At 41.7% G+C, this 57,671-nt stretch carries 50 protein-coding genes, 1 tRNA gene, 1 pseudogene and 1 riboswitch (2 of these 53 cut by a window edge); of the genes and pseudogenes, 34 read left to right on the top strand and 18 right to left on the bottom strand.

Features of this window, described 5'->3' with window-relative positions; genetic code table 11:
- The 10 genes from ACFX4X_RS07840 to rbsB form a co-directional block, all read left to right on the top strand.
- On the top strand, positions 1-426 hold the final stretch of the coding sequence (locus ACFX4X_RS07840) for an IucA/IucC family protein (protein WP_377382793.1). It extends 1,377 nt beyond the left edge of the window; the window shows 426 of its 1,803 coding nt (coding positions 1,378-1,803); its start codon lies off the left edge, out of view; it ends in the stop codon at positions 424-426.
- Positions 416-1,000, top strand: coding sequence for a GNAT family N-acetyltransferase (locus tag ACFX4X_RS07835; protein WP_284469123.1), 585 nt, complete (start codon positions 416-418; stop codon positions 998-1,000). The genes ACFX4X_RS07840 and ACFX4X_RS07835 overlap by 11 nt, the downstream gene beginning before the upstream one ends.
- Complete coding sequence (locus ACFX4X_RS07830; RefSeq protein ID WP_377382791.1) at positions 975-2,303, top strand: lysine N(6)-hydroxylase/L-ornithine N(5)-oxygenase family protein; 1,329 nt, start codon at positions 975-977, stop codon at positions 2,301-2,303. Before ACFX4X_RS07835 ends, ACFX4X_RS07830 begins: the two co-directional genes overlap by 26 nt.
- Before the next feature lie 22 nt (positions 2,304-2,325).
- Positions 2,326-4,137: an IucA/IucC family protein gene (locus ACFX4X_RS07825; RefSeq protein WP_377382789.1), complete on the top strand. Its 1,812-nt coding sequence runs from the start codon at positions 2,326-2,328 to the stop codon at positions 4,135-4,137.
- Between the two features lie 381 nt (positions 4,138-4,518).
- On the top strand, positions 4,519-5,505 hold the full coding sequence (locus tag ACFX4X_RS07820; RefSeq protein WP_089363720.1) for a LacI family DNA-binding transcriptional regulator: 987 nt from the start codon (positions 4,519-4,521) through the stop codon (positions 5,503-5,505).
- Positions 5,502-6,386 (top strand): ribokinase, encoded by an 885-nt coding sequence (gene rbsK, locus ACFX4X_RS07815; RefSeq protein ID WP_377382787.1) that lies wholly within the window; start codon positions 5,502-5,504, stop codon positions 6,384-6,386. Before ACFX4X_RS07820 ends, rbsK begins: the two co-directional genes overlap by 4 nt.
- On the top strand, positions 6,383-6,775 hold the full coding sequence (gene rbsD, locus ACFX4X_RS07810; RefSeq protein ID WP_377382786.1) for a D-ribose pyranase: 393 nt from the start codon (positions 6,383-6,385) through the stop codon (positions 6,773-6,775). The genes rbsK and rbsD overlap by 4 nt, the downstream gene beginning before the upstream one ends.
- An 18-nt stretch (positions 6,776-6,793) precedes the next feature.
- Positions 6,794-8,275, top strand: coding sequence for a sugar ABC transporter ATP-binding protein (locus ACFX4X_RS07805; protein WP_377382784.1), 1,482 nt, complete (start codon positions 6,794-6,796; stop codon positions 8,273-8,275).
- 1 nt (position 8,276) lies between these two features.
- Positions 8,277-9,221 carry an ABC transporter permease gene (locus ACFX4X_RS07800; protein WP_377382782.1) on the top strand — a complete coding sequence of 315 codons (945 nt, stop codon included), beginning with the start codon at positions 8,277-8,279 and terminating at the stop codon, positions 9,219-9,221.
- 15 nt (positions 9,222-9,236) lie between these two features.
- Positions 9,237-10,157, top strand: coding sequence for a ribose ABC transporter substrate-binding protein RbsB (rbsB, locus tag ACFX4X_RS07795; protein ID WP_377382780.1), 921 nt, complete (start codon positions 9,237-9,239; stop codon positions 10,155-10,157).
- 284 nt (positions 10,158-10,441) lie between these two features.
- On the opposite strand, the gene gdhA is transcribed toward rbsB, so the two are convergent.
- Entirely contained in the window at positions 10,442-11,824 is a 1,383-nt protein-coding gene (gene gdhA / locus ACFX4X_RS07790; protein ID WP_284469129.1) for an NADP-specific glutamate dehydrogenase, read from the bottom strand.
- 155 nt (positions 11,825-11,979) lie between these two features.
- Between gdhA and gltC the strand changes: the two genes are divergently transcribed.
- The 3 genes from gltC (at position 11,980) to ACFX4X_RS07775 (ending at position 15,792) form a co-directional block, all read left to right on the top strand.
- Complete coding sequence (gene gltC, locus ACFX4X_RS07785) at positions 11,980-12,882, top strand: glutamate biosynthesis transcriptional regulator GltC (protein WP_061465884.1); 903 nt, start codon at positions 11,980-11,982, stop codon at positions 12,880-12,882.
- A gap of 607 nt (positions 12,883-13,489) precedes the next feature.
- Entirely contained in the window at positions 13,490-14,482 is a 993-nt protein-coding gene (locus ACFX4X_RS07780) for a PTS sugar transporter subunit IIC (protein WP_089363738.1), read from the top strand.
- A 110-nt stretch (positions 14,483-14,592) separates the two neighbouring features.
- Positions 14,593-15,792, top strand: coding sequence for a class I SAM-dependent rRNA methyltransferase (locus ACFX4X_RS07775; protein ID WP_377382778.1), 1,200 nt, complete (start codon positions 14,593-14,595; stop codon positions 15,790-15,792).
- 83 nt (positions 15,793-15,875) lie between these two features.
- On the opposite strand, the gene ACFX4X_RS07770 is transcribed toward ACFX4X_RS07775, so the two are convergent.
- Positions 15,876-16,547: a lysoplasmalogenase gene (locus ACFX4X_RS07770; protein ID WP_317778327.1), complete on the bottom strand. Its 672-nt coding sequence runs from the start codon at positions 16,545-16,547 to the stop codon at positions 15,876-15,878.
- A 136-nt stretch (positions 16,548-16,683) separates the two neighbouring features.
- Complete coding sequence (locus ACFX4X_RS07765; RefSeq protein ID WP_377382776.1) at positions 16,684-17,952, bottom strand: dicarboxylate/amino acid:cation symporter; 1,269 nt, start codon at positions 17,950-17,952, stop codon at positions 16,684-16,686.
- Between the two features lie 161 nt (positions 17,953-18,113).
- Between ACFX4X_RS07765 and ACFX4X_RS07760 the strand changes: the two genes are divergently transcribed.
- The 3 genes from ACFX4X_RS07760 to ACFX4X_RS07750 all read left to right on the top strand — a co-directional run bounded on the left by ACFX4X_RS07760 (position 18,114) and on the right by ACFX4X_RS07750 (position 20,444).
- Positions 18,114-18,920, top strand: a complete 807-nt coding sequence (locus ACFX4X_RS07760) for an alpha/beta fold hydrolase (RefSeq protein WP_089363730.1) — start codon at positions 18,114-18,116, stop codon at positions 18,918-18,920.
- A 302-nt stretch (positions 18,921-19,222) separates the two neighbouring features.
- Positions 19,223-19,978 (top strand): threonine/serine exporter family protein, encoded by a 756-nt coding sequence (locus ACFX4X_RS07755; RefSeq protein ID WP_061465879.1) that lies wholly within the window; start codon positions 19,223-19,225, stop codon positions 19,976-19,978.
- A gap of 16 nt (positions 19,979-19,994) precedes the next feature.
- A complete protein-coding gene (locus tag ACFX4X_RS07750; protein WP_176431972.1) occupies positions 19,995-20,444 on the top strand; it encodes a threonine/serine exporter family protein in 450 nt (149 codons plus the stop codon).
- A 132-nt stretch (positions 20,445-20,576) separates the two neighbouring features.
- Here ACFX4X_RS07750 and ACFX4X_RS07745 read toward each other — a convergent pair whose 3' ends face one another.
- Complete coding sequence (locus ACFX4X_RS07745) at positions 20,577-22,115, bottom strand: solute symporter family protein (protein ID WP_377382773.1); 1,539 nt, start codon at positions 22,113-22,115, stop codon at positions 20,577-20,579.
- 13 nt (positions 22,116-22,128) lie between these two features.
- The gene (locus tag ACFX4X_RS07740) at positions 22,129-22,467 is read right to left on the bottom strand and encodes a DUF485 domain-containing protein (protein WP_284469133.1); all 339 of its coding nucleotides are present in this window, start codon (positions 22,465-22,467) and stop codon (positions 22,129-22,131) included.
- Between the two features lie 259 nt (positions 22,468-22,726).
- Here ACFX4X_RS07740 and ACFX4X_RS07735 point away from each other — a divergent pair, with 259 nt between their 5' ends.
- The 8 genes and pseudogenes from ACFX4X_RS07735 to ACFX4X_RS07700 form a co-directional block, all read left to right on the top strand.
- Entirely contained in the window at positions 22,727-23,701 is a 975-nt protein-coding gene (locus tag ACFX4X_RS07735; protein ID WP_377382771.1) for an efflux RND transporter periplasmic adaptor subunit, read from the top strand.
- Between the two features lies 1 nt (position 23,702).
- Positions 23,703-24,443: an ABC transporter ATP-binding protein gene (locus ACFX4X_RS07730; protein WP_284469135.1), complete on the top strand. Its 741-nt coding sequence runs from the start codon at positions 23,703-23,705 to the stop codon at positions 24,441-24,443.
- Positions 24,370-25,560, top strand: a complete 1,191-nt coding sequence (locus ACFX4X_RS07725) for an ABC transporter permease (protein WP_377382769.1) — start codon at positions 24,370-24,372, stop codon at positions 25,558-25,560. The genes ACFX4X_RS07730 and ACFX4X_RS07725 overlap by 74 nt, the downstream gene beginning before the upstream one ends.
- 108 nt (positions 25,561-25,668) lie before the next feature.
- Entirely contained in the window at positions 25,669-26,340 is a 672-nt protein-coding gene (locus ACFX4X_RS07720) for a response regulator transcription factor (RefSeq protein ID WP_284469136.1), read from the top strand.
- 10 nt (positions 26,341-26,350) lie between these two features.
- Positions 26,351-27,589 carry a sensor histidine kinase gene (locus ACFX4X_RS07715; RefSeq protein WP_377382767.1) on the top strand — a complete coding sequence of 413 codons (1,239 nt, stop codon included), beginning with the start codon at positions 26,351-26,353 and terminating at the stop codon, positions 27,587-27,589.
- Between the two features lie 379 nt (positions 27,590-27,968).
- A complete protein-coding gene (locus ACFX4X_RS07710; protein ID WP_089363735.1) occupies positions 27,969-29,153 on the top strand; it encodes a NupC/NupG family nucleoside CNT transporter in 1,185 nt (394 codons plus the stop codon).
- Between the two features lie 187 nt (positions 29,154-29,340).
- Positions 29,341-30,300, top strand: a complete 960-nt coding sequence (gene msrB / locus ACFX4X_RS07705; protein WP_284469139.1) for a peptide-methionine (R)-S-oxide reductase MsrB — start codon at positions 29,341-29,343, stop codon at positions 30,298-30,300.
- Between the two features lie 144 nt (positions 30,301-30,444).
- Positions 30,445-30,685, top strand: a pseudogene (locus ACFX4X_RS07700) (STAS domain-containing protein); the annotation flags it as partial.
- Positions 30,686-30,748: 63 nt separating this feature from the next.
- Here ACFX4X_RS07700 and ACFX4X_RS07695 read toward each other — a convergent pair.
- From ACFX4X_RS07695 to ACFX4X_RS07680, 4 genes are all read right to left on the bottom strand, one after another.
- Entirely contained in the window at positions 30,749-32,401 is a 1,653-nt protein-coding gene (locus ACFX4X_RS07695) for a glutamine--tRNA ligase/YqeY domain fusion protein (RefSeq protein ID WP_377382765.1), read from the bottom strand.
- 334 nt (positions 32,402-32,735) lie between these two features.
- The gene (locus tag ACFX4X_RS07690; protein ID WP_284469141.1) at positions 32,736-33,476 is read right to left on the bottom strand and encodes an amino acid ABC transporter ATP-binding protein; all 741 of its coding nucleotides are present in this window, start codon (positions 33,474-33,476) and stop codon (positions 32,736-32,738) included.
- An 11-nt stretch (positions 33,477-33,487) separates the two neighbouring features.
- A complete protein-coding gene (locus ACFX4X_RS07685) occupies positions 33,488-34,153 on the bottom strand; it encodes an amino acid ABC transporter permease (RefSeq protein ID WP_061465866.1) in 666 nt (221 codons plus the stop codon).
- Positions 34,154-34,179: 26 nt separating this feature from the next.
- Positions 34,180-34,959, bottom strand: coding sequence for a transporter substrate-binding domain-containing protein (locus ACFX4X_RS07680; RefSeq protein WP_061465865.1), 780 nt, complete (start codon positions 34,957-34,959; stop codon positions 34,180-34,182).
- A gap of 508 nt (positions 34,960-35,467) precedes the next feature.
- Here ACFX4X_RS07680 and purU point away from each other — a divergent pair.
- The gene (gene purU / locus ACFX4X_RS07675; RefSeq protein ID WP_061465863.1) at positions 35,468-36,370 is read left to right on the top strand and encodes a formyltetrahydrofolate deformylase; all 903 of its coding nucleotides are present in this window, start codon (positions 35,468-35,470) and stop codon (positions 36,368-36,370) included.
- 60 nt (positions 36,371-36,430) lie between these two features.
- On the opposite strand, the gene ACFX4X_RS07670 is transcribed toward purU, so the two are convergent.
- From ACFX4X_RS07670 to ACFX4X_RS07660, 3 genes are all read right to left on the bottom strand, one after another.
- Positions 36,431-37,090, bottom strand: a complete 660-nt coding sequence (locus ACFX4X_RS07670) for an SIMPL domain-containing protein (RefSeq protein ID WP_125159941.1) — start codon at positions 37,088-37,090, stop codon at positions 36,431-36,433.
- A 187-nt stretch (positions 37,091-37,277) separates the two neighbouring features.
- Positions 37,278-37,472, bottom strand: a complete 195-nt coding sequence (locus tag ACFX4X_RS07665) for a YwbE family protein (RefSeq protein ID WP_061465859.1) — start codon at positions 37,470-37,472, stop codon at positions 37,278-37,280.
- Positions 37,473-37,575: 103 nt separating this feature from the next.
- The gene (locus ACFX4X_RS07660; protein WP_317778034.1) at positions 37,576-39,096 is read right to left on the bottom strand and encodes an FAD-dependent oxidoreductase; all 1,521 of its coding nucleotides are present in this window, start codon (positions 39,094-39,096) and stop codon (positions 37,576-37,578) included.
- A gap of 1,220 nt (positions 39,097-40,316) precedes the next feature.
- On the opposite strand from ACFX4X_RS07660, the gene ACFX4X_RS07655 reads away from it, so the two are divergent.
- A complete protein-coding gene (locus ACFX4X_RS07655) occupies positions 40,317-41,510 on the top strand; it encodes a ParM/StbA family protein (RefSeq protein ID WP_284469144.1) in 1,194 nt (397 codons plus the stop codon).
- Between the two features lie 8 nt (positions 41,511-41,518).
- Positions 41,519-42,058: a hypothetical protein gene (locus ACFX4X_RS07650; RefSeq protein ID WP_061465853.1), complete on the top strand. Its 540-nt coding sequence runs from the start codon at positions 41,519-41,521 to the stop codon at positions 42,056-42,058.
- A 97-nt stretch (positions 42,059-42,155) separates the two neighbouring features.
- Here the strand turns inward: ACFX4X_RS07650 and ACFX4X_RS07645 are convergent, their stop codons facing one another.
- Entirely contained in the window at positions 42,156-43,448 is a 1,293-nt protein-coding gene (locus ACFX4X_RS07645; RefSeq protein WP_377382760.1) for an NCS2 family permease, read from the bottom strand.
- A gap of 305 nt (positions 43,449-43,753) precedes the next feature.
- Between ACFX4X_RS07645 and ACFX4X_RS07640 the strand changes: the two genes are divergently transcribed.
- The 3 genes from ACFX4X_RS07640 to ACFX4X_RS07630 are packed head-to-tail and all read left to right on the top strand — an operon-like array spanning position 43,754 to position 47,452.
- Positions 43,754-45,307, top strand: coding sequence for a DEAD/DEAH box helicase (locus ACFX4X_RS07640; RefSeq protein ID WP_377382759.1), 1,554 nt, complete (start codon positions 43,754-43,756; stop codon positions 45,305-45,307).
- 15 nt (positions 45,308-45,322) lie between these two features.
- Positions 45,323-46,231, top strand: a complete 909-nt coding sequence (locus ACFX4X_RS07635) for a phosphotransferase (protein ID WP_377382757.1) — start codon at positions 45,323-45,325, stop codon at positions 46,229-46,231.
- 33 nt (positions 46,232-46,264) lie between these two features.
- Positions 46,265-47,452, top strand: a complete 1,188-nt coding sequence (locus tag ACFX4X_RS07630) for a class I SAM-dependent methyltransferase (RefSeq protein WP_377382755.1) — start codon at positions 46,265-46,267, stop codon at positions 47,450-47,452.
- A 107-nt stretch (positions 47,453-47,559) separates the two neighbouring features.
- Here ACFX4X_RS07630 and ACFX4X_RS07625 read toward each other — a convergent pair whose 3' ends face one another.
- Positions 47,560-49,110 carry an ABC-F family ATP-binding cassette domain-containing protein gene (locus ACFX4X_RS07625; RefSeq protein ID WP_061465848.1) on the bottom strand — a complete coding sequence of 517 codons (1,551 nt, stop codon included), beginning with the start codon at positions 49,108-49,110 and terminating at the stop codon, positions 47,560-47,562.
- Between the two features lie 261 nt (positions 49,111-49,371).
- On the opposite strand from ACFX4X_RS07625, the gene ACFX4X_RS07620 reads away from it, so the two are divergent.
- Positions 49,372-51,564, top strand: a complete 2,193-nt coding sequence (locus tag ACFX4X_RS07620) for a DNA topoisomerase III (RefSeq protein WP_377382754.1) — start codon at positions 49,372-49,374, stop codon at positions 51,562-51,564.
- 221 nt (positions 51,565-51,785) lie between these two features.
- Here the strand turns inward: ACFX4X_RS07620 and ACFX4X_RS07615 are convergent, their stop codons facing one another.
- From ACFX4X_RS07615 to ACFX4X_RS07600, 4 genes are all read right to left on the bottom strand, one after another.
- Positions 51,786-51,953: a hypothetical protein gene (locus tag ACFX4X_RS07615; protein ID WP_284469149.1), complete on the bottom strand. Its 168-nt coding sequence runs from the start codon at positions 51,951-51,953 to the stop codon at positions 51,786-51,788.
- A 307-nt stretch (positions 51,954-52,260) separates the two neighbouring features.
- Positions 52,261-52,737 (bottom strand): GNAT family N-acetyltransferase, encoded by a 477-nt coding sequence (locus ACFX4X_RS07610; protein ID WP_377382752.1) that lies wholly within the window; start codon positions 52,735-52,737, stop codon positions 52,261-52,263.
- A 1,280-nt stretch (positions 52,738-54,017) separates the two neighbouring features.
- Positions 54,018-54,248, bottom strand: coding sequence for a hypothetical protein (locus ACFX4X_RS07605; protein WP_377382751.1), 231 nt, complete (start codon positions 54,246-54,248; stop codon positions 54,018-54,020).
- A 175-nt stretch (positions 54,249-54,423) separates the two neighbouring features.
- Positions 54,424-54,497 (bottom strand) — tRNA-Arg (locus ACFX4X_RS07600).
- A gap of 188 nt (positions 54,498-54,685) precedes the next feature.
- Here ACFX4X_RS07600 and ACFX4X_RS07595 point away from each other — a divergent pair.
- The 3 genes from ACFX4X_RS07595 to ACFX4X_RS07585 form a co-directional block, all read left to right on the top strand.
- Positions 54,686-55,588 carry a polysaccharide deacetylase family protein gene (locus ACFX4X_RS07595; RefSeq protein WP_377382807.1) on the top strand — a complete coding sequence of 301 codons (903 nt, stop codon included), beginning with the start codon at positions 54,686-54,688 and terminating at the stop codon, positions 55,586-55,588.
- An 86-nt stretch (positions 55,589-55,674) separates the two neighbouring features.
- A riboswitch (cobalamin riboswitch) is annotated at positions 55,675-55,849 on the top strand.
- Positions 55,850-56,011: 162 nt separating this feature from the next.
- Positions 56,012-56,977 (top strand): ABC transporter substrate-binding protein, encoded by a 966-nt coding sequence (locus ACFX4X_RS07590; protein WP_483878230.1) that lies wholly within the window; start codon positions 56,012-56,014, stop codon positions 56,975-56,977.
- On the top strand, positions 56,940-57,671 hold the 5' portion of the coding sequence (locus tag ACFX4X_RS07585) for a FecCD family ABC transporter permease (RefSeq protein WP_377382750.1). 324 nt of this gene lie beyond the right edge of the window; only the first 732 of its 1,056 coding nucleotides appear in the window; the start codon lies at positions 56,940-56,942; its stop codon lies beyond the right edge, outside the window. Before ACFX4X_RS07590 ends, ACFX4X_RS07585 begins: the two co-directional genes overlap by 38 nt.

Here is a 57,671-nt window from a genome sequence, read left to right as displayed (position 1 = left end):
AATCAAGGGTATTACTATTGTGAGTCCAAAGTGGACAGGCTGTTGAAGATCCTGCCTGAACTAAGTGAAAAAAGCTTCACGATTTGTTCTGATGAAGTCGCTGAAGAAAGACTGCAATACTATTTCTTTTTTAATCACTTATTAGGCTTGATCAATAATTTTGGTACGGAAGGGTTAGTATCAGAGAAAACCCTGTTACAGCTCGTTCAGGAACAACTGGAAACAAGCAGCAGGGAAAGCGGAGATGAGGGGTTGAATCGAGTTATTGCAAGGTTGCTTCATGCCCGGGAATTATCTTGTAAGGCTAATTTACTGACGCGGTTTCATGATATGGATGAACTTGTTGGTTCACTTGAGACGCAATCCGTTTATACGACCATTGAAAATCCTTTCGCGCAGGGGGTTTTAGCCGTCCATGAAAAATAGTTATGAAGAAATGCTGAAGGACTGTAATCAACAGCTTTCATTCGTCAAAGTTGAATTTGAGAGGGATTTAGATACACTGCATAAATGGATGCATGAAGATCATGTGATACCATACTGGAATTTGAATTTCACAAAAGAAAAATTTGCTGTTCATTTGCAAAAGGCATTGGCTGATGCACACCAAACACTCTATTTAGGCTGCCTGGACTCAATCCCAATGAGCTATTGGGAATCGTATTGGGTAAAAGGCGATATCATCGAAGATTATTATCAGTCCGAAGAGGGAGATCAAGGCATTCATTTACTCATTGGTGATCCAGATTATCTTGGAAAAGGACTGGCTTTGCCGTTCTTACGTGCAATGGTGAAATACCAACTACTTACTGCTAGAACAAAAAAGGTGATGGCAGAACCGGATATCCGGAACGCAAAGATGATTCATCTATTTGAAAAGTGTGGGTTTACCCCAATTAAAGAAATTGAGCTCCCTGACAAAACAGCATTACTCATGGCATGTACACGGGAGAATTTCGAGAGGAAGTGGAAGTATGGAGAAGCAACAATCTATCTATGACCTGGTAGGGATAGGGATAGGTCCCTTTAATCTTGGACTTGCAGCCCTTTTGGAGAAAAGCCCGGAGTTGAATGCAGTCTTTTTTGAGAAAAAGCAGGAATTCAATTGGCATGAAGGGATGCTGTTGGAGGGGACAACTCTGCAGGTACCGTTCTTTGCTGACCTAGTCAGCATGGCAGATGTGACAAGTCGATATAGTTATCTGAATTATTTACAGCAGCATGACCGGCTTTATCATTTCTACTTCCTTGAAAAATTCTTGATTCCACGAAAAGAATATAACGACTATTGCCGCTGGACTGCCAATCAACTTGATAGCTGCTGTTTTGGAAAAGCGGTGGAGGCGGTGGAGTATATAGGGAATCAAGATGAAACCTTCTATCAAATCAGTGTAAGGGATGAACAAACACAAAAGATCGAAGTCTATTATAGCCGCCATGTAGTCATGGGAATTGGAAGTGCCCCGACTGTGCCGGCTGCATTTAGTCCATATAAAGGAGAGAGCATCCTTCATTCGGCCGATTATTTACGGAACAAAGAAAATGTCCTGAAGAAAAAATCCATCACGGTTGTCGGATCTGGACAGAGTGCGGCCGAGGTCTTTGAAGATCTTCTGAATGAGCAGGAGAAGCATGGTTACCAGCTAAACTGGTATACAAGGTCCAAAGGGTTTTTCCCTATGGAATATTCAAAACTTGGGTTGGAGTACTTCACTCCGGATTACCTTGATTTCTTTTATCGGCTGCCACAGGAAAAGAAGGATGACATTTTACCAAAACAAGACCTCTTGTATAAAGGAATCAGCGCGACAACAATTGCGGCGATTTTTGACAAGATGTATGAAAAATCGATTGGAAATGCAGAGCTTTTCATTGAACTTAGGGCGATGACGGAAGTTGCATCCGTAGAGCCAACTGAAAATGGCTGGACATTGAAATGTTCACAATGGGTGGAAGAAAGTGAATTTGATGTGGATACAGAGGCTGTTGTTTTTGGAACGGGCTATAAATCGACCGTTCCGGCATTTCTTGACACCATGGAAGAGCTTTTAATCCGCGATGATTTAGGCCGTCTTGCAATTACGAAAGACTATCGGATTGGAACGACCATCTCTACAGCGAATCATCTTTTTATTCAAAATGGCGAGGTACATACGCATGGCGTGGGGGCACCTGATCTAGGATTAGGGGCATTCCGAAATTCCATTATTATCAATCAATTGGCAGGTAAAGAGGTTTATCCATCCGAGCCAAAGGGTGCTTTTCAGTCATTCCGTGTAAAATCACCAGTCATGGCTTACTAATAGAAGGAAAGGGGAGCAATATATGCAGTTCATGAATGAAGTGGAACAGGCGGTTTCTGAAAAAAATTGGTCGATAGTAAACCAAAACCTGCTGGCAAAGATGATTTCTGAGTATATGTATGAAGATATGATCCATCCAGCTGTATTGAAAGAAAATGAAGCAGGAAACCTATATGAGTTAGAGATTAATGAGGGGAAATCTTATCAATTTTTGGCTTCGCCCCGTCTTTTTGACAGCTATGAAGTACAGGCTGAGTCGATCCAGGTCTGCGAAATGGAAGGTTTTACACAGGCCAATGATGCTATTCAATTCATTTTAGACATTCAGCCGTTAATTGGGATGACTGCAGAAACAACAGGACATTTAATCAAAGAATTCCATCATACGCTGCTTGCGGACCTTCAATTGCTATCCAAACCTGAACAAGGCGCGGATGATTTAGTCGAGCTGGACTATGCGTTACTTGAAGGAGAAATGAGCGGTCACCCTTGGATTGCTTATAACAAGGGAAGAATCGGTTTCGGTTTTGATGATTACTTGAAGTTTGCTCCAGAAAACCAGAAGGAAGTTCAGTTATCATGGATTGCGGTCCATAAAACGAGGGGTGAGTTCAATTCCATCGAAACGTTGTCCTATAAGCAATTGATGGAGAATGAACTAGATGAGGAAACCCAAAAATCATTTGTAAAAAGATTGACAGAGAAAGGGCTGAAGGCAGAAAACTATTACTACCTCCCAGTCCATGAATGGCAGTGGAAGAATGTAATCATCCAGAATTTTACCGATGACTTGGCTAAAGGGCTGATTGTAGCTTTAGGAAATGGTCCTGATGAGTATCTGCCGCAACAATCCATCCGGACATTTGTTAATGTATCGAATAAGAATAAACACCACGTCAAGCTGCCAATGAGCATTTTAAATACGCTAGTCTACCGTGGATTACCAGCGGAACGCACAGTCATTGCGCCAAAAATCACAGAGTATATAAAGAACATTTATGAAAATGATTCATTCTTGAAAGAACAATGCAAAGTGGTGCTTCCTGGTGAAGTGGCCAGTTTAAATGTTGATCACCCGTATTATTCCAAGCTAGAGAATGTACCCTATCAATATTTAGAGATGCTGGGCGGTATTTGGAGAGAAAGTATTTACAGTTATATGGAAGAAGGCGAAAAGCCCATTACGCTTGCGTCCCTTTTACATGTGGACAGCAAAGGGAAACCATATGTGGAAAGCCTTATTGAAAAATCGGGATTGTCTGCAGAAGCCTGGACAGCTCAATTATTTGACGTCATTCTATCACCATTATTACATTTTATCTATCAATATGGATTGGTATTCTCGCCGCATGGCCAAAACACCATTTTAGTCTTGAAGGATTACAAGCCTCACCGTTTGGCCATCAAGGATTTTGTAGATGATGTAAACGTCAGTGATCAGCCGCTTCCTGAATTAAGAAGCCTTCCTGATGATTTAAGGAAAGTACTAAGAAGTGAGACTCCCGAGGGGCTGGTTCAATTCATTTTCACGGGACTATTCATCTGTCATTTCCGATACTTGTCAACACTTCTGATGAAGAGGTCCCTTTTGGATGAGAATGCCTTTTGGGAAGGTGTCGCTCAAACAATCCATACACATCAGAAAAAATTCCCTATGCTACAGGATCGTTTCGATACATTCAATTTCTTTGCGCCAAAATTGACAAAACTATGCCTGAATAGAAATCGGATGCTTCAATATGGTTATAGCGATGGTGAAGACCGTCCGCATGCATCTGAATTTGGGCGTGTGAATAATGCACTTTTTGAAAAGTTACCTGCAAAAACGCTTTAAAGTTAAGCTTGCTCAGACTTTTGAGCCAGTTTCAGACAGTAGACAAACCCGATGAAAATCGAGTTTGTCTACTGTTTTTTATAGTTTTTACAATTTGACCGTTGATTTCCGCTCCAGGTACTCGCTTTCCGCGAGCGGTCAGCCCTCGGCTTACGCCTGCGGGGTCTCCCTAGACGCGCTTTTCCCGCAGGAGTCTCGTATACCCGTTCCAATCAATTTTGTTAAAAAATTTATAGAGCGATAATAGCTAACAAAAAGATTGTGTTATCCTCTTTGGTTCAAACTCCCTAAAAATTATCTTTGGAATAGGACTTGCCGTTCATATAAATTGGTGATAAGCTATTGTGTAAACGGTTACATAAGAGTATTGAGGTGGATATATTGGCAACTATTCGGGATGTTGCAAAGGAAGCTGGGGTTTCTGTTGCTACGGTTTCTAGAGTGATGAATGGCAGTGGTTATGCACATGAGGACACAAAAAAGGTGGTCATGGCAGCTGTTGAAAAGTTAAACTATAAACCGAATGAAGTGGCAAGATCCCTCTACAAACGTAAATCCAAATTGATTGGTTTAATCTTGCCGGACATTACGAATCCCTTCTTTCCAGAAATGGCAAGAGGTGTCGAGGATTATCTGCAGCAATTTGGATATCGATTAATCTTTGGAAATAGCGATGAAAAGAGAGATAAAGAAATAGAATATATTGACACTTTTCTACAGAATAATGTAGTGGGCATGATTGCTTCCACTAGTGAAGAAGCAAATGAAAACTTCGATAACCTGGATATTCCAGTAGTCCTTCTCGACCGTACAGCAGAGAAATTACCAGCCGTTTATTCCGATCAAAAGACAGGCGGTAAGCTGGCAGCACGCGTATTGCTGGATAGAGGCAGTACGAATATTGTCCTCATTAGGGGGCCAGTCGAAATAAAGCCTGTATATGAACGATATAAGGCTGCATTGGAGGAATTGGAACAAGCGGAAGTGAACGTGCAAGTCATGGATTCAACTCTGACCCTTCAGGGCGGCCAAATTTGTGTGGGACAGCTGTTCGAGCAATATCCGGAAACGGATGGAATCATAGCTTGTAATGATATCGTTGCAGCTGCCGCACTTCAGGAGATTTTAAAACGGGGAATACGGATTCCGGAAGACATACAATTGATCGGCTATGATGATATCGCTTTTACATCGTTATTGCACCCACCATTATCGACAATAAGGCAGCCAGCCTATGAGATGGGGGCACAAGCGGCGGAAATGCTCATTAAAAGGATCAATCAGGAAAAATTGGAAGTAACGCACAAAAAGCTCCCTGTTTCTTTTGTGGAGAGACAAACAACGAGAAGGAAGGCGGAGAAGACATGATTAGAATTACAGTAGTGGGAAGTTCCTCAATGGACTTAGTGGTGACATCAGCAAAGCGGCCAATGGCCGGGGAAACGGTTTTAGGAGAGTCTTTTATAACGGTTCCTGGAGGGAAAGGAGCCAATCAGGCTGTGGCAGCGGCCCGTCTTGGTGCACAAGTATCGATGGTTGGATGTGTAGGTGATGATGTCTATGGAGAGATCATATTAGAAAACCTGAAAAAAAATCATGTAAACACAGAGTATGTGGAACCGGTTACAGGTTCTGCTTCAGGGACAGCACATATTACCCTTTCGGAAGGTGATAACAGCATTATTGTCGTAAAAGGTGCGAATGATTTCATTACTCCTGAATATGTAGAAAAGGCGAAAAAGGTGATAGAGGAATCGGATATCGTGTTGGTTCAGCAGGAAATACCCGAGGAAACTGTGGAGTATCTGGCTGACTTGTGCAACATGCTTCAAAAGAGATTACTATTGAACCCAGCTCCCGCCCGCAAGTTAAGCGAGGCTGTCATTCAACAGGCATCATTCCTTACTCCGAATGAACATGAATTCGAGATACTATTCGATGGGAGAGATAGAACGGAAGTCTTGACTGAGTATCCAAATAAATTATTCATTACCGAAGGGAAAAATGGCGTCCGTTACTTTGATGGACATGAAGAAAAGGTTGTTCCAAGCTTTGAAGTGGAAGCGGTGGATACAACAGGTGCAGGGGATACATTCAATGCAGCCTTTGCGGTGGCTGTTGCAGAAGGAAAAAGTTTTGACGAAAGTTTGTTGTTCGCGAACCGGGCAGCTTCCATTTCCGTGACGAAATTAGGTGCTCAAGGCGGCATGCCGCAAAGGGTAGAGGTCGAGAGGGGCTTTGAAGCATGAAACGTCAAGGAATCATCAATAGTTCAATAGCAAAGGTCCTGGTTGACCTTGGTCATACCGATTATATTGTCGTAGGTGATGCCGGGCTGCCGGTGCCGCCCGGAGTTTGCAAGATAGATTTAGCATTGACGCCTGGGACGCCATCATTTCAAGATGTCGTCCGGGCGGTTCACGAAGATATGATTGTTGAAAAAGTTATCGCTGCCACTGAAGTGAAGGTTAAAAACCCGGAACAGCATCAATACATGGAGCAGCAATTCGGAGCAGAGATTGAATATGTTTCCCATGAGGATTTTAAAAGGCTGACAAGTAACGCGAAAGCCATTATCCGGACCGGGGAGACGACGCCATATTCAAATTGCATATTGCAGTCTGGAGTATTCTTTTAAAGAAATGAGATGATGAGCATGCAAATCGAAATGCACAATATTTATAAAGCATTTGGTCAAAACAAGGTATTGGAAGGTGTTCATTTTTCTTTAGAGGCTGGGGAAGTACATGCACTAATGGGGGAAAATGGAGCAGGGAAATCAACCTTGATGAACATTTTGACCGGGCTGCATAAACAAGATCAAGGAACGATCGAGATTAACGGTAAAGAAACCTCCTTCAAGGATTCAAAGGAAGCGGAGGAGGGGGGAATGGCCTTTATCCGTCAAGAATTGAATATTTGGCCCGAAATGACCGTGCTGGAGAATCTATTTATCGGCAGGGAAATGGTGAATGCCTTCGGTGTCCTGAAGACGAAACAAATGAAAGCGCGTGCAAAGGAGATTTTTAAAACACTTAATATTTCCCTTCCTTTTGATAAGGAAGCCGGATTCTGTTCTGTCGGTGAACAGCAAATGATTGAAATTGCCAAGGCGCTCATGACGGATGCCGAAGTCATCATCATGGACGAGCCCACAGCCGCTTTAACTGATAGGGAAATAGAGAAGCTCTTTGAAGTGATGAAGGGGCTTACCAAAAAGGGTGTATCGCTTGTTTATATTTCTCACCGAATGGAAGAAATATTCGCCATTTGTGACAGGATCACCGTAATGCGTGACGGAAAGACAGTCGATACGAAAAGAATTGCAGAAACAAATTTCGATGAAGTCGTTCAGAAAATGGTCGGGCGGGAGCTGGAGGACCGTTTTCCTCATCGTGAAGCGAATGCTGGCGACATAGTCCTTGATGTGAAAGGTTTAACCAGAAAGGGGCTTTTTGAAGATATCCATTTCGCGGTTCGGCAAGGTGAGATTGTCGGTGTAGCCGGATTGATGGGAGCAGGCAGAACGGAAATAATGCGCGCACTTTTTGGTGTCGACCAAATAGACAGCGGTGAAATCACCATTGAAGGCAAGAAAGTTTCCATACGAAAACCAACGGATGCAGTTCGACACGGCCTGGCTTTCATTACGGAAAATCGTAAAGAAGAGGGATTGATCCTGGACTTTTCTGTAAGGGAAAATATCGGCTTGCCGAATCTCAAGAGTTTTGCTCCTAGCGGTATCGTGAAAACGGAAGATGAGATGAACTTTGCCGAAATGATGATTAAGCGCCTTCACGTGAAGACATCTTCTGCTGAAACGGTCATCGGCAACCTATCCGGAGGTAATCAACAGAAGGTGGTAATCGCCAAATGGATCGGCACGTCCCCTAAAGTTTTAATTATGGATGAGCCGACCCGAGGCATAGATGTTGGTGCAAAACGTGAGATTTATGAATTGATGAATGAATTGACGGAGCGAGGCATCGCCATCATCATGGTTTCGTCCGAACTTCCGGAAATTGTTGGAATGAGTGATAGAATCCTTGTGGTTCACGAAGGTAAAATTTCTGGGGAATTGATAAAGCAGGAAGCGACGCAAGAAAAAATTATGGCATTGGCGACAGGAGGGAACTAGGATGAAACTTGAGGCTACAGGGAAAAGCGGGATTTGGCAGAAATTTGGTCCGTTACTCGCCTTGATTCTATTATTTATCGTAATAACCGTTTTAAATCCATCATTCATGGAACCGAATAATATTTTGAATTTATTGCGTCAAACCTCCATCAATGCACTTATTGCGTTTGGGATGACCTTTATCATATTGACAGGTGGCATCGACTTGTCCGTCGGTTCCATTTTAGCTCTATCCAGCGCACTTATGGCTGGTATGATGGTCTCGGGATTAGATCCGATTTTAGCTATATTAGTAGGGATTCTCCTAGGTGCAATAATGGGGGTAATCAATGGGATTCTCGTTTCAAAGGGAAAAATGGCCCCTTTCATCGTGACACTGGCCACCATGACAATTTTCCGGGGATTAACGCTTGTGTATACGGATGGAAAGCCGATTACTGGAATTGGCGATTCCGTTATGTTCCAGATGCTTGGGAGAGGTTACTTCCTCGGACTGCCGGTACCGGCCGTTGTGATGATTATCGCTTTCATGATCCTATGGTTCCTGCTTCATAAAACATCATTTGGACGTAAAACATATGCCATTGGCGGAAATGAAAAGGCTTCCCGTATTTCGGGGATTAAAGTTGACCGAGTCAAGGTGGCCATTTATGGGCTGGCCGGTACGATGGCGGCAATCGCTGGTGCCATTTTAACATCCCGTCTGAATTCGGCACAGCCGACTGCAGGCCAATCCTATGAAATGGATGCCATTGCAGCCGTGGTGCTAGGCGGAACGAGCCTTTCAGGCGGTAAAGGGCGGTTGTTCGGTACCTTGGTGGGTGTCCTGATCATCGGTACCTTGAATAACGGCATGAATTTACTTGGTGTATCCTCCTTCTACCAGCAAGTGGTAAAAGGTGCAGTTATATTAATCGCGGTCTTACTTGACCGTAAAAAATCATAAGAAGAGGTGTAATCAATGAAAAAAATAGTATCGATCATCATGGTTCTTTCTTTAATGGTCTTGGCTGCCTGTTCAATGGACTCTGGTTTAACAGATGATAAAAAAGAAAAGAAAGACTCCATGAAAGATGTGAAAGTCGGGGTCAGCATTTCTACTTTAAACAACCCATTCTTCGTTTCCTTAAAAGATGGCATTGAAAAAGAGGCAAAAGAAAAGGGCATGAAAGTCACAGTTGTTGACGCCCAGGATGATACGGCAAAACAAATCAGCGGAATTGAAGATTTAATCCTTCAAAAGGTTGATGTCCTTCTTGTGAATCCAACTGACTCTGCGGCAATATCTTCAGCCGTTAAAGATGCTAATGATGCAGGCATTCCCGTTATCACGATTGACCGCTCTTCAGACGAAGGCGATATTGAAACGTTCATCGCTTCCGATAATGTGGCTGGCGGGGAAATGGCTGCAGAATATCTAGTTAAAGAGCTTGACGATAAAGCGAAAGTAGTGGAGCTTGAAGGAGTATCCGGAGCATCCGCAACTCGTGAACGCGGGAAAGGTTTCCACAATATTGCGGACAAGCAGTTAGATGTCCTGACAAGCCAAACGGCGGAATTCGACCGGACAAAGGGGCTTAACGTCATGGAAAATATTCTGCAAGGCAATAAAGACATCCAAGCGGTATTCGCCCATAATGATGAAATGGCACTAGGAGCAATTGAAGCAATCAAGGCAGCAGGAAAAGACATCATTGTGGTTGGTTTTGACGGAAATGATGATGCATTGAAAGCAGTTGAAAACGGTGAACTAAAAGCTACAATCGCCCAACAACCGGCACTTATCGGTGAAGAAGCGGTTAATGCGGCTGAAAAAATCTTAAAAGGTGAAAAGGTAGACGAAAAAATATCTGTTCCATTGAAATTAGTTACTAAAGAATAATAGTTTTGCAATCAGTGAGAGTGTCGGAATTTTTCCGACACTCCTCTTTTTGTAGATCAATGGTTCATTTATTGGCATTAATTTAGTTTATGCCAATGTGGTGGGCTAACAATGTAAAAATCATATTAACCAGTTGAATAAGCAGAATATCAATCTAGCCCATGAAATCATGCTACATAATTTAACATTCACTCCTATAAGGATACCTGTAAAAAGCTGTAATCACTCTTTTACCAAAAATAAGACGGCCCATGTTGGGACCGCCTCCTATTTTTAACTTATTATTAGAGTATGCCTTGAGTCAGCATAGCATCTGCTACTTTAAGGAATCCCGCAATATTGGCTCCGACAACTAAGTTGCCAGGTTCACCATATGCTTCTGCTGCTTCTACACTGTTTTTATAAATATTTTTCATGATACCGTGTAGTTTCGTATCGACTTCTTCAAATGTCCAAGGCATTCTAGCACTGTTTTGGGCCATTTCAAGTGCAGAAACGGCAACACCACCTGCGTTGGCGGCTTTGGCTGGTCCGAATAGGATACCATTATTAAGGAATACGTCAATAGCCTCAAGAGTTGATGGCATGTTAGCACCTTCGCCGATTGCTTTCACGTTGTTTTTAACAAGCACTTTTGCTGCTTCTTCATCAATTTCATTTTGTGTTGCACAAGGAAGGGCGATATCGCATGGTACAGACCAAATTCCATAGCTTCCTTCATTGTACTCAGCTTCGGGGTGAGCATCGACATACTCGCTCAAACGCTTTCTTTCTATTTCTTTTAAACGTTTAACTGTATCTAGGTTCAGACCATTTTTGTCATATATATAGCCATTAGAGTCGCTACATGCAACAACTTTAGCACCCAGCTGTGTAGCTTTTTCAATGGCATAAATGGATACATTGCCTGATCCGGAAATAACAACTGTGCTGCCATTAAATTGTAAACCTTTGTCTTTTAGCATTTCTTCGACAAAGTAAACTGTTCCGTATCCAGTCGCTTCTGTACGGGCTAAGCTTCCGCCGTAACTTATGCCTTTACCAGTTAAAATACCTGCATGGTAGCTGCCTTGAATCTTTTTATACTGACCGAATAGATAACCGATTTCTCTAGCCCCTACTCCGATATCCCCTGCCGGTACGTCTGTATCCGGACCGATATAGCGAGCCAGTTCTGACATGAAGCTTTGGCAAAAACGCATGATTTCAGCGTCTGATTTTCCTTTTGGATCGAAGTCAGATCCGCCTTTTCCACCGCCAATTGGCTGTCCTGTAAGAGAATTTTTAAAGATTTGCTCGAAACCGAGGAACTTGATAATACTGGAGTTTACTGTCGGGTGAAAACGTAGACCGCCTTTAAATGGCCCAATGGCACTGTTGAATTGCACGCGGAAACCACGGTTGACTTGTACATTTCCTAAGTCATCAACCCAAGAGACACGAAAGGTAATCATTCTTTCTGGCTCAACGAGTCTTTCTAAAATCCCACTTTTCATATAAATAGGGTGTTTTGAAAATACTGGTACTAATGAAAGGAATATTTCTTTTACGGCTTGATGGAATTCATTCTCGTGAGGATTACGCTCCTTTACCTGTGCGTATACTTGACTTACAAACTCTTTGGCGACCTGTATTTCCTCTTGCTCAACTTCATGTGATGTTGTCATTACCTTTTCTCCCCTTTTTTGGTAACATGAGAATATATTTGAATATATATATACGTTTTTATGTGATACTTTAATGATATAATTCAAATTTGAAAGAAACAATCTGAATATTAGATAAATAACATGCCGTTTTGATATGAAAGAAGGAGCTTACATTGGAATTAAGACAAATCGAATATTTCATTGAAGTCGCAAAGCGTGAACATATGACGGAAGCAGCAGTGGCTTTGCATGTTGCCCAGTCTGCAGTAAGTCGTCAAATTTATAATTTAGAAGAGGAATTAGGTGTGCCTTTATTTATCCGCGAAGGCCGGAAGATTAAGCTGACACCTATAGGACATACATTTTTAGCGAATATGGAACAAGCTATGGATATTATTGATCGTTCAAAGCGTGAGCTTGCTGAGAGCTTAAATCCGGAAAAAGGGACAATTCGTATTGGCTTTCCAAGTAGTTTAGCTTCTTATATATTGCCAAAGGTTATTTCTGATTTCAGAGAGATTTACCCGCAAGCGAAGTTCACTTTGAAACAAGGCTCATATCGTTACCTGATCGATTCTGTTATAAAAGGAAATATTAACATGGCCTTAATTGGACCTCTACCGGCGAACGAAAAGAAAATTCACGGAGAAACTCTATTTATTGAGAACTTAGTTGCTCTTTTGTCAGAAAGTCATCCTTTGGCCTTGAAGAAGTCATTAAACTTAAATGAACTTCAAGGAAATCCGTTCATCGTATATCCTAAGGGGTATGTTTTACGTGATATTGTTATGAAGGCATGTAAACTGCACGGTTTCGAGCCAGAAGTTGCATTTGAAGGAAAAGATACTGATGCTATTAAAGGTCTAGTGGCAGCAGGACTTGGCGTAACCTTAATACCAGAAATCTCTCTGATTGACAGTTTGCCTCGTTTTACAGTTAGACTGCCGTTGGATGAACCATCCGTAACTAGGGCTGTAGGTGTTATTATTCCAACTGAAAGGGAGTTAATGCCAACGGAGAAACTATTTTATCGATTCCTGAGAGACACTTTTGCAACTTTGGAAGGTTTTCAATAGAAGAGAAGTTAAAAGCTAGGTGTGAGGGGATTCTTTATGAAAGATCACATTTATACCATAGTATAGAGGCGAATCCAATTTAAATGGATTCTCTTTTTTTATAAAAATAGGAATAATTTGTATTTGTAAATGCTAAAAACCTATATTGGAATAATGTATAAGCTATTCCGGCTTAAAACCAGATATTTTAGAGTGTTTTAGTAATAAAAGGATTAATTTATATTAAAATAATACAATATTGGACCTGACTGTATATAAATGTGATACATACCCATTTTTGTAAGCGTGTTTATTTTATTAGAATAAAAATACTTCTTACATTATCAGAAAATTCATGTTATTATACGAACAGACATTATAGGGAGCGGCGAAATAGATGAGTATTTAATAATATGAATTACTTCATATTATTATTCTCTTATTATGTTAGTGGGATTAATTTTGTGGAATTGTTTGAGCCCTGCTTGTGAACTTAGTAACAAGACACTAAAGTAAAATCAACTGGTGTACCCTTCCAAATAATAGGGTTTTTTTGTTAAGTTGAATATTCTGATGATTTATAAGGAGTGGAGATAAAGTGAGCAGGAAAGAATACATCAGCGATCGAATGTACAAGGCTTCAACAGGGATAGCCAACGCAGTTTTGGTAACATTAGGAATCGGGTTATTGTTTGAATCGATAGGGGGATATTTAGATTGGGAGGTCCTCCTGGCAATAGGGGGTGCCGCAAAGGTCTTGCTAGCCCCAGCTTTAGGAGCAGGTATCGCCTATCAGCTTGGAGGTAATTCATTAATTATCTTTAGCGCCATGGCCTCAAGTGCAGTTGGCGGTGCTGCCATCAACAGAACTGCTGAGGGTGCCTTCACGATTGTTACGGGTCAGCCACTAAGTGCCGTTCTGGCAGCCTTAATTGCAACTTATGTAGGTAAGCGCCTAATAGGCAAAACAAAGTTGGATATCATGGCCATCCCATTGGCTGCTGTTCTTGTCGGTGGGGTTTCTGGATATGGTCTAGCACTTGTTACGACACCGTTCCTGACATGGTTAAGCAGTCAAATTACAGCTCAGGTTGAAGGTTCTCCATTAATTGGTTCCATGGTCATTGCATTGGTATGGAGCATTTTATTGATGACACCGGCTTCTTCCGCTGCTCTTGCTATTGCCCTACAGTTAGATCCTGTTTCAAGCGCGGCTGCTTTAATCGGATGTACCGTTCAGTTTGTTGGCTTCACTGTCATGTCTTATAAAGATAATGATATGGGTGGATTCCTTGCACAGATGGTGGTTACGCCGAAAGTTCAATTTCCTAACTTAATCAAAAAACCATTATATGTCGTCCCGCCATTTGTAGCGGCAATCATTTGTGCTCCTATCGCTACGTTGGCATTCGATTTCCAAGTACCGTATGAGCTTGGGGGGATGGGCTTAAGTTCATTGATTGCCCCGATTGCTATCATTACGGGTCAAGGGTTGTACACGTTCCTGGTTTATGTGGCAGTGGGCATGGTCTTGCCAGCTGTGATCACCCTTGCCTTACATCGAGTATTGAAGATGATGGGTAAAGTAAAACCGGGAGATCTTCATTTAGAAGTATCATAATCAAAGATTTTGGAGAAACGGGCCTTGTGACGGAACCAGGCTCGTTTTTATTTATAAAGGGATTAGGGTAAAATGGGGAAGAAAGCAATTGCAAAGATAGGATGATATATATGGGAAAAGAAATAGATATAAAAGTGAAAGCTAAGTTCGTAAGTAAAATCGGCAAGGGCTTTCCCTTGATTGTTAAAGAGTCGATAGCCAACCATAATGACCTTCAGGAAGAGGGATCTTTAGTGCGTTTGGTGGATGAGAATAACCGTTTTCTAGCAAAAGGTTATTATGGTAAACAAAACAAAGGCTATGGCTGGGTATTGACCCGAAGAGAAAATGAAAAAATTGATCAAACCTTTTTTAATGGCAAAATCCGAGCGGCATATGAATTCCGAAAGTCTTTTTTTGAAGATGCGGAGACTACAGCGTTCCGCTTGTTTAATGGGGAAGGTGATGGAATTGGCGGTTTAATCATCGATCATTATGATGGTCACTATGTCATTAGCTGGTACAGCAAAGGGATTTATTCATTTAAAGACTATATCATTAAGGCACTGCAGAATACGGTCGAGGTAAAGTCGCTTTATCAGAAGAAACGATTTGATACGAAGGGGCAATATGTAGAAGAAGACGATTTTGTCATGGGTGAACAGCCGGCATTTCCGCTTCTTGTAAAAGAGAATGGAGTTCATTTCGCTGTCTATCTGAATGATGGGGCAATGGTCGGCGTCTTCCTTGATCAACGCGATGTCAGAAGGAAAATCCGGGATGAATACGCAAAAGGGAAAACGGTGTTGAATATGTTCTCCTACACTGGGGCATTTTCCGTGTTTGCCGCTTTAGGCGGTGCCGTTAAAACAACTAGTGTCGACCTGGCGAATCGCAGTTTACCAAAGACGATCGAGCAGTTCAGTGTGAATGGAATAGATCCTGAAGCTCAAAATATCGTGGTGATGGACGTATTTAAGTATTTTAAATATGCAGTGAAGAAGGCTTTGAAATTTGAAATGGTCATCCTCGATCCACCCAGCTTTGCCAAGTCAAAGAAGTTTACTTTCAGCGCCGGAAAAGACTATACGAATCTATTGAAGGATACCATTTCCATTACGGAAGACAATGGCATCATTATCGCATCAACTAATTGCAGTACGTTTGACATGAAGAAATTCAAGAGCTTCATTGATGTTGCCTTCAGGGAGATGAATGGGAAATATGAGCTCATGGAAGAATTCTCATTGCCGGCTGATTTTAAAACAAGTACGGAATATAAGGAAGGAAATTATTTAAAAGTAGTCTTCATTAAAAAAATTAAAGGATAAGGAAAGGCGTCCACAGTTCCATTAGAGCTGTGAATGCCTTTTTTCATGAGAATGTTTCATGTGGAACGAACGGATATTCGGATTCACTGGATAGACCCTTCACTTTTCAACCCTTTCGATAAATGGAAAGAAGGCTTCATACGAATGCTGTAAGCCATGAAAAACTGAGCTGCATAGTAGGTGAGCATGATCAACGGACCAGAAAAGGCAACATCATCGATAAATTTGTTCCAAGATAAAATGGAGTCCGAGATCACGAACAGGACCCCGCCGATGATTGCCGCGGCATTTCCGGTCATAAATGCCGCCCAGCCCATGAGGGAGATGACCGTTACATAACAGATTACAGGGATGATGAGGCTATTTTCACCTTTTTCAATTAAAGAAAGTACAATTTCACGACCAATCCAAGTGGAGTAAACACAAATTGGGAAAATCGTCGCGAATCGAAGCCATGAAAAGGTCCATAGTTTAAAGAAAGCGGAAATATAGAAAAGGTGGCCGATCAAGAAGGCGGAAAGCCCGATGACGAACCAGATTAACAATCCATCTCCAAGCATGCAACAGAATAAACCAAGAAGTATTAAGGATTTGTATCGATCCTGCCTTCGTCCTGTTGCGCCGGCATAGAGTAAAATCAATAACATGGGAACGATCTTGAAGATGATTTTTATGGATAAAGGCTCTTCCGGTATCAAATAAATATATAATAGTCCCGTGAAAAGGATGGCAGCAGGTAAGCATTTCATTAACATTTAATTCCCTCCTTCAATCTTTAATTCTATGTGAGGGTAAGGAACCCCTTGTCAATTAAAAAAGGTTTGAAGGAAATTCGTGAAAATGAAAAAACTGACTCTTGGTTAACCAGGAGTCAGTTCTTATATCTTAGAATCATACCGCCGAATTTTCTTTAACGAATGCTCGTTTTAACCAGTTTTTCCCTTCAACAAGCCGCGTGACAAGCATGGCACAAACCGTGTTTCCTGTTGAGTTAAGCAGTGTAGCAGGAGCATCGATGATCGTGGATATAACCGCAATGATCGGCAGAACTTCAACAGGAAAGCCGAATACACTAAGAATCAGCATTTCCCCAATCATGCCGCCCCCAGGAATGGCGCCCATAACGGCTCCAACCAAAAAGGCAACAGCAAGTATACTTAAAATGCTTGAAATGCTTGTCATATCCTTTCCAAATAAGCTGAATAGGAAAACGATTTTCAATACCCCTCCGAATACAGAACCATCTTTATGAGTGTTGGCTCCGAGTGGGATGACAGTCTCCGCTATATCCCTTGGCACGCCCATTTTCTTGACCGATTCCAGATTGACTGGAATGGACGCGGCACTGGAACAAGTTGCGATGGCTGTAATGGAAGGTGCCAGGGCACTTTTCCAAAATAGGTTAACTCCATCTTTCCCACCTGCGATAAAGGCATACAAAGTGAAGAAGCCAAAATAATAGATCAAAGCTAAAACTAGATAAAGAATGAAAGTGCGGGCATAGCCTTCTAAAATCTGCGGCCCAAGCTGCCCGATGATCGCAGCAAAATAAGCACCAAGTCCAATTGGAGCATAGTACATGACGATTTTTACGACTTTCATCATGACAGCTGTACCCGCTGTCAAAAACTCAGTAATCGGTTTTGCCTTCTCACCGACCAATGCAGTGGAAAGTCCGATTAATACTGAGAAAACGATAAGCTGAAGCATATTGCTTCTGGATAACAGTTCTGGGAAATCAGATACGGTTACTGTGTTGACCAGTTGACTGAAGAAAGAAACTTTCTCGATGTGCTCTTCAGAGGAACTGTTTTCCATCAGTTCTTTAATGGCTGTCGTATCAGTGCCTTCCAAGGGATTGATGATGGTTGTCCCAATAAACCCAATGACGGCAGCTAAAGCGGCAGTTGTCAGGAAGACGACAACGATACTGCCCATGATTTTCCCGAGACGCTTCATTCCGCTCATATTGGCAATCGCTGAAGCAATGCTGAAAAATACTAATGGCACGATGATCGTAAACATAAGATTTAGAAATAAGTCCCCTAGCGGCTGTATGACCGAGGTTTTCTCACCGAAAACGACGCCCGCTATCCCACCGATAATAATGGCAGTGAGCAGTATTAAGGAGGATCGATAGTTTTTGATAAAACTCTTCATAAAAATTCCGTCCTTTCAGGATGAAGATACAATAAAAATATACTTCATTATCAACTCTAAGATGATGTTTGACAATATATTTTTATAGGAAGGAATGTTAAAAGATGAAACGCAATAAATAATAGGGAATGGATTTGAAAATATCGTGAAGGAGGGATGGAATGGCATTTATTGAGGTGGAAGAAGGCGTTCGGTTGTTTTATGAAGAAAAGGGCCAGGGGAGACCAATTATTTTTATCCATGGTGTGTGGATGAGCAGCCGGTTCTTTAGAAGGCAAGTTCCGTACTTTTCAGAAAAGTATAGAACGATCTTACTTGATTTAAGAAGCCATGGCCAGTCAAATCATGTTCATTACGGGAATACAGTCTCCGCTTATGCAAAAGATCTTCATGCGTTCATTGGTAAACTGGGATTACAGGATGTCATACTCGTAGGCTGGTCCATGGGGGCTTTTGTCGTCTGGGATTATCTCAAGCAATTCGGTGAGGGAAATATTCATTCAACTGTGATTGTCGATGAATTGGCCTCTGATTTTAAGTGGCCCGACTTTAATATTGGCGCATTTGATATGGACACGTTGATTGCCTTCATGACTGAAATTCAAACGAACCGTTCCCCATTTTTACAAAGCTTCCTTGCCTCCATGTTTAAAAATGAATTATCTGTAGCGGATGCAAGCTGGATGCTCGGGGAAGTGACCAAAATGCCAGAATCCATTGCCAGTGCCATTCTATTTGATCAATCGATTGTCGACTATCGTGAATTCTTGCCAAAAATCAATGTTCCCACACTTCTCTGTTTTGGAAGGCTTGAAAAAGTCATCCCGGTAGCTGCAGGGGAACATTTGCATAAAAACATTCCGAATTCCGAACTAGTAATCTTTGAAGATAGTTGCCATTGTCCATTCATTGAAGAAAGCGACTTGTTTAATGAAACCGTAGATGGCTTTATACAAAAAGGAGTGTAAAGGTACAGGATATATTGGATGATGACAGTATATTATAAAGGGATGCAGGCCTCGTGCCTGCATTCATTTTTCATTATAAATACTTCACTTACTATTGTATTTTTCTATTAACCAAGCGGTTTCAGCAAGAAATAAAGGGAATAATGGTACTAAGGTTGTATGTACCGCAATTAGATGGTGTTGATAAATTAAATAGGTAATATTTTTATATCCTTTTCAGAGGAATTGGGCTATTATGAGGTGGATTTAAACTGGTAAGATCGTTTATCTGTTATTACGCAGAAAGTGATGGAGAGGATAAAATGGAAGATCAGTTACCGTACAATGAAATTATAGATGTATGTTTACTAGCGGGAAAAATCATGCTTCAGAACGGAGCGGAAACATCAAGGGTGGAAGATACGATGGTTAGAATTGCTGCAGCGTATGGATGCGGTGACTCCCACAGTTTTTCAACCCCCACAGGAATTATTTTTTCGCTGGATGGAATGCACCCAGCCTCCAAATTAATTCGAGTTTCCCAACGGTCTACAGATTTACATAAGGTAACGCTTGTTAACAGTATATCCCGAAGCATTTCCAGCAAGGAAATGTCACCAGAGGAAGCCTATTTACGGTTAAAGGAAATCGAAAAGGCCGGGATGGGGTATCCCATGTGGGGTCAGGTTTTTGCTGCATTTATAGCGAGCGGCTGTTTTTTAATCATGTTCCAAGGACAGTGGAATGATTTCATCTGGTCCTGTATAGCTGGAGGAATGGGATTCTCTTGCCTGCTTTATTTGCACTGGTTACTGGAAGTTCGTTTTTTTGCTGAATTTATAGCTTCTTTAGTTGTAGGTTTAGTGGCTATGTTCTTTGTCCATATTGGGGTTGGAAGTCATTTGGACACGATAATCATTGGAGCGGTGATGCCGCTTGTACCAGGGCTGTTAATTACTAATGCAGCCAGGGATTTAATTGCAGGGCATTTAGTTTCGGGTCTATCCAAGGGTGCGGATGCAGGTTTGACTGCATTAGCCATTGGGGCAGGAATATCGGCTGCGTTTGTTTTCTTATGATTTTAGAGGGGGAAGAATGATGTTTGCACAGCTTATTACAAGTTTCATTGCCTCAGCCGCCTTTGGAGTGATCTTCAATGTACCGAAAAACTCATTGTTTCAATGTGGTTGCGTAGGGATGTTAGGGTGGGTCTTATACTTCTTTTTGGTTAAAAATGAGATAAACAGCATTATGGCAACTTTAGCGGCTGCATTTATCGTTGCGGTTATCAGCCAGTATTTTGCTAAAAGGTATAAAACCCCGATCACGATTTTTAATGTATCGGGAATCATCCCCCTCGTGCCAGGAGGCTTGTCATATGATGCGATGAAGCATTTTGTCGTAAATGATTTTAATGTTGCCGTTCAATTGGCCGCCAAGGCTTTCATGCTGGCTGGTGCGATAGCAATGGGGCTGATCTTTGCAGAAGTCATGAACCAGCTAGTAACGAAATACAATAGAAGGAAGATAAGATTGAGAAGTTAGATGAATTGTAAAGGCATCCACTTTTATTTTCCTAACTGATTTTGAAGATTTTCAACTTAAATAAAAGAGAAAGGAGAACAGGTGAATACCTTGATCTCCTTTCTCTTTTTAATATTTAATATTGAAGCCAGCTTATAAAGGGTCTTTCATTCCAGTGTTAGCTGTAACCAATATTTCATCGTATTTTTTGGCATCAGCTTTCTTGCTTGACAGCAGTGTTCCGACGATGGCTGCGATAAAACCAATTGGGATGGAGACTATGCCTGGATTGGCAAGTGGGAATAATGGCTCCCCTACGAATATTGCGGCTCCCTCTACCGGCGACCAGACATTGGGACTTAGGAAAACAAGTAATAAAGAACTGACCAGCCCCACTATCATACCCGTGACAGCCCCAGCTGTGTTAAAACGTTTCCAGAATACCGTGAAGATAATGATTGGCAGATTGGCACTAGCAGCGACGGCAAAGGCAAGTGACACAAGGAAAGCGACATTCATGTTTTGGGCAAATAAAGCAAGGATGATGGAGAGGATGGATACTCCGATCGATGCCCAACGAGCTGCAACGACCTGTTCTTTGTCAGTAGCCTGACCTTTTCGGATGATGTGGCCATAAAAGTCATGGGCAAAAGCAGAGGCTGCAGATAAAACGAGACCTGCTACAACCGCTAAAATGGTAGCGAAAGCAACTGCAGACACAAAGGCGAACAGGAAGTCACCTCCAATGGCTTCGGCAAGCAGCGGGGCAGCCATATTGCCGGCGGCATTCGCGGCTACGATTTTGTCGTATCCAACAAAAGCTGCTGCTCCAAAGCCAAGGAAAATGGTCATTATATAAAAGATGCCAATGATCCAAGTGGCATATACTACGGACTTACGGGCTGTGATGGCGTCTTTTACCGTAAAGAAACGGATGAGAATGTGAGGAAGTCCAGCAGTACCGAGTACAAGCGCTAAATTAAGGGATAAAGTATCCAATGGATCCTTGAATTTGTTACCCGGGTTGAGGAAATCGCCGCCTAAAGGGGTGGCTGTTTTCATTTGCTTGAACATCTCGATCACGCTAAAGTCGAATTTCGCCAACACGATAATAGAGATGATGAATGTACCTGCCATCAATAAAATCGCCTTTACGATTTGGACCCAACTGGTGGCCGTCATACCGCCGAATACGACGTAGACGGTCATTAAAATACCTACAATGATGACGGAGTATAGATAATCAATTCCAAGTAAGAGTTTTATAAGGGCACCTGCACCGACTAGTTGGGCAATCATATAAAAGGTTGAAATGGAAATGGTGTTAAGGGCAGCGACCCCGCGTACTTTCTTTTCATTGAAACGGGCAGCGATCATGTCCGCCAGTGTATACTTACCAAGGTTCCGGAGCGGTTCGGCCACGATATAAAGAACGACCAGATAAGCAACCAGAAAACCTATACTATAGAAAAAGCCATCAAATCCAGAGAGTGCGACCATCCCAGCTATTCCTAAAAAAGAGGCGGCGGACATATAATCACCCGCAATGGCCCAGCCATTCTGCCAGCCAGTCAGGCTGCTGTCCGCCGTATAAAAGTCCGCGGTCGTTTTGGTGCGCCGTGAAGCAAAATAGGTAATGACTAATGTAAGCCCGACAATGATTAAAAATAATATGAAAGCAAGTATATTCATTGTAAATTCACCTTTATCCTTTCGCTTCTTTAACGATTTTTTCAACTAATTGGTCAAAAGCCGCAGCTTTTTTGGAATAGAGGATGCATAAGGTCCAGGTCATGATAAATTGAGCGAAGGCAAAAACCCAGGCCCAACTGATAGCCCCGAAGGCATAAGAGTTAAGAACTTTAGAATAGGAAGTCAGTATGGGTAAGGTGAAATAAAAGACCATGAAAAAGATGGATAGTGGGACGATGAAATTGCGTTTTTTCCTTAGGAGCTCTTGAAAAGATTGTGATTGGACGATCTTGGTGTAGTCCGTGGAAGCGCTTACCTCGGTTTTCTTAGCTATTGAATCGTTTGATGCCAAGTTGGTTCCCCCTTCATTGAATATTATTTTGGTTTTGATTACCAATTTTTCTGATAACAGTATCAGTATATATTTTTCAGAATATATTGTAAATTTAAAACCTTGAAATAAACCTTTTTTCGTTCGACATAGTGTAATTATTAATGAGAGTAAAGGCTGACATAAATGTACGACCATCAAATCAAATCCGACCATTAAGGAAAAGTTAAGCTTCCTTCACGATACTGGTTTCAACGAAGGAAATATGAAAGGGGAAAATATGAAAAAGTGGATAATGATAGGTGCGATTTTAGTGGTGGTCATTGGGGGATGCGTTGGGTTTTTCATGAAGGACAATGCTGAGCCTGTTGTTGCAAAGTCGGTGCCTGCTAAAGTTGAAAAGGGTGATCTTAAAGTTAAAATAAGTGGTTCAGGATCGGTCGCTGCAACCAATAGTAAGGACCTAACTTCCTCGGTTACGGGTGAAGTGGATGAAGTCCTTGTAGAGAAGAATGAATTGGTTGAGAAAGGTGATGAACTTATTACCTTCTCGGATGGAAGTGACCCGATAACAGCCCCATTCGATGGTACAGTGACAAAATTGGATGTAGAAGAAGGGGATCGTGTATCAAGCAGTGAAGTGGTGGCACATGTTACGGATTATAAAAAATTGAAAACTACAGTCAGTGTTGATGAAATGGATGTTCCAAGTGTTAAAAAAGGACAAACAGTTGAAATAAAAGCAAGTGCTTTCGAAGATAAAACGTTCACTGGGGAAGTGACCAGTGTAGCAAAGGAAGGTACATATGAGAATGGAGTTTCTTCATTCGATGTCACTATCAAAATTGACAAACCTGGCGACCTGAAAATTGGGATGTCTACTGAAGTGAGCATTGTGACGAATAGTGTAAAAGATGTTTTATACGTTCCGATTGAGGCAGTCCAAAAGGACGGTGAAGAGAAATATGTGAATATACAACAATCCGGTTCCGCTGAAGGGGCTACAAGTACAAAGGCAACGGTTGAAACTGGGATCAGTAACGATAGGTATATCGAAATAACATCGGGTCTTGAAGAGGGCCAGTTTGTCTCCTTGCCCATAACCATCTCAAATGAAAATTCGACAGGCAGCGGCTTCGGTGGAATGAATGGAGGCCAAGATGGCGAAATACGAATGCAGGGTGGCAGCGGAATGCCGAGCGGAGGCGGGATGCCAAACGGTGGCGGAATGCCAAGCGGCGGGGGAGGTCAGTAATATGGCGAACCCCATCATAAAAATCAGGGACATGTCTAAATCGTATGAATTAGGCGGAGATACGGTTAAGGCACTTCAAAATGTATGCCTTACAATCAATAAAGGAGATTTCATTTCTATCATCGGACCTTCTGGATCGGGGAAATCGACGTTCATGAATATGATTGGCTGTCTTGACAAGCCTGATACAGGTGAATTTCTTCTTGATGGAAAAGAAGTGGAAAAGATGAAGGATAATGAGTTAGCTGCCATTCGTAACATTAAAATAGGATTTATCTTTCAAAACTTCAATCTGTTGGCAAAACTGACAGCGTTGGAGAATGTGGAACTTCCCCTGGTTTATAGAGGGTCAAGTGTGAAGGAAAGAAGAGAAGTGGCCAATGCGTGCCTTGATATGGTGGGCCTGAGTGACCGGAAGAATCACTTGCCAACTCAACTTTCGGGTGGGCAGCAGCAAAGGGTTGCAATTGCTAGGGCGCTTGCAGGCAACCCTCCCGTTTTATTGGCGGATGAGCCGACAGGGGCTCTTGATAGTAAAACAAGTAAAGAAGTGCTGCAAATGCTGAAAGATTTAAACGAAAAGGGACAAACAATCATTCTTATAACGCATGACTTGGATGTGGCAAAAGGAGCAACTCGTGTCGTACGGATACAGGATGGTCAGCTATTTGAAAACGGAGGTGATTGGATTGAACCTGGGCGAATCAATGAAGATGGCTATACGCAGTATCAAATCCAATAAAGTCCGTGCATTTTTAACCATGCTCGGGATCATTATTGGAGTTGCCTCTGTAATCGTTCTGGTTTCGATTGGGCAGGGTTCCTCACAGTCCGTTCAGGACGAGATCAATAGCTTGGGAACGAACCTGTTAACGGTAAGTGTCACGGATACCGACTCCGTGAAGCTGACGGATGACACAATTGAACAGTTTAAAGATCTGGACGGGATATCGGAAGTTGCACCTGTGGTCACCGGACGCGTTTATGCTAAAAACGGAAAAGCTTCGACACAGGTCTCAATGGTCGGTACAACTTCATCCTACTTAACAGTGAGGGATCTAAAGCTTAATCAAGGTCGTTTTTTGACGGATATGGAAACGGAATTACGCTCTAAGGTGGTTGTCTTGGGGTCAGATACAGCCGACGCGCTTTTTGAAAATCAAAAAGCGGTGGACCAAAGCGTTCTTATCGGGGGTGTTTCCTATCGAGTGATCGGTGTTTTGAAATCAGCAGGCACCTCAATGGGATCGAGCGGGGATGATGTAATCATTGCACCGATCACTGCTGCAGAACGGGCTACAGGCAGCACGACAATCGGAACGGTATATTTAAAAGCGGAGAACGAGAATATCTTAGATAGGGCGATGTACCGGGTACAAGGTACGATGACCACATCATTTCCAGGTCAGAGTGATAACTATTCGGTGTCCAATCAAGAAGATCTGATGGATACAATGAGCTCTGTGTCGGATACGTTCACTCTCATGCTTGGCGGTATTGCGAGTATTTCGTTACTTGTAGGCGGAATTGGAATTATGAATATCATGCTGGTCTCCGTCTCAGAAAGGACGAAGGAAATCGGGATTAGAAAGGCAATTGGGGCAAATCGAAAATCCATTCTTCTTCAGTTTTTAATTGAAGCGATGGTCTTGAGCTGCTTAGGGGGACTGTTGGGAATTGGAATTGGATTGGGGATCGCGAAATCGGTTTCAGTTTTTTCAAGTTTAACGATTAGTTATTCATGGTCGGTGACACTGTTCGCCTTCTTATTCTCCATTTTAATCGGTATAATCTTTGGTGTTTTCCCTGCCAATAAGGCATCCAAATTAAATCCAATCCAAGCACTGCGTCACGAATGAACATACAATTTGAGAGAAAGCCGGCGATTAAAAGCCCGCTTTCTTTTGCCTATGAAAAAGGATAAAATCAACATATATCATAATTGAAATGGTTAGGAGGCACCCTGGATGAAGGTTTTGGTGGTAGAAGATAATGTTTCATTATTAGAATCGATCAGGCAAATCCTGACTGATGAATATGAAGTAGATACAGCGGATAATGGGGAAGATGGACTATTCATGGCTCTGCAAAGTATCTACGATATCATCATTTTGGATGTAATGCTTCCGGGAATTGATGGATTTGGAATCGTACGGAAAATCAGGGAAGCAAAGATAGATACAAGCGTCTTGTTTTTGACGGCAAAAGATGCGCTTGAGGACCGTGTCAGAGGCTTGGAGATGGGTGGCGATGATTATTTGGTCAAGCCATTTCAGGCACCGGAACTTAAGGCCAGGATTCGTGCCCTGCTTCGAAGGAGTGGCATTATATCGCTTGCGCAGCATGTGAAATACCGTGGAATTGAACTGTTGGAAAAAGAAAAGGATATTTTGGTTGATGGAAAGATCATTAAAATGACCTTGAAGCAGTTTGAATTACTGGAGTATCTAATTCAAAATAATGGGAAAATATTGACCCGTGAGCAGATTTTTGACCGCATTTGGGGATTTGATTCAGATACGACGATTGCCATTGTTGAAGTGTACATCCATCATTTAAGAAAAAAGTTGGAACCTTTCAATTATCATAAGGATATTCAAACGGTTCGGGGTATTGGTTATATGCTAAAACAACCATAAGGGGATCATTATGTTCCAAAAAACACGGCTTCAACTAACATTATTGAATTCTATCGTCTTTATTGTATTAATAGCCATATTAAGCAGAACGATTTATTTCTATACGGAAGATCAGATCTATAGGGATGTCAATGATTCACTTGAAAAGGATCACAGGGATTTCAATAATGGGGGCATGCCAGGCGGACGTCCGCAAGGTGAGTTTCTATTAGGTCCGGGGCCAAGCGTCATCGTTTGGGGACCGGATGATACGATTATTGAGCCAAGACTGAGCGAAGACAATTTCTTTAAGGTTAATGAATCGAAATTTTATCCTAAAAGATTTGATGAGATTGAAGAAATATCTGTAAATGGACCGACGTATCGTGCGCTTTCCACCAAGGTCAATACGGAATATGGAGAGATGACCGTACAATTCATCAGGAATGTGGATACAGAAAAAGAAATGCTCGATCGCTTGCTGCTCATATTGTTTGTTGGTGGGGGAATTGGAAGTTTGGTGGCGGTCGGCGCAGGCTATCTTCTTGCAGGACGGGCCCTTATACCAGTCAAGAAATCCTGGGAACAGCAGCAGCAGTTCGTCTCGGATGCTTCGCATGAAATTCGAACGCCACTTGCTGTCATTCAATCGCGGGCTGATTTGCTATTTCAATCACCGAACGCGACAATCGAGGAAAAAGCCGTTGATATATCCATCATTTCGAAAGAAGTCCGACGATTGAATAAGCTTGTTAACGGACTTTTGACCTTGACTAGAACGGATTCGAATCAAATAGAGGTTAAGAAATCGAACTTTTTCCTTGATGACTTACTTATGGACATAGTTGAACAGTATACTGATATAGCTTCTTTTCAAGAAAAATCAATAATTAGCCATGCCCCCGAACAGGTGGTGTTTCATGGGGATAAAGAGAGAATTCATCAGCTATTGGTGATTTTGGTGGATAATGCCATGAAGTTCACGGAGGAAGGCGGGGAGATTTCCCTTTCCTGCATCAAGAATGCTTCATCCATCATTCTTTCTGTAGAGGATAATGGAGAAGGCATCCCACAGGAAGAAATCCCCTTGATTTTTAACCGTTTTTATCAAGTGGAGCAATCCCGTTCAGCAAATGAAGGCTCCGGTTTAGGCCTATCTATTGCCCAATGGATTGTTAACACACATCAAGGGACGATCAAGGTTACTAGTGAACAAAATGAACGAACCCGTTTTGAAATCACTTTTCCGAGAAATCAAAAGAAAAGTTAATTATGCCATCCAATCGCTTGACCATTCATGGGTTCGTTGCCGCTGCCGTTCACATACATCATTTAATGTCCAAAAAAACTGAAGTCTAAAAAGCAATCCTCATAGAAACATGTTTCAAGGCAAGCTATGGGATACTATAAGAGAAGGTTCCTTTTCAAGGGAATCTTCTTTTTATTTCAGGAAAAACCCATTATTGTAATCAATTGTTATTTTAAAAAGTGAGATAACAATTGCACTTGAAAAAATATTAGTTTAATATAAACTTCTAGAGAGGTACGTACAAGTATTTTGGATAAAAGAGAAAACGTTTGCATAAAATTTTTGAGGGTACCCTACTAATAATGCACGATCATTAAATTCACCTTAGTGGAGGCAGAATATGAAATTTCTGATAGCAATTTTAGGACTGCTTATTGTTTTTGGACTAGCTATTTTAGTGAGTAGTGACCGCAAGAAAGTTAAAATTAAACCGATCATACTGATGGTGATCATTCAGCTTATTTTAACTTATTTATTATTAAATACGAAGTTCGGTTTAGTGATCATCAATTCGATTGCCAATGGTTTCGGAAAACTTTTGGAATGGGCAAATGAAGGGGTCACCTTTGTATTTGGCGGGATTGTAAACGAAGGAGCATCACCCTTCTTTTTAAATGTCCTTCTACCTATCGTATTCATCTCAGCATTAATCGGGATTTTACAGCACTTCAAGATCCTTCCCTTCATCATGAAGTGGATTGGATTCCTGCTGAGTAAGGTGAATGGAATGGGTAAATTGGAATCTTACAATGCTGTCGCATCAGCAATAGTCGGCCAATCCGAGGTTTTCATCACCTTGAAAAAACAACTCGGTGCCATTCCTCCATCACGCATGTATACGCTTTGTGCGTCAGCCATGTCAACCGTATCGATGTCGATAGTCGGTGCTTATATGACCATGATTGAACCAAAGTATGTTGTGACGGCTATTGTTATTAACATGTTTGGTGGATTTATCATTGCATCCATTATTAACCCTTATACGGTAACGGATGAAGATGATATTCTCCCAGTTGAAGTAGGCGCAGAGAAGCAGTCTTTCTTCGAAATGCTTGGGGAATATATCATGGATGGATTTAAGGTTGCTATCACTGTTGCAGCGATGTTAATTGGTTTCGTGGCATTAATTGCAGGAATCAACAGCTTATTCGATATGATCCTCGGCATCAGCTTCCAAGAAATCCTGGGGTATATCTTTGCACCGTTTGCCTTTATCATGGGTGTACCGATTTCAGAAACCGTTACTGCAGGCGGAATCATGGCGACGAAGCTAGTGACGAATGAATTCGTTGCCATGCTGAGCTTAGGAGATGCATCATCGGCATTGAGCGATAGGACGATAGGGATCGTTTCGGTTTTCTTGGTTTCATTCGCTAATTTTTCATCTATTGGAATCATTGCTGGTGCGGTCAAAGGCCTGCATGAAAAACAGGGAAATGTTGTGGCTCGTTTCGGCTTGAAGCTGCTATACGGTGCGACTCTTGTCAGCATCCTTTCAGCGATCATCGTAAGTGTAATACTTTAAGAAACCATAATGTTCAGTTTAATGATATGCAAGTGGATATAACATAAGAGGTACTTGGGTTTACTCCTAAGTGCCTCTTTTTTATCTGTTCAGCAAAGATAAAGAAATCTATTGTTTTGAATTTGAAGGTATTTGGCTTGCTGGTATATAATACATGAAATCACTAGCCATGAAAGGGGAGTTGAGGATGACGATGAATGAGAAAGAAACAGCTATCTTTGCAGGAGGCTGTTTTTGGTGCATGGTTGCTCCCTTTGATGAAATGGATGGAATCATTAGCGTGACATCGGGTTATACGGGCGGTAGTTTTACCGCGCCTAGTTACAAACAAGTGATTACCGGTTCGACTGATCATGTTGAAGCGGTTCAAGTGGAATTCGATCCATCAATCATTTCCTATAAAGCGTTATTAGAGATATTTTGGCACCAAATCGATCCAACGGATGACGGTGGCCAGTTCTCGGATAGGGGAGAGCAATACAAGGCAGCCATTTTCTATCTTAATGAACGTCAGAAACAGGAAGCAGAGCAATCCAAGGAAGCTTTAATGATGAGCGGACGGTTTAAGAAACCTATCGTTACGGGTATTTTACCCTCGGGGAAATTTTACGCAGCAGAGGAATACCATCAAGAATTCCATCGAAAAAATCAATTTCGCTATGCATTGTATCGTAAGGGCTCGGGACGGGATGCTTTCATTAAGGAAAATTGGCCTAAGGATAATGCGCGTCTTAGGAAGACCTTAACCGAGCGTCAGTTCCATGTAACCCAGGAAAATGGCACGGAGCCTCCTTTCGATAATGCTTATTGGGATCACTTTGAAGAAGGCATTTATGTGGATGTCGTTTCTGGGGAGCCCCTATTCAGTTCACGTGATAAGTATGATAGCGGTTGTGGGTGGCCGAGTTTCAAGAAGCCTATCATGTCGGCAAGTGTCAATGAAAAAATGGATCTCAGCCACCGAATGACCCGGACCGAGGTGCGCAGCAGGGACGCCGATTCGCACCTTGGACATGTTTTTCCTGATGGCCCCAATCCTAAAGGCACGAGATATTGCATAAACTCTGCGGCCCTTCGATTCATTCCTAGAAATGAAATGGAGAGAGAGGGATATGCAGACTTATTATTACTTTTTAAAATGAACTAACTAGTTGTAGGGGAACACAGCTGGATAAAGTGGATGAAAATTTATATCGATGCATCCTTGATAACTCTTCTAAGTTGGATCCATCTATTCAGCAGATTCCAATGTGGAAATTGAGAAGCTTCTAGGGGACAGAATGCATTGACTATCAAGAACTTATTCATCAATTTATCGGGAGTTTCCCTTTTAGACACGATGGTTGCCCATCAGATTTTTCAATTGATAAGTACCCTGCCTGTTGGGCATTGAATCGACCATTTCCGGTATTCGTCCTGATGTAGCCCAGACATCGATTCAGTTAGGACTTGATTTTAGTCAAGTTTCGACACATAGTACTCTTAAACAGGCCCTTTCCAAGCAAGGCATCAAACTTTACGAGAGAAAATGATATAAGGGTGCAGAGAATGAAAAGAACCAGATCCCGCTAGGAATCTGGTTCTTTTTATTGACTCTATAACTTGAAGGAACTTTTCAAACCAACAATTTGGTTGAAGACCAATTGGCCGGGCGAAGTGAGTTTTGAATCAACATTGTAATACCCATGCCTGAAGAATTGGAATTTATCCTGAGGCTTAACATCTTTCATGTTAGGCTCGACAAAGCCTTGTAAAATTTCTACGGAATCAGGGTTTACCCGCTCCAAGAATGATTTTTCTTCTTCATCTGCATTTTCCTTATCCAATATTAAAGGCTGATAGTTTCGGAATTCTGCTGAAACGGCCTGTGTAGCTTCGACCCAGTGCAATGTACCTTTTACTTTACGGCCAGTGAAGCCAGATCCGCTTTTCGTTTCAATGTCGTATGTGCAGCGAAGCTCAATGACGTTACCGTCTTCGTCTTTTATCACTTCTTCACATTTAATGAAATAAGCATGTTTTAAACGGACTTCATTGCCCGGGAAAAGACGGAAATACTTTTTCGGCGGGTTTTCCATGAAATCGTCCTGTTCGATATATATTTCACGTGAAAATGGGATTTGCCGTGTGCCCATTTCCGGAACTTCCGGATTGACCTCAGCATCAAGCCATTCAATCTCACCTTCCGGGTAGTTGGTGATGACCACTTTAAGCGGGTTTAGAATAGCCATGGTTCGCGGAGCCTTCAGCTTTAAGTCTTCCCTCACGAAATGATCGAGCATTTGAGAGTCTACAACACCGCTTGTTTTTGCGACACCTATCTCTTGGCAAAATGCACGAATCGCTTCGGGTGTATACCCGCGTCTTCTTAATCCCGAAACGGTAGGCATCCGTGGGTCGTCCCAGCCGTCCACGAAGCTCTCATCCACGAGCTGCTTCAGTTTTCGCTTGCTCATTACTGTATTAGTCAGGTTAAGACGGCCAAATTCATATTGTTTTGGTTTGCTGTCCATTTCACAATTTTCAACGATCCAGTCATAAAGGGGGCGTTGATCTTCGAACTCAAGCGTACAAATGGAGTGGGTGACTCCCTCGATAGCATCTTCAATAGGGTGGGCAAAGGCATACATCGGATAGATGCACCATTTGTTGCCGGTATTATGGTGTTCGGTATGGGAGATACGGTATATAACGGGATCGCGCAGGTTAATGTTAGGTGAGCTCATATCGATTTTTGCACGCAATACTTTTGCACCGTTCCCGAATTCGCCGCTGCGCATCTTTTCAAATAGTTCAAGGTTTTCCTCTACGGTTCTATTGCGGTAGGGGCTATCTTTCCCTGGCTCGGTCAGCGTTCCGCGATATTCACGGATTTGGTCGGCATTAAGGTCGTCCACATATGCCAGTCCTTTATTGATGAGCAGCACAGCTCTCTTATACATTTCATCAAAATAGTCGGAAGCGAAGAAAAGGTTATCCCAGTCGTAGCCGAGCCATTTTACATCTTCCTTAATGGAGTTGACATACTCGATATCTTCTTTCAATGGATTCGTATCATCGAAACGAAGGTTTGTTTTCCCATTGAAATCATCAGCCACCCCAAAATTCAAAATAATTGATTTGGCGTGCCCGATATGTAAATATCCATTAGGCTCAGGAGGGAAGCGGGTGATGACATGATCATGGTTTCCGGACTCTAGATCATCTTTTATAATATTTTTAATAAAATTCGAAGAGTTATTTTCCAACTGAATTCGACCTCTTTCATTTATATACTTCTTTTAATTTTACCTGTATATATACCATAAATACAGATATTTTTCCATGTTCGAGCCGGAATCAGGGTTTTGGGATATGTTCTGAAACAATTCATCAAGTATATATTTTGTACAGTCAGATTGAAAATATCCCTGAAATTTCAATCATATAAATGAAGAACTAGCTAACTGGCAAATAAAGAAAAAATGAACGGGTTTTACATGCAAAATAAGCAATACAGGAATTCACGCCTGTACTGCTTATAATGATGTCCGGGCTCAAGGCCGGATTATCGGCAGTGAAGGACGAATTCTTCCCGCCAAATCAAAAGACTGTCGTTTGCAGGAATTCTTTTGTACGCTCTTCTTTTGGATTGGTGAAGAATTCTTTTGGCGGGCCGCTTTCGACAACCCGTCCATTATGCATGAAGACAATCCAATCCCCAACTTCACGTGCAAAGCTCATTTCATGTGTAACGACTACCATTGTCATTCCTTCCAAGGCAAGTTCCTTCATCGTAGCAAGAACCTCCCCGACAAGTTCGGGATCCAGAGCGGAGGTGGGCTCATCAAAGAGCAGGATATCAGGTTTCATGGCAAGGGCGCGGGCTATGGCAACACGCTGTTTCTGACCACCTGAGAGCTTGCTTGGATAAACATCCGCTTTATCTGATAAACCGACTTTGGCAAGCAATGCTTTTGCATCTTCAATAGCCTGGGCCTTAGGGATCTTTTTGACGTGAGTCGGTGCTTCGATGACATTTTCAAGTACGGTCATATGCGGGAAGAGATAGAAGTGCTGAAAAACCATTCCGACTTTCTCGCGGATTTTATTAATATCATGTGTACCAGGTTTGATTTCCGTTCCTTCAATAAGGATTTGCCCGCTGTCCTTTTTCTCCAAATAATTCAAGCAGCGGAGAAGTGTGCTTTTTCCGGAACCGCTTGGTCCGATCAGACAGACAACATCGCTATCCAACACCTTCATATCGATATCTTTGAGTACATGTAGGTTTCCATAAGATTTATTTAAATTCCTAATGCGAATCATTTCTTTTTGTTCCATTTCAATTCCCCCTATCGATCACTAATGGACAGTTTCTTTTCGAATAAATTGACGATAATGGTCAGGAATGCCACTAGAATCAAGTAGTAGACCGCTACAATCAATAAATAAGTCATTTCATCGAAATTGTTGGAACCTAACGTAGTGGCTACGTTAAACAGCTCATTCATGGATATGAAGGCTGCCAGTGATGAATCCTTCAGACCGATGATGAATTGGTTGCCTAGCGGCGGCAATGCACGACGGAAGGCTTGAGGTAAGATGATTCTTCTTAATGTGAGCGAATTGCTCATGCCAAGGGAGCGTCCGGCTTCCATTTGGCCTTTGTCGATGGATTGGATCGTACCACGTAAAATTTCAGAGATATAAGCTCCATTATGGAAGGCCAGGGCAAGTGACGCCGCCCAGAAGTCTGGTAGTAAGAAGAGATTGCTGATACCGAAATAGAGTATGAAAATCTGTACGATAAGCGGTGTACCCCGTACCAGGAATACATATGTATCTGAAATCCATGCAAGAATTTTTATATTTGATATTTTTAAAAGTGCAAATAACAGCCCAATGATGATTCCCACCAATATGGAGACTACCGTCAGTTCCAATGTTAGGAGCATGGCTCGGATGAATACGTCCGAGGAGCTAAATAATGTATCAAAAAAATGTGAGAAACTTGGCAATGTAATGACTCCCTTTCTAACAATCTTTATTCAGGCTTAGTTGTGATATCCTCACCAAAGTACTTTTTACTGATTTTCGCAAGAGTTCCATCTTCCCGGAGGTTTTCAAGTGCTTCGTTGATGCGTGCAAGCAGCTGTGGGTTGTCGTTAGGCAGTACGATGGCCTGCTCGCTTCGTTCTATCAATTGTCGTCCTTTGATGTCGAAACCTTCCTTGGTCGCTTCCTTGCCGGTTACAAAGTCGGTGATGACGGCATCATGACGTCCTCCGCTCAATGCTTTCAGGGCGGTGATATCACTATCATAGGTTTTTACATTGGTTGTATACTTTTCGGCTGTGGTTGCGTAAGTGGAGCCTTTAGAAGCCGCAACTTCCTTTCCCTTTAAATCTTCGACCGTTTTAATATCGCTATCTGAGCGGACGAAAATTTGAGGACCTGAGTAGTAATAAGGGGTGGAGAAGGCAACATGTTTACTTCGTTGTTCATTAATTGTATGACTGGCAACCGCGGCATCTGCCCGACCGGTTTTGACACCTTCTACTATACCTTTGAATTTTATCCGTTTAGGTACTGGCTCTAGGCCGAGTTCTTTGGCTATTGCATCGCCAACTTCAATATCGAATCCTGTTACGGTCATGTCATCATTGACATAACTGAATGGCTTGAATTCGCCTGAGGCAGCGAATACAAACTGTTCCTTATTGATCAGCTTACTCCCATCCTCTAGCTGGTCTTTTTCAGCACAGCCGGACAGAAGACCAAGAATAACCAGAATGGATAGCATGAATGTAACTGATGATTTCATGATAATTTCATTTCCCCCTTTGAAAAAACTAATAGAATGGTCTATACCCTTATGAGGTAGTGAAATAACCTCATTCACTAGGGAAAATAAAACTGAAATAAAAAAGGGTGCCCAGATCATGCTGACATTTCATTCATGAATCCCTTCACTATGCACTTCTTAAAGGTTCTCGGCCATTGCCTTCATTTCCTCCTAAATTACCGGTAATTTCCTGAAAAAATGACAATAATTATTTAATAGGGTAAGAGATTTCGACTAGATTCAACTCTAGAAATGAATATAAAAATGAATATAAAACAATTCAGGATGATGGTTTAATCTCTATCGAAAGAGAAAAATGGTTGAAAACCGCATCTATTGAAATGAAAGGAAATGAATTAAAACTGTGGGGATAACGAAAAAAGCTTCGTATTGTCTGCCAACAAAATCCTGAATTTGTTGACTGACTTTAATTTTGCCTATGAAGTGAAGTATAATATAGCAAAATAGAAGAAGGGCAGTTGGGAAAATGGTAAGCAACTTTGTGCAAGATCAATTACAGGAATTTCGCGAAAAAAATCAAGATAGAGGCCGCTTAATTATAAAATGTCCGGACCAGCCAGGAATTGTTTCAACAGTTACAGCCTTTCTTAAAGAATATGATGCAAATATTGTTGAATTGAGCCAGTATTCGATGAATCCTGAGGGCGGTACCTTTTTCACCAGGATTGAATTCGATTGTCCAGGATTAAAGGATAAGGCAAAGGATATGCAACTTGCATTTCAGGAAGTTTCGACAACATTTTCAATGCAATGGACATTTAACCATGTGAGTGATTTGAAGAGGACGGCAATCTTCGTTTCCAAGGAACCGCATTGTCTTCTGGAATTGCTATGGGAATGGCAAAGCGGGGATTTATTAGCTGATATTGCGCTAGTCATAAGTAATCATGAAGATACCAGGCAAATTGTCGAATCGATGGGCATCCCTTTTTATTATATTCCTGCAAATAAGGATATACGTAAGGAAGTTGAGACAAAACAGCTTGGACTTTTGGAAGAGTTCAATGTGGACCTAATTGTATTAGCTAGGTATATGCAGATATTGACGCCGGATTTCGTAGCTGCCCATCCAAACAAAATCATCAATATACATCATTCATTTTTACCTGCCTTCATTGGTGCCCGGCCTTATGAAAGAGCTTATGATAGAGGTGTTAAGCTAATTGGGGCGACTTCCCATTATGTGACGAATGATTTGGATGAAGGTCCAATCATCGAGCAGGATATTGAACGTGTGGACCATCGCGATTCAGCAGGGGATATGAAGAAAATCGGTCGTTCAGCTGAACGCAGAGTGCTGGCCCGTGCAGTTAAATGGCATTTGGAGGACCGCGTCCTCGTTCATGAAAATAAAACGGTAGTCTTTTAAAGTGAAGATCCCCCTTGGTTTGCCAAGGGGGTTTTTAGCATGGATTGGATAATGAAATGTTTAATACGTGTACACCACCCTGACTGAGGCGGTGATATTCAATTCTCCAGGCTGGATCGGGGTGGATGCCATTTTTGAAAAGGTGCTCGTTTGGAAAAGGATTGGCGTCGTGGTTTCTGATACTTCGTCAACTTGATTAGGGATTGGATTCAATGAGATTCCTATTGTTCGAGCCATGGAGAGTGCCTTTTCGTATGCCTTTTTTAAAGCGAGCGAAAGTGCCCGGTTATAATATGCTTCTGGATTGGATAAGGAAAAGCGGATGCTTGTGATCGAATTGGCACCGCTTCTGACTGCCGTGTCGATAATGCTGCCTATTTTTTCGATGTCTGTCGTTTGGGCTTGGATCATGTGCTGGACTTTATAGTTCTTGAACAATTCCTTTCCGTCGATATAATCATATTGTGGATCGATTCTATAATCACTCGTTTTCAATTGCTCTTCGGGTATGCCAGCGGATTTAAGTGATGCGATGACATTCGCGATTGCTTGGGAATTGGCCTGCTGGGCCTTTTGCGGGTCCTTATCCTCTGTTATGACTCCAAGGGTGATTATGGCTTGATCCGGGGCAGCTTGAAGCGTCTCTGAGCCGGAAACTCTTAATGTATGTTCATCATTGCGGTAATAATCCCTATCGGGGGCATTATATTCTTGATTCATGTTGACACCAGCCTTTTTAATGAGATCTCAACCCTATTGTACGAAGTATGAACGGGAAACATGATTGAAATATCTCCATCTTTATCGATACCGTCGAAAAACCCATAAAAAATTTCTATAATATCTTCAAGAATATCTTCAAGCTTAAGATATACAAAAAAAACACTCGGCATGGACCGAGTGCGCTTTACTTATGAATGACTTGAACCCTGCCAACCTGGCCATCAGTCAATCTTACTTTAATTCCATGAGGGTGACTGCTGGAGTTGGTTAAAATATCCTTTACAGTTCCGCTTGTCAGTTTTCCGCTGCGTTGATCTGCTTTAAGTATAATGTCCACTGAGGCACCAGGGGTAATGTCTTTCCGATTTTTACCGTTCATGTTCAATTCAATCCTTTTCAGAGTTATTTGCAATCATTCAATCATGCATAACTTCAGTATAAGGAAAACGGCGAACCCAGTCGACTATTACTAACATTGTCCATTAGCGTATTTTTTTCAATGGTTCGACGGCAGGACCATTTAATACTTCCCCGGTTATAGAGTAACGGGAGGAATGGCATGGGCAGTCCCAGGTACGGTCGCCACTGTTCCATGCAACCTCACACCCCATATGGGTACATGTGGAATCGACAATATGCAGCTGACCATCATGATCTCGGTAGCACCCAGCCTTGTCTCCATTGACCTTCACGATTGCCCCTTCATCAATGCCTAAGTCTTCTGGCGTTTTAAGAATGGTGGCCAATTTGCCTTTTATCAAATGTTTCGCTACATCAGCATTAACTTGAACTATATTCTTCAAGCCTTTTAAACGGGAAGGGGCATACAATTCTGCATACCGGTTATCCCTTTGCAAAATATGGTCAGTCAAGATTTTAGCGGCAATCGATCCATTCGTCATACCCCATTTTGCATAACCCGTTGCAATTAGAACGTTTTGATGATTGGATGTCACTGGACCGACGAAGGGGATATTATCCGGTGACATAATATCTTGTGCCGACCAGCGATATGGAATATCCGTAACATCGAAATATTGGGAACTGAAGTCCTTTAAGGCCTCATAATGCTCGATAGTCGAGATTCCCTGGCCTGTTTTATGGCCTTCCCCGCCGACAAGTATAAGTTTTTCCCCATTTTCCAATTCCGTATAGCGAAGGGATCGGGTAGGGTTGTCTGCACTGTAATACATCCCACCTGGATATTCCTGATCAGTCTTAATTCCAAGTACATAGGACCTTTTTACATAAACACGGGCAAAGTATAAGCCCGTTTCATCATTGAAAGGGAAGTGGGAGGCAACGATTACCTGATTGCTTTTGATTGTATATCCAGTATCGGTTTGAACGGTCGGTGGGTCGCCGTCTTCAATCTTCATGGCCGTTGTCCGTTCATAGATTGTCCCTCCAGCTTCAAGAATCTTGGAGATGAGGGCAGTTAAATATTTTAACGGATGGAACTGAGCTTGATCTTTCATTATCACTGCAGCTTTACAAGGAATGGAGAAAGGGATACTCTCTGCATAATCCCCCCGAATGCCAAGCTTTTGATAGGCTTTCAGTTCATTTTGGACTTTGCTTTTATATTCATCGGTGTTCGCGTAAACATAGGCATCTTGTGCAGTCAAATTACATTCAATGGAATGTTCTTCTACCAAGTCTTTGATTAATTTCATTCCATCTGCATTCGCTTCATAATAGAGTTTGGCCTTCTCTTCTCCATGTTCGGTGATCAACTGGTCGTAAATCAGGCCATGCTGGGCTGTTATTTTTGCTGTAGTGTGTCCGGTTGTTCCAGTAAGGATTTCGCCTGCCTCAATCAGTGTGACTTTAATGCCTTGTTTAGCCAATAGATAAGCTGAAGTGATTCCAGTTATTCCGCCGCCTACTATTAAAACATCAGTGGTTATATCTTTATCTAGTTTAGAAAACGAAGGGAAAGTTAACGCACTGCGCCAATAGGGTTCCGGAAATTGAGGAAGGTTTGTATTTTTATCAGTCATTTGAATACCTCCATACAGTTCATTAGTGAATCGTCCATTTATTACCATACCCAAATCCGCTATTTATACCCCTGTTTTTTGTAAGAGAAAGATTCAGAAAAATACATTATTTGGTTTGTTTACAAATTAGTATACATGTAAACAAAAATAGTTTTGTTGTACACAAATATGTATTCATGTTTACAATCATGTACACATGGCTATATATAAGGTGTATACATATTTTTTCTATTGAAAACAAATTGAAAACAATTCGACAAATATAGCTACAACTAATGAAGGAATGACTATCGGGATAACTTTTTCAGCTTCCAGAATCGTGGGAAGGAGGGCTGTTAAATATCTTAAAGGAATGAAACTGTGCTTGGATCATAGAAGATTTACAAGCAGAAAGGCATTTCTTCTGCATAATCCCTGCGAATGGCTAGTTTCGATAGGCTTTTAGTTCTTTTTGAATTTTACTTTTATATTCATCAGTATTCGCGTGAATATAGGTATCCATTGCAGTCAAATTACATTCAATGGAATGTTCTTCTACCAAGTCTTTGATAAGCTCATTCCGTCTGCATTGGCTACATAATATAGTTTGGCTTTCTCTTCACCATGTTTTAGTGATCAAACAAATCGTAAATCAGGCCATGCTGTGGTGTGTCCCGTCCCGTTGTTCCATTAAGGATTTCGCCAGCCTCAATCAGTGTAACTTTAATACCTTGTTTAGCTGAGTAATCCCTGTAATTCCGCCGCCTGCAATTAAGACGTCAGTAGTTATATCTGTATCTAGTAAAAGAAGGGAAAGTTAACGGACTGGGCTAATAAGGTTCCTGAGTTTGGAGGTTTCTGTATTTTTCTCAATCATTTGAATACCTCTGTACAGTTCATTAGTGAATCGCCCATTTATTACCACAACCAAATTCACTATTTATACGCTTATTTTTGTAGGGGGAATGATCAATTAAAAATACAATATAAGGTTTGTGTACAAAAACGTATACGTGTAAACAAAAAAGATGCATCGTGTACAATTACGTATACCTGTGTGCAAATGCGTACACATAGCTATATATATGGTGTATACATATTTGTTCCTATTGTAAACAATTTGAAAACAATTCGACAAATCTAGCTATTACTAATGAAGGATTGACTATCGTGGAAACCTTTTCTATCCTTAAAGGGAATGGTTCACTATTTTTTTTCTATAAAAAAGGGGATGTTTTTAGATGAGTTCTAGAATCGCAGCAGTAGACGTAGGAAATGATGCTATCAAAGCTATTTTTGGAAAGCTAGAGTCTGAACTATATATACCAAATGTCATTGCAAAAGACATAGAGGACCGTCCGGTCATTGGGATTGAGGAACTTAATGAAAAAAACCCATTGGAAGGGATTCATATTAGGGTCCATTCACCGGCTCTGCAAGACAATAATGCGATTTATCGCGTTGGGAACTTGGCGACAAAAAGTGATAATCCTACAGAACTGGATTTAGGAAGCAGTAAATCGGAAGAAGATCAAACATTAGTCATGCTTTTTGCGGCTCTTGCATTAGACGCTGCCAAGTTGGGGGACAACGATACATTCAAAAAAGTGAATAATGTTGTGGAAGCCAACTATACGCTTGGAACAGGGTTGCCACTTCGGGAGGTTAAAGAAGGGAAAGACGTCGGGTACCGCTCGAAATTACTTGGTTCAGTCCACCAGGTGGAATTTTTAATTACTCCTAAATACCAAGGCATGAAGGTTAATATCAAATTCGATGAAGTGAAAGTCTATCCAGAAGGCTTCGCTGCATACATAAATTTGGTCATGGATAAAGATTTGAATATCATTAACCGTGAATTAATAGATAGAAGAATACTCATTCAGGATATCGGTGGATTATCGACAGATATCGCGGTCATTAAAAACCGTAAAGTTGACGATGACAAAGCTCAAGGATTCAATTTGGGAGTAGCTGAAGCCCTTGAATCGATTCGTGAAGAAATCAGGAAGAAACATGGTGTCGAGCTGGATAGCAGACGCGACGTCGTTGAAATCATCACGAAGAAAAATGATCGCAATCATATTATGGTTCGCGGAAGCCGGACTAGTGTCCATGATATCGTTGACCGTATTTTGGGAGAACTGGCCAAAAAGCAATATCGCCACCTGCGCAATGTATGGCAAAAAAATTCCCAAACGGAAATCTGCTATTTCGTAGGCGGGGGATCAATTGTCCTGAAAGATTACTTGAAAACATTGAATCAAAATTTCGATGGCTACAATATAGACTTTTTCGAAGATGAGCGGGAAAGCGTTTGGATGATGGCAAACGCCTATTATAAATTGATTTCGGATTTTAAACGCCGGAATGCAAAGGAACAGAATCAGTCCCAGCAAAAGAAGAAAGAACAAAGAACGGGTTCCATTAAATAGGTGAGAGAATGAAAAAAACAGCTTCTTCTGAAATTAAAAGAGGGCAAGCCATCACTTTTCGTATCCCTTCGGATGTATCAGACTATACGTTAAGACAGCTGCAGAAATTGAAGGAAACGGAAAGAAGGAATTTTTCCAGTAAAATTGCCGAGTATGTTCTCGATGGAGTCGGGCAATCCACCCATCAGGATCGGGAAATGATTGCCCTGCCCATGCCGAACAAGCTAAGCAAATCTCAGCGTGATTGGCTCAAGCATTCCCACTCAGAAGCTATGCTTGGAACGATTATGTACAACCTTTTATCCGATCCTTTACGCGCTACGGCCTTGCTTGCCTCTTTGAACAGTAATGGATCGAATGAGGAATATATGCAAGTTGAGCTTGAAGAAAAGGAAGTGGAGGGGGTCAAGGAAGACTTGCCTAAGAGAGATCTGGATGATTTTGATTGGAGTTTGGAAGAACCCGAACAACAAGTGGAAGAACCCGAACAAGAAGAGGAAAATCTTGATGATCTCCTGGGTGATTTTCTTGATCAAATGAACCAGTAATATATAGGAGGATATCTGACGAAAAGTTGGATATCCTTCTTTTTATTGGAGAGCTGGTTAAAAAAAGAGGAACCACAGGGGGTTCCTCTTGAAATGATCAAGCTAGGAAAATCAGTTGATAGAGGAATAGAATAGCAAACACGTACACGAACGGATGCACTTCACGGAACTTGCCTCTAGCCATTTTTAAAATGGGATAGGCGATGAATCCAAGTGCTATCCCGTTTGCGATGCTTGACGTTAACGGCATGGCGACAATGACCAAAAAGGCTGGGAATGACTCATCAAAGTGTGTCCAGTCAATTTCATTAATGCTTTTGATCATCATACTACCCACGATGATCAAGCTTGGTGCCGTGATTGCCGCTACATTTGAAACAGCCCCTATCAGTGGACTGAAGAAGGCAGTTATTAAGAAAAGGATGGCCACAACTAACGCGGTTAAGCCTGTCTTGCCGCCTGCTCCTACCCCAGCTGAAGATTCAACTGAGGCTGCGGTCGGGCTTGTACCGAACATGGCACCAACGGTAGTGCCGATGGAGTCTGCAAAAAAAGCACTGCCGGATTTTTCAAGCTTATTATTCTTCAACAATCCAGCTTGACGAACAATGCCTAATAAAGCACCTGTCGTATCGAATAACATCACAAGTAAAATGGAGAAGACGACGCCATAAAGCCCGTAGTTAATGACATCCGCGATAGATGTGATTGGATTGGCGACTATTATCCCTTCAGGTAATGTAGGAGTGGAAACAAGACCATCCACTTCCAATTGGCCTGTAAAGAAAGCGATTATGGCAGTCACGATCATCCCGATGAATATCGCACCCTGCACATTACGTACGATCAGCACAATCGTAATGACCAGACCAACCAATGTAAGTGCCACACTAGGGTCCCTGAAGCTTCCAAGGGTGACTAGGTTGGATTCATGCTGTGTTACGACACCTGACAAGCGAAGTCCGATAAAGGTTATGAAAAGTCCGATTCCGGCACTGATTGCATGCTTTAAGTTATTGGGGATGGCCTCAATCAATTTTGAGCGGAAAGAGGTAAGTGATAAAAGGATAAAGATGATACCGGTAACAAAGACTGCCGAAAAGGCAACTGTGTATGAGATATCATGGGCTCCCAGTACCGAGTATGCAAAATAAGCATTCAATCCCATGGCCGGTGCTATGATAATTGGGTAATTGGCTAAAAGGGCCATGCATAGGGTACCGACTATTATTGCGATTATGGTTGCTGTGAATGCCTGGTCGAAAGGAACTCCGGCATCAGAAAGGATCATTGGGTTTACAACGATGATATAAGCCAGTGTTAAAAAGGTTGTAAGCCCCGCAAGTACTTCGGTCTTAATATTTGAATTCCGTTCTTTTAATTTAAACATGCGGTCACTCCTTTTTTATATAAAAAAAATCCTTGCAAAACTCTACAAGGATAAGATGCTTACCCTTTTTCAAGTAAGCAGCTCGATAGTATGGATAATAAAACCTTATAAATTATATTAGAAAAATAACTAAAGTACAATAGCATGAAAAATTTTAAGTGACAGGTTTTCTCGAAAATAGATAATGATATACTAACAAATAGCTTAGACTAAGAAAAATGACCTTTAGTGAAGGAAGTGTACCCATTTCCTGAAGTTGGTTTACCAGTCAATAAAATGAAGAAATTCAGAAAGTAGGCAAATACATGACAAAATTCATCGACCTTGGCGTCAGCCCGGCGATTAACATGATATTAAAGCAAATAGGAATATCCAACCCCACCCCCATACAGGAGAAATCGATACCGGATATCCTTGCTGGAAGAGATGTCATCGCGAAGGCGCAGACGGGAACGGGGAAGACCTTGGCGTTTTTGCTGCCAATCCTGGAAAAAGTCGATCCTGCTGCATCCCACATACAATCCCTGATCGTCACGCCAACCAGAGAATTGGCTTTGCAAATCACAGCCGAATTGAAAAAATTCGCCAATGAAATCGAAGGACTTCAGGTGCTTGCAGTTTATGGCGGACAGGATGTCGAGCAGCAAATGAAAAAGCTGACAAGAAATATTTCTGTTGTGGTTGCCACACCAGGCAGGTTATTAGATCATTTAAGAAGGGGCACCATTGACCTTTCCCAAACTCAAACACTTGTGCTGGATGAAGCTGATCAAATGCTCCATATTGGATTTTTACCAGAAGTGGAAGAAATCATGGGTCAGCTTCCAGAGGAGCGCCAAACGTTGCTCTTTTCAGCGACGATGCCTGAACAAGTGCATCAATTGGCTAAGCGCTACATGAATAAACCATTAACCGCCGCTGTGAAGGCTGAGCAAGTAACGGTCGAGCAAATCAGACAGCTTGTCATCGAAACGACCGATCGTGCCAAACAGTCTTCATTAATTAATATAATTAAAGAAGAACAGCCATACCTGGCGATCATATTTTGCCGTACAAAACGTCGCGTTTCAGTTTTGAATGATGCCCTCAAGGCAGCTGGATTCAATTCTGAAGAACTCCATGGGGACCTTTCACAGGCAAAGCGGGAACGCGTCATGAAAAACTTCAGGGATGCCAAGCTTCAATATTTAGTGGCAACGGACGTTGCTGCACGAGGACTTGATGTAGAAGGTGTGACACATGTATTCAATTATGATGTTCCCGAGGACGCTGAAAGTTACATCCATCGAATTGGCCGTACAGGACGAGCGGGTGAAAATGGCTTGGCTGTAACCTTCATTGCCACGAAGGATCTTCAGCTTTTAAGCGATATAGAAAAAGGGATCTCCATGAAAATCGAAAGAAAGACGATTGAAGGAGTGAAAATGTTCCAACCTGATGAGGTGGGACAAAAAAAGAAACGTTATGATGATAATGCTGAAGTGGGTACCCGCCGACCGCATTCAGGAGGGGGAAGGCGCCATCGGGAACGGATAGATACGAGAGGACCGAATCGAGGCAGTCACCGTTCTGTAAATCAAGCGGACAATCGTGAAATCGAGAGGGAGAAACCACGGGGAGGCCGGATGGAAAACAGCCGCGGACCTAAACGTGAGGATTCACGGGGAGGCCGGATGGAAAACAGCCGCGGACCTAAACGTGAGGATTCGCGGGGAGGCCGATCGGAAGACAGCCGTGGACCAAAGCGTGACAATCCACGAGGAGATCAAAGAGACAGCCGTAGAGCAAACAGTGCACAAGGGCCAAGTAATCTTAGGGGTGGATCAGGCAGCAGCCCCAATAGAGGGAGAAACCGGTAAAAGGGGGAGACTGGAGTGGAAAAGCCTTGGTTGGCAGAATATCCAGTTTCGTTGGAGCTTGCAGGAAAATTAATCATGCTGCAGTTTCCGGAAATTGAGTTGAAAGAGATCAAGCAGCTTGGGGAGGGGTTCGATAATACGGTCATACAAATCAATGGGCAATTTGTATTCCGTTTCCCTCGCCGCCCTATTGCAGTTACGTTGATTCAGTTGGAAAATCAGCTTTTGCCTTCAATTGCAGGGACTTTTCCGCTTGATATCCCTGAACCAATCTTTTTTGGGAAACCAAGTACACTATATCCTTATCCTTTTACCGGTTATAAAATGGTAAAGGGACACTTGCCTGTAGAAGGAACAAAAGCAAAGAAGTCTGAATCGGCAAAAAGATTTGCCCATTTTTTGAAAGTTGTTCACCTTTTCCCTGTAGAAAGGGCTAAGCATTTAGGTGTACAGCCTGATGGGATGATGAGGCTTGATGTATCCTATCGCAAGAAGTCGCTAATGGAAAATGTCTCAAATCTAATAAAGCTAGGATACTTTGAACAAGCTGATGCGGTTAAAGATTTTGTTGGAGGGCTAGGCGAGTTGGGTGCTCCGCAACCGAGTTCACTCGTTCATGGAGACATTCATATCCGAAATGTTTTACTTGATGACGAAGGCGTTCTTACAGGTATCATTGATTGGGGAGATGTGCATATCGGAAACCCTGCCATTGATTTATCCTTTTTATATAGTTATTTCCCAAGAGAAGCGCGCCGAGGCTTTTTTGAAATCTATGGTGAAATCGAAAAAGAAACGGAGAGCTTAGCCAGGTTCAGAGCAATATATATGCTTGTTACATTACTCGTTTATGGCATTGATCGCCATGATGAAGAGCTGATAGCCATTACGAGTATCGGTTTGAAATTTGCTATAGAAGAATAATTGTAATGCTCTTTTGATGTCTAGGAGGTTCATATGAAGGCAAGTTATTATCATACAATCACATTAATGGGGAACATGTTGGAACAAGCTAATATTCCTTATCAATATACAGGTCAACCTGCTCTGTTCGTGCAAGGAGTGGATATTGATAATTATGAGAACATCGTCATTGATGTACAATGGGATCTTTTTGATGAGGCATTAGATCTTTTTTCCGAATACTCCCCGACAAAGCCTGAAAAAAGTCCTGAGACTGCCTCTTTTCAAATGGATGTCGAGGGGATTTCTGTCACTGTCCACTGCAGGTTTAACACGACCATTAAAACTGACCCTTATCGTTTGTCTATAAAGATGGGGGATATGGAGGTATGGTGCAGGTCGTTGTACAGTTATTTATACGATGAAGAAATGAGAAGGTACAGTGCCGAGATTCATGCTTACTTATTTGCCGAGCAGAAAGGGTTCACAGCGGAAAATGAACAGGCGTGGAACCAGAATAATTACTTAGCGCTTGTCAATCGTTATGGAAATCCTGCGGAACTGGCATCGAAAATCAAGCAAAACCCAAAATGGAGACTGCACCCTTTTTATAAATATATGGGGGACATATCCGGTAAAAAAATTACTCATTTGATGGGGTCGAACGGTGTCAAAGCAGTTGCGATGGCCATATTGGGAGCCACAGTGAAAGTTGTTGATTTTTCCCAGGAAAACGCAACGTTTGCAAATGAGCTGGCAAATGGGTCCGATGTCTCCATCGAGTATATTGTTTCCGATGTGCTTTCATTACCATCGGAACATGAATCAGGGAATCAGGATTTGATCTTAATGGAGCTTGGCGTGCTTCACTATTTAATCGATCTCCAGCCGTTATTTGAAAAAATTAAATCGATGTTGAAACCCGGAGGCCGATTCGTACTGCATGAATTTCACCCGATTTCAACAAAGCTCATTACTTCGAATGGCAAAAAGCATAAGATAACAGGAAACTATTTTGCACCGGCAATCGAAAATAATGAGGTCGCTTTTTCCAAGCATATGCCGGATGAGGAAAAAGGGAGCCTTTCAAGAGTTGTACAGCGTAAATGGACAATCGGGGAACTTATAACGTCAATAGGTCAATCAGGGCTTGTTATTAAAGTACTCGAGGAAGAACCGAATCATAAAATCCACGATATTGGACTTCCGAAAACATATACATTGGTGGCGGAACGAGTTTAAGCTGCTGTTAAGGAAATAATGCTGACTGAATGAGTCTTTTCAGTCAGCTTTTTATTTACTTCATAATAAAAGGGGATGCCGCGTTCTGCGACATCCCCTAAAAAAAATTAATTTTGAGCCGACCATTCTTCTACATCCCATACTTTGGTAACCCAATCTTCATAGAAGTCAGGTTCATGGCATACGAGGACAATCGTTCCTTTATACTCTTTCAATGCACGTTTCAGTTCTTCTTTTGCAACTACATCCAAATGGTTAGTCGGTTCATCGAATAACAGCCAATTGCTTTCGGTAAGCATAAGTTTACACAGACGTACTTTTGATTGTTCACCACCGCTTAAATGGCTCATTGGACGTGTAATGTGCTCGTTTTTCAGACCGACACGGGCAAGAATGGCACGTACCTGTGGTTGGTCTAGATGCGGGAATGCATTCCACACTTCATCGATTGGTGTCGTATTGCCTGCTTTGACTTCCTGTTCAAAATAAGAAGAAAAAAGGAAATCGCCAAGTGATCTTTTGCCGCCTAGAGGATCAATTTTGCCCAAAATCGTTTTTAAAAGAGTGGATTTTCCAACTCCATTACAGCCGACCACGGCGATTTTTTCTCCCCGTTCGATTGTCATGGACAACTTCGGAAGCAATGGGCGGTCATATCCAATTTCCAAATCCTCACCTTCAAATACATAACGGCTGCTCGCACGTGATTCTTTAAAGTCAAAGGTAGGTTTCATTGCAGTTTCTGGACGATCGATACGTTCCATGCGATTCAATTGCTTTTGACGGCTCTTTGCCCGACCGGTCGTTGAGTAACGGGCTTTATTTTTTGCAATGAAATCTTCTTGCTTTTTAATGAATTCACGCTGTTTTTCATAGGCATTGATGTGCTGATTTTTATTCAATTCGGCAAGCTCAAGGAATTTTTCATAAGTTGCCGTGTAACGGGTCAGTTTTGAAAATTCAAGATGGAAAATGACGTCGACGACGCCGTTCATGAACTCGGTATCATGCGAAATTAATAAGAAAGCATTAGGATATTCCTTTAGGTAGCTGCTCAGCCAGCGGATATGCTCTACATCCAAGTAGTTCGTCGGTTCATCAAGGAGCAGTACTTCAGGCTGTTCCAAAAGTAACTTGGCTAGTAAAACTTTTGTCCGTTGTCCACCGCTTAGGGCAGAAACGTCACGGTCCAATCCGATTGCATCCAACCCTAAACCGCGTGCCGCTTCTTCAATTTTAATATCCAGATTGTAAAAACCACCGGCTTCAAGCTTGTCCTGGATTTCACCCATTTGTTCCAAGAGTTCTTCAAGTTCTTCTGGAGTGGCTGTCCCCATTTTCTCTGTTACTTCATTCAATGCTTTTTCCTGCTCGAATAAAGGTAAGTATGCATCCCTTAAGACGTCGCGAATCGATTTACCTTTAGAAAGTATCGTATGCTGATCTAGATATCCATATTCGACACCAGGTGTCCATTCCACCCGGCCATCATCATGGATAAGCTGTCCTGTAATGATATTCATCATCGTTGACTTTCCGACACCATTTGCCCCGACCAGACCAACATGTTCGCCGGCCATCAGGCGGAAGGAAACATCCTTGAATAAGGTGCGGTCGCCAAAGCTGTGTGCTAATTTATCTATAGAAAGTAAGCTCATTTATATTGAACCTCCCAATTAATTTGAAAAAATCCCTACGTTTCATCATACTAAAATCTGCACGGGATTGCTATCTAATCTATTAATTTACATATATGCCCTTTGGTGACAATCGAGCCCTTGGCAGGGAAAATCGTAATGATGAATATAGGATCGACACCTGTTGGACCTGTTTTTGGATGCCATGCCTATGCATTATCGCCCTGTCATAAATTATGTGAGATAATAGAGAAATCAGTTTAAAAGGGAAGGATGTTTACTATGAGTAAAACAGTCGTACTGGCCGAGAAGCCTTCGGTCGGAAGAGATATAGCAAAAGTGCTGAATTGCGGGAGAAAGGGTAATGGTTTTTTTGAAGGCGATCAGTATATCGTCACATGGGCTCTAGGTCATTTGGTGACACATGCAGATCCGGAAACTTATGATGAAAAATATAAAACTTGGCGCCTTGAGGACCTGCCCATGTTGCCGAATTCTTTGAAATTGGTCGTGATCAAGCAATCAGGCAAGCAATTTCAATCGGTTAAAACACAGCTGAACCGCAATGATGTCAAGGATATCATCATTGCAACAGATGCAGGCCGTGAAGGGGAACTTGTTGCACGCTGGATTCTCGAAAAAGCGAATGTGAAGAAGCCAATCAAGCGGCTTTGGATTTCCTCTGTAACGGATAAAGCGATCAAAGATGGATTTAAAAAGCTGAAGGATGGCAAGGAGTATGAAAATCTATTTGCCTCTGCTGTGGCCAGAGCGGAAGCGGACTGGATCGTTGGGATGAACGCGACACGCGCTCTTACAACCAAGCACAATGCCCAGTTATCCTGCGGTCGGGTCCAAACGCCGACACTTGCGATGATTGCAAAAAAGGAAGAAGAAATAAAACAATTCCAGCCTAAGAAATATTATGGCGTTTCGGCAAATGCAGAATCCGATTTGCGCCTAATCTGGCAAGATGCCCAATCAAAAGATATACGCACATTCGATAAAGCCAAGGCAGAAAAGGTTCTAGCAGCCGTGAAGGGGAAAAAGGCAGAAGTGGTGGAAGTGAACAAAGCCCATAAGAAAAGTTTTGCCCCTTCTTTATATGATTTAACGGAACTTCAACGGGACGCCAATAAGAAATTCGGCTATTCGGCGAAAGAGACATTATCGATCATGCAGCGCTTATATGAAAGCCATAAAGTCTTGACGTACCCAAGGACGGATTCACGCTTTTTATCAACGGATTTAGTTGATACGCTAAAAGAAAGATTACAGGCCGTCAGCATTAAACCATATGCCCAGTATGCATCGAGGATCCTGCGCAGTCCGATTAAGGCCAATAAATCGTTCGTGGATGATAGTAAGGTATCGGATCATCATGCAATCATCCCCACTGAGCAAACGCCGCTACCGGGAAAACTGAGCGACAAAGAATCGAAAATCTATGATCTGGTCGTTAAAAGGTTCCTTGCCGTATTGATGCCGCCTTTTGAATATGAGCAAACGACCATAACCGCGAAAATGGGGCAGGAGACGTTCATGGCAAAAGGGAAGGTCGTCCTGAAATCAGGCTGGAAGGAAGTCTATGATCATCAATTTGATGAGGAAGAAGCTAAAGATGGCCTTGCCGAGCAACTGCTTCCGAACGTTCAAAAAGGTGACAGTTTAACCATTTCGACTGTGAAACAAACAGAGGGTGAAACGAAACCGCCGGAACCATTCAATGAAGGCTCACTTCTTTCGGCAATGGAAAATCCTGCTCGTTTCATGACAGGGGAAAGCAAAGAACTCATCAAGACTCTGGGTGAAACTGGCGGGATTGGGACTGTTGCAACGCGTGCTGACGTTATTGAAAAACTGTTCAATAGCTTCCTGATCGAAAAGAGAGGGAAGGGCCTTCATGTTACTTCGAAAGGAAAACAACTCCTTCAATTGGCACCTGAAGACTTACGATCTCCAGCACTGACAGCTCAATGGGAGCAAAAGTTAACAGCAATTGCAAAAGGAAAGCTAGCAAAACAGGCTTTCATCGGCGATATGCGCGCCTACGCTAAAAATATCGTTCATGAAATCAAAAATAGTGACCAAAAATTCAAGCATGATAACGTGTCAGGAACGAAATGTCCTGATTGCGGCAAGCTGATGCTTGAAGTGAATAGTAAAAAGGGAAAAATGCTTGTCTGTCAAGATCGTGAATGTGGCCACAAAAAAGGTGTTTCACGTGTAACAAATGCCAGGTGTCCACAATGTCACAAAAAGATGGAAATGCGCGGTCAAGGAGAAGCACAGACATTCACATGTAAATGCGGTTTTCACGAAAAACTTTCTTCTTACAATAAACGAAGAGGGCAAACTAAAAATCAAAAAGTATCAAAAAATGAAGTCTCCAATTATATGAAAAAGCAAAATAAAGAAGAGCCGATCAATACTGCATTAGCGGATGCTTTGGCCAAATTGAAATTCGATAAATAAAAGAAATAGGTCCTTCACTATTAGTTTTTATAGTGAGGGCTCTTTTTGTGGGATTATTTGCATGGGCAGAGTGGGCATAATCCTTGCAGTTTTCTGCTTCCGCAGGGCCATCTTTCCTGACAATAAGATTGCCGCTTAATGAAGTGGCGAAATTCATAAAAAAAGACAGTGGAAAGGGATGGAGCATTCACTCCATCCCTTTCCATATATCGCGGCTACGACTAAATTTCATTCAGTACGGTCCCTTGCAATTCATATTCAAGTGTTTTATCAGTTTTTTTTGTGTGTTTATCCGAATCCACTAGTGTAAGCGTACAGAATGGTTGCTGATCACCCGGACTGAAAATTGCTTCATCATTCTCTGGATTCCATAGGCTGTAAATACTCATGATCAGTATCCTCCTTTGGGTGAGAAGACTAGTAATTCCCTTTTTGATTATCATCTAACTCTTCAATTGACTCTAACGCTGATCACCGGGACTAAACACCGCTGCGTCATTCTCTTTGTTCCATTGGCTTCTGATTGTACTCATCGTGCACATCATCTCCTTTGGTGAGAATGTCTTACAGTATTTGTATACCCGGATGGGACAGGTTCAAACATTTCTTTTTAAAAAAGTGTAATTATATACCAGCTGTAATGTATATCCATTATTTTTCTGCAGATATTTATCGAAATAAAAAAATGAATATGAATTAAATGGTTAAATTCATAATATATTGTTCGCCGATATTTCCAAACTTTCTCAAACCCGTATCATGAAATCCAGCCCTAACATACAGCTTTTGTGCGGGGATGTTCTTATGATTGACAGCTAATACAATTTCATCGCAATTAGGAAATTCTGATTTAACAAACTCGTCCAGTAGGAGCATGCCTTGTTTTGCATAGCCTTTTCCCTGCTGCTTATAATCAACTGATAATGCGGTCAGCAATATGGCATTGGGGTTAGTCGAATATTCTTTTACGCGATCTGTTGAATGCAGTAAAAAGAAACCCACAGGTTCATCATCACTTAAAATGACAATACGATGCTGCCCTTTTGTTACGTCTGTAAACTTGTTTGGCAAGGCAGTAAATAGACCTTGTTCTTCAGGCAGTTCAAACTGATTTAGCTTTTCGGAATATTCATCTGAAAAATGCTTTAACTCAACGAAATTTACCTTTTCCATAAAATGCTCCCCCTGACCCTTCTTCTACATATTACCATTACGAAGCCGGCTATCTTCTTAATTTAAATAATTAGTGCCATTTAAAATTAATGTTCACTGAATGTTCAAGAATGGTAATATTTTAGATTTTTAATTATTATTTACCATCCAATTTCAAAGATTTATCCGATACATATCATGATAACTACAATTTGAATTCAAAAAAGGGAGGTAAAGCAGAAAGCTTTATCAGACGAATCAAATGTTAATTCTGAAGGACCTACAACAATAGAATTAAGCGATGGTTCATCTGTTGAACTTAGTTCAACAGATGAAGTTGATAACAGTAATTCAAGAAGCATACAGGCTCTGGCAATTACCTCTACAAAGATGGGGCCATGGCGTCATGAACCTAAAGATTATGGAGAAAGATTGTATACTGCTTGGGTTAAATTAAAAAGTGTAGGGGTGGTTGTTGCTACCTTAAAATTAGGTAATCATTATTCTGTTGGTAATTATGGGTTGAAAATGAGATATTGTTCTGTAGCAGGAACAAAAGGTCTACTTGGTCAAATGTAGATGCTTCATGTGATGTTACTGATTCAAAAGCTGAAAAAATAGGTTATGATATGAATGCTGTAGGAAATTATAAATTGAGTGGTAGCGTTTCTAATGGCTATGTAAGTCTTACTAGTTCTCTCAAACTTACTCTTTTAAATAAAAATAGTAAATATGCTCGTGTTTATCAAAAATATTCATATAGAGACTAAAATTTTTAATGGAGTTGAATTAAAATGAATGTATCGCCTTCTTATTTTATATTTGGTTTAATAAACATGATTTTAATGATTGGAGCTATACCAGCTATCATATACGCTTTATATTTATTAAGAAAAATTTCAAAAAAATAAAGTGAAAAAGGAAGAGGGACTTTTGTAGTCCCTCTTCCTTTCAGAGTGTAGACAAACCCCTTTTCCAAAAGAATTGTTGGAGAAAAAGGGGGTTTTTTATCTTTTAATTAGCATATTTAGTTGTAAATTTGAAAGAAGGACACAATATATTGTTGCTAAACTTTTTATAAAAAACAGCTGTCGACTTTGTCGACAGCCTGAAAGGAAGAGGGACTTTTGTAGTCCCTCTTCCTTTTTTTGTGCCTTTGTTTCTTCAGCCAATTACAATAAGGGTCATTAATCCCCTCCAACTTGATCGAGTAGATATTAATGAGATTCTTCTAACTGGTTCTATGTTTCATGCTTGGCTCCATCGTGCAGGTTACATGGACCCAAAAGCGACTAGTTTTTTCATTTCATAAAAGACGGATGATAAACAGATAAGTATTCCGTTAGGTACCTAATGTGCCGTACATATTCGCCCAATGTTCGCTGTCGGACACCTTCAGCAACTTTTGCACGGAGAAAAATATCTAAGGCTTCTTGCAGTGTGTATTCAATTGTGAAACTTTCCGTAGTCTTACTGGTCAATTTCCGTTCCTTTAACGCTGTTCCACGCTGTTTAATAACGTGTTTTTTCATAAAAAAAGCACCTCCAGACATAGAAAGATAATAGTGAAATGGAATATCACTGTTTCCTACGTACAGAAGTGCTTTTATCCTACATACAATTTACGGCTTTTACGGTCATGCCAACAGAAAAAAACCCTGCTACAACACGGAGAAACCGCATTATAACAGGGCTTATAAACTTTAGCGTCCCAGATAGGAATCGAACCTACGACCTACAGCTTAGGAGGCTGTCGCTCTATCCTGCTGAGCTACTGGGACATATAAAAAAGTCGACGACTTATTTATTATATTTCTTATAGGCAAACTTTTCAAGTTAATAGCAATAATAATTATGAAAAAAAACATCTAGACGCTTAGGGGGCACTCAGCTCTCCTGTTTCCTTACTCTTCATTAAATGGAATACTTTATTATTTCCTGGTTTTCTGGTACTATAATGCTAGAAAAAATTAGGAGAATGATAGTGGGGAATTATAGAGTTTTATGGATGGTGACGCTGCTGGGGATTTTAATTTTACCGGCATGCTCACAAGGGATTTTAGAGGGTATAGGCACAAAGACGGCTGCGCCTATCACGGAAGATAACATTGAAGTGGCTGCAGCAGCGGAGAATGACACTGGGCAGGATTCGGAGGACGAATTATATACTGAACGAATCGATACGAGAGACTGGATAATGGCCGAGTCCGCGGTACAGCTTCCAATATTGATGTATCATAGCATTTCTGAAGGCAATGGCCTTCGGGTACCAAAAGAGGAATTCCGATTACAAATGACTTGGCTTCGGGAAAATGGTTACTATACATTATCCCCTGAAGAGGCATTTCTCGTTTTAACCGAAAATCGGATGCCAAGTGAAAAGTGTGTCTGGCTTACTTTTGATGATGGCTATACAGATAACTACACAGACGCTTTCCATATACTAAAAGAATATGATATGAAAGCGACTGTCTTCATGATCGGGAAGTCCATCGATAAAGGTCATCACCTGACTGAAAAACAAATGATGGAGATGAGCGGGAATGGGATTTCGATCGAAAGCCATACTATCAACCATTTGGAGCTGAACCGCATGACGGCAGAGCAGCAAGAAGCGGAAATGGTCCAGTCAAAGGATCTGTTCGATCGTATCCTCCAACAGGACACAACAGTGCTTTCCTATCCAGTTGGTCGTTATAATGAAGAGAGTCTCAGGCTTTCAGAAGAAGCTGGATACAAGATGGCAGTCACTACTGAACCTGGAGGAGCTTCAAGGGACCAAGGGATGTATGCCTTGCATCGAGTTCGGATTTCACCTGGATTATCAGTCGGTGGGTTCGCGTCGCTGATAGAAAATGCTTCAAATCATTGAAGATGGACGGTGCATTTCAAACTTGTTCAGAAAAATCATATAATAATAGATTCTTACATGGTGTATAATGAAGGCAGTGAAAATTATATACATATGAACGATTTGGTGTCTTAATGACTTAAAAGGGAAGTTGGTGAAATGCCAGCGCGGTCCCGCCACTGTATTTGGGAGCTGACGGCTGTGTACCACTGTATGGGATATGGGAAGGTGCCGTTGACGATGACCATGAGCCAGGAGACCTGCCAAGATTCGTACACCTGTAACCTACGCGGATGGGAAGGTGTGTGGCAGACCCTAAGAGTCCGTAATGATATTGTTGCCATACAAGCATCTTCCGTTTAACGGGAGGTGCTTTTTGTTTTGGGTGCATCTTCCGAGATTATTAGGTGAAGAAATTAAATGAAAAGATTGTGGGGAATGAAAATGAAGAAGATTTTTGGTTTGATATTGTTGATGTTGCTTACTGCAGGCATGATGGTTGGCTGCAGTGGCGCTACTGATGAAGGAAAAGAAAAGCAGCAAACGAATCATGCTCAACACGACGCTTTCCCGATTACGATTAAAGATGCAACGGGCGAAAAAGTAACGATAGAACAAAAACCGAAGAAAATCGTTACGTTGATACCAAGTAATACAGAAGTGGTATTTGCACTTGGTTTAGGTAAAAAGGTCGTTGGTGTATCCGACAATGATAATTACCCGGAAGAAACGAAAAAAATTAAAAAAGTTGGCGGAATGGAAATGAACACGGAGCTGATTGTCTCCATGAAGCCCGACCTTGTTCTTGCCCATGCATCAAGTGCCCATAATTCGAATGAGGGTTTAAAGCAGCTTAAGGATGCTGGAATAGATGTCCTTGTAGTCAATGATGCACAAAGCTTTGACCAAGTCTATGAATCTATTGAAATGATTGGAAAGGCAACGGGAGAAAATGATAAGGCAAGCGAAATCGTTACGGATATGAAAACAAAGCTCAAGGATATTCAGGAAAAAGCCAAATCCGTTAAAGAAGCGGATAGGAAGACCGTTTTAATTGAGGTTTCGCCATCACCGGATATATATACACCTGGAAAAAATACCTTCATGGATGAAATGCTTCATATTATTTCAGCGGATAATGCTGCTGCTGAATTGGACGGCTGGGCAAAAATTGATGAAGAGTCGATGATTGCTGCAAATCCGGATGTCATCATTACAACGTATGGTAATTATACAAAAGATCCAGTAAGTGAAGTGACAGGCCGAAAAGGATGGCAAGACGTAAATGCCGTTAAGAATGGCCAAGTCTTTGATGTCCCTTCTGACTTGGTGACCCGTTCCGGTCCACGCTTAATAGAGGGAGTAGAGGAACTTGCCAAATCAGTCTATCCGAACCTATTTGACAACTAAATGGACGTTTGCTTATTTAATTGCGTTGTTATTTTTGTTATTTGCAATGACGATAGGCATTTCCTTTGGTTCGGTGCCAGTTCCGATTTCCGTACTTATACAAATAATCGGCAAGGAGATTTTTCACTTGCCGATTTCTGCTGATCCGGATGTGATGCTTACGAATATCGTGATGAACATCCGCTTGCCGCGTGTGTTGCTTGCGGGTTTGGTTGGGGCATCACTTGCGATTGCGGGTGCAGCTTTTCAGGGACTGCTCCGGAACCCGCTCGCTGATCCTTACACATTAGGTATTTCTTCAGGAGCATCGGTCGGCGCCGTATTGACAATATTCTTGAATATATCACTGCCATTCATCGGTTTATATACTCTTCCGGCATTGAGCATCTTATGTTCAGTACTCACGATGTTCTGCGTACTGACTTTTGCAAAAAAAATGGATCGATCGATGAAAGTGGAAACGATCATTTTAACGGGAATCATTTTCAGCTCGTTTTTAAGTGCCTTCATTTCATTGATGATTGCGCTGACGGGTGATGAATTAAGACAAATCATCGGCTGGCTGATGGGAAGCGTCTCAATGCGCGGATGGAATTATATCGTAATCATTTTGCCGTTTTTTATTATTGGTTCGTTGACCTTGATCATGAATGCAAGCGAATTGAATGCGATGACTTTCGGGGAAGACCGGGCA

It is taken from the genome of Peribacillus sp. YIM B13481, from assembly GCF_042787985.1.
Taxonomy (GTDB): domain Bacteria; phylum Bacillota; class Bacilli; order Bacillales; family DSM-1321; genus Peribacillus; species Peribacillus simplex_A.
The sequence above is the reverse complement of the archived record's forward strand: the minus strand, read 5'-3'. Positions and strand labels throughout refer to the sequence as shown.

Excerpts from the sequence above, each read along its gene's own strand:
- ACFX4X_RS07735 (WP_377382771.1), top strand. The coding sequence starts at position 22,727 with ATGAAAAAGTGGATAATGATAGGTGCGATTTTAGTGGTGGTCATTGGG.
- ACFX4X_RS07750 (WP_176431972.1), top strand. The coding sequence starts at position 19,995 with ATGATGTTTGCACAGCTTATTACAAGTTTCATTGCCTCAGCCGCCTTT.
- ACFX4X_RS07715 (WP_377382767.1), top strand. The coding sequence starts at position 26,351 with ATGTTCCAAAAAACACGGCTTCAACTAACATTATTGAATTCTATCGTC.
- ACFX4X_RS07805 (WP_377382784.1), top strand. The coding sequence starts at position 6,794 with ATGCAAATCGAAATGCACAATATTTATAAAGCATTTGGTCAAAACAAG.
- ACFX4X_RS07640 (WP_377382759.1), top strand. The coding sequence starts at position 43,754 with ATGACAAAATTCATCGACCTTGGCGTCAGCCCGGCGATTAACATGATA.
- ACFX4X_RS07590 (WP_483878230.1), top strand. The coding sequence starts at position 56,012 with ATGAAGAAGATTTTTGGTTTGATATTGTTGATGTTGCTTACTGCAGGC.
- purU (WP_061465863.1), top strand. The coding sequence starts at position 35,468 with ATGGTAAGCAACTTTGTGCAAGATCAATTACAGGAATTTCGCGAAAAA.
- ACFX4X_RS07620 (WP_377382754.1), top strand. The coding sequence starts at position 49,372 with ATGAGTAAAACAGTCGTACTGGCCGAGAAGCCTTCGGTCGGAAGAGAT.
- ACFX4X_RS07745 (WP_377382773.1), bottom strand. The coding sequence starts at position 22,115 with ATGAATATACTTGCTTTCATATTATTTTTAATCATTGTCGGGCTTACA.
- ACFX4X_RS07610 (WP_377382752.1), bottom strand. The coding sequence starts at position 52,737 with ATGGAAAAGGTAAATTTCGTTGAGTTAAAGCATTTTTCAGATGAATAT.
- rbsB (WP_377382780.1), top strand. The coding sequence starts at position 9,237 with ATGAAAAAAATAGTATCGATCATCATGGTTCTTTCTTTAATGGTCTTG.
- ACFX4X_RS07710 (WP_089363735.1), top strand. The coding sequence starts at position 27,969 with ATGAAATTTCTGATAGCAATTTTAGGACTGCTTATTGTTTTTGGACTA.
- ACFX4X_RS07800 (WP_377382782.1), top strand. The coding sequence starts at position 8,277 with ATGAAACTTGAGGCTACAGGGAAAAGCGGGATTTGGCAGAAATTTGGT.
- ACFX4X_RS07650 (WP_061465853.1), top strand. The coding sequence starts at position 41,519 with ATGAAAAAAACAGCTTCTTCTGAAATTAAAAGAGGGCAAGCCATCACT.
- msrB (WP_284469139.1), top strand. The coding sequence starts at position 29,341 with ATGACGATGAATGAGAAAGAAACAGCTATCTTTGCAGGAGGCTGTTTT.
- ACFX4X_RS07825 (WP_377382789.1), top strand. The coding sequence starts at position 2,326 with ATGCAGTTCATGAATGAAGTGGAACAGGCGGTTTCTGAAAAAAATTGG.
- ACFX4X_RS07665 (WP_061465859.1), bottom strand. The coding sequence starts at position 37,472 with ATGAACGGTAAAAATCGGAAAGACATTACCCCTGGTGCCTCAGTGGAC.
- ACFX4X_RS07835 (WP_284469123.1), top strand. The coding sequence starts at position 416 with ATGAAAAATAGTTATGAAGAAATGCTGAAGGACTGTAATCAACAGCTT.
- ACFX4X_RS07670 (WP_125159941.1), bottom strand. The coding sequence starts at position 37,090 with ATGAATCAAGAATATAATGCCCCCGATAGGGATTATTACCGCAATGAT.
- ACFX4X_RS07655 (WP_284469144.1), top strand. The coding sequence starts at position 40,317 with ATGAGTTCTAGAATCGCAGCAGTAGACGTAGGAAATGATGCTATCAAA.
- ACFX4X_RS07605 (WP_377382751.1), bottom strand. The coding sequence starts at position 54,248 with ATGAAAAAACACGTTATTAAACAGCGTGGAACAGCGTTAAAGGAACGG.
- ACFX4X_RS07680 (WP_061465865.1), bottom strand. The coding sequence starts at position 34,959 with ATGAAATCATCAGTTACATTCATGCTATCCATTCTGGTTATTCTTGGT.
- gdhA (WP_284469129.1), bottom strand. The coding sequence starts at position 11,824 with ATGACAACATCACATGAAGTTGAGCAAGAGGAAATACAGGTCGCCAAA.
- ACFX4X_RS07770 (WP_317778327.1), bottom strand. The coding sequence starts at position 16,547 with ATGTTAATGAAATGCTTACCTGCTGCCATCCTTTTCACGGGACTATTA.
- ACFX4X_RS07780 (WP_089363738.1), top strand. The coding sequence starts at position 13,490 with ATGTACAAGGCTTCAACAGGGATAGCCAACGCAGTTTTGGTAACATTA.
- ACFX4X_RS07660 (WP_317778034.1), bottom strand. The coding sequence starts at position 39,096 with ATGACTGATAAAAATACAAACCTTCCTCAATTTCCGGAACCCTATTGG.
- ACFX4X_RS07645 (WP_377382760.1), bottom strand. The coding sequence starts at position 43,448 with ATGTTTAAATTAAAAGAACGGAATTCAAATATTAAGACCGAAGTACTT.
- ACFX4X_RS07775 (WP_377382778.1), top strand. The coding sequence starts at position 14,593 with ATGGGAAAAGAAATAGATATAAAAGTGAAAGCTAAGTTCGTAAGTAAA.
- rbsK (WP_377382787.1), top strand. The coding sequence starts at position 5,502 with ATGATTAGAATTACAGTAGTGGGAAGTTCCTCAATGGACTTAGTGGTG.
- ACFX4X_RS07630 (WP_377382755.1), top strand. The coding sequence starts at position 46,265 with ATGAAGGCAAGTTATTATCATACAATCACATTAATGGGGAACATGTTG.
- ACFX4X_RS07760 (WP_089363730.1), top strand. The coding sequence starts at position 18,114 with ATGGCATTTATTGAGGTGGAAGAAGGCGTTCGGTTGTTTTATGAAGAA.
- ACFX4X_RS07690 (WP_284469141.1), bottom strand. The coding sequence starts at position 33,476 with ATGGAACAAAAAGAAATGATTCGCATTAGGAATTTAAATAAATCTTAT.
- ACFX4X_RS07730 (WP_284469135.1), top strand. The coding sequence starts at position 23,703 with ATGGCGAACCCCATCATAAAAATCAGGGACATGTCTAAATCGTATGAA.
- ACFX4X_RS07765 (WP_377382776.1), bottom strand. The coding sequence starts at position 17,952 with ATGAAGAGTTTTATCAAAAACTATCGATCCTCCTTAATACTGCTCACT.
- rbsD (WP_377382786.1), top strand. The coding sequence starts at position 6,383 with ATGAAACGTCAAGGAATCATCAATAGTTCAATAGCAAAGGTCCTGGTT.
- ACFX4X_RS07615 (WP_284469149.1), bottom strand. The coding sequence starts at position 51,953 with ATGAGTATTTACAGCCTATGGAATCCAGAGAATGATGAAGCAATTTTC.
- ACFX4X_RS07830 (WP_377382791.1), top strand. The coding sequence starts at position 975 with ATGGAGAAGCAACAATCTATCTATGACCTGGTAGGGATAGGGATAGGT.
- ACFX4X_RS07720 (WP_284469136.1), top strand. The coding sequence starts at position 25,669 with ATGAAGGTTTTGGTGGTAGAAGATAATGTTTCATTATTAGAATCGATC.
- ACFX4X_RS07625 (WP_061465848.1), bottom strand. The coding sequence starts at position 49,110 with ATGAGCTTACTTTCTATAGATAAATTAGCACACAGCTTTGGCGACCGC.
- ACFX4X_RS07755 (WP_061465879.1), top strand. The coding sequence starts at position 19,223 with ATGGAAGATCAGTTACCGTACAATGAAATTATAGATGTATGTTTACTA.